The organism is Niallia sp. XMNu-256 (assembly GCF_036670015.1).
Taxonomy (GTDB): domain Bacteria; phylum Bacillota; class Bacilli; order Bacillales; family Cytobacillaceae; genus Bacillus_BD.
On record NZ_CP137636.1, the window covers coordinates 1,884,151 to 1,941,821 of the forward strand.

Below are 57,671 nucleotides of genomic sequence, written 5' to 3' on the forward strand. Positions count from 1 at the left end.
AAACTGTAAGTAATTATCGTTAGTCATCATTCTCTCTACTTCCATTATACTACTATTAATCAATCATTTATAGACTACTCTTTTTATAATTCTTAATCTATACTCTTACATACAAATCTAAAAGGATAAGGGGTTAATATTTATGAGTGATAAAAAAGACGTTCTTGATAAGGGTCCTTTCTTTCATGGTACTAAAGCAGAATTAAGAATTGGAGATCTATTAGAACCACAACACTTATCAAATTACCAAGATAAGAAATCTAACTATATATATTTTACTGCCACATTAGAAGCTGCTAAATGGGGGGCTGAGTTAGCAGCTTCTGAATTAAAAGAAAGAATTTATATTGTTGAGCCGTTAGGAGATTTTGAAAATGATCCGAACTTAACAGACAAGAAATTTCCTGGTAATCCAACACGTTCTTATCGGTCTAAATTGCCTTTGAAAATAATAGCTGAATTAAGTTCATGGGAAAGGCATACTGATGAAGAGATAAATCATATGCTGTCATCATTAAAGAAGTTACGCGAACAAGGAAAAGCTGTAATATATGATTAATCCTCAAAATCTATAAAGTCATGACTGAATCGAACCAAAGCTCAATTTTACTTTCGCCCCTGTATTTCGATTCAAAATGTGAAAAAACAGAGCTAACCTGTTACCAAAAACTCGCCTAATTTTCAAAATCTGTACAAATAAAATGCCAAACTCATCCCCTCAATCCATGAGGGGTTCTTTTTCAATAATGTATTCTCCGGAAAACAACCTTTAAACTTTATTAAAAAAAGTGGTATCTAATGGATGAAGAATCTATGGAAAAATTGAATATATTTGATAGGTGCTAGCCTGGTTTTAAAAAATTGCCCTTATAGAACAATTTTTAGGAGAGTAATTATGAAAACATTTAGTTTATGATCAATAGCCTTTATCATTTAAGTATTATTTTCATTTGGATTAAACTGGATAATTGAGGGTTATTTTCAACCGATAGCTCTTATAGGAATTATTTTTTTATAGACACGAATGCAGCAGTAAAAAAACGAAGATAAACACTACAACTTGTAGAGATTCATCTTCGTTTTCATTTAGAAGGGGCATGATTGATAGCCCCTTGAACTGTTATGTGTAACATCTTAAATCTTAATATCAATCGTAGCATTTTTCTTTAACTCTTCAACCTGCTTAGCGAGTTTTTCCTGCTGTTTTTGCTGTTCAAGAGTTTGTACGATTTGTGGTTTTATTTCTTCAAGTTTTGGAACTTCTTGTCCTGTACTCTTTCCTTGTTCCACATATTGATCATACATTTTTTGAATTTCTTTATCGGTTATTTCTCCAGCCGGCACTTCTTTCTCAACATACTGTTGAATTTTAATATCGTCAGCGATTTGAGTTTCTAGCGTCTTTATATCTATGCCGGATTCTTTAAGAGCGGTTTTGTATTCTTTTTCTGTTTTAAACTGTTTTTTTATTTCATCCAGCTGCTTATTAATTTCTGCCTCTGAAGCTTTAATGCTTTTTTTATCTGCCTCTTGAAGAAGAAGAGTTTGTCCGACTAAGAGGTCAATTGTTTGATTTTTTGCTTGCTCTGCAGTTTCTTTAGAAGTTGGATCTAGTCCCATTTGCAGCATTTGTCCTTGAATCGCTGCCAAAACAGTATTATAGTCACTACCTAATATTTCTTTATCATTCACTATGACAACCGTTTTATTTTCATCAATTTGCTGTTCTTCTAATTTCTTTTGCATTTCTTCCATTTGTTGATCGGTTTCTTCTGTTTTTGCTTTATCATCATTTTTAGCATCTGTACTTTCTTCATTTCCCCCACAAGCCACTAAAACAACGGCGATTAGACCGCTTATTAATGTAAGCATTATTTTTTTCATAACGATCTCCTTCTTTAAGCTAGAAGTATAATTTTTCTAAAAAAATCATCTAGTGCGCATTATATAGGTAATCCTACGAAAAAGAAACAGTATGCGCTCTTTTTTAATATTTATTACAGGAATGAAACATTTGATCATGATACGTTTTTTCCTTATGGCAGTACCGATGCAAAGTAATTTTACAGTATTAAATCATTGTTTTAGAATTCGAGGGTAGGGTATTTAAATAAAGGATGAATTGAAGGAGGGAAATTACAATGACACATGAACAATATCAGTCTGTAATTGAAGCACTTCATGAATGTATGGTTGCGTGTAATCATTGTTATGATGCTTGTTTGAAAGAAGAAGATGTCAAAATGATGGTAGAGTGTATTCGTCTTGATAGAGAGTGTGCGGATTTTTGTGTTTACTTTGAACAGGCACTAGGCAGAGGAACACCCTTTATTTCTGAATTGGCAAAAGTATGTGCAGAAATTTGTGAAGCATGCGGCAATGAATGCAAAAAACACAACCACGACCACTGTCAGAAATGTGCCGATGCATGTTTTAAATGTGCGGAAGCCTGCCGAAGTCTAGTTGCTTAAATCTTGAATGAATAAATCGCTTTTAGTTTTACAGCAATGATGAAAAAATAAAACTAACTATTGATAATAGCAACAATTAAAGGAGGGCAATAGCCCTCCTTTGCTATGCCTAATTTAAAATAAGGTTACACCATTAACGGGGCAGTTATTTCTAAGAAGGAGAAGTTTCCCTTTTTGTTGAAGTTATAGTAAACAAATCAATCGTTTATGGTGATTAGGACAAACGGGAGGGAGTTAGGGGATGAAATGAAGAATAAAACGAACTTGAAAACAATTAACTGGATTATTTTCATAATCGTTGTATTGACGGCAATTATTACTGCGATTATCACAATATATGACCTATATAACACACCTGCTTTTGGTGAAGCTGCCCAGTCTCGGGTAGAATTCCGTTGGGGGACACTCCACATGATCATCTCTATTGCTATACTGATTCTTTCTATATTTTTAGCAATAGGTTGGAAACGATTATTTCCATTTAATGTTCCTATTGCTATCATTCTAGTTGGCTTTTGTTATTTGTTATTTTTTCTTACATTTACGGTTGGATGGGTCGCTATACAAGGCATGCTTGGTTTCTTTATCGCTTTTCTAGTAGGGGGAATTCTATTAATTTCTTATTCCATTTCCTTTTTAATTCACTATCGCAAAACGACAAATAAGAGTTAATCATTTAAGGCAGCAAGGTTGATCGAACCTGGCTTTTATAGAGTATTTAACTTAAAGGAACAGGGCTGTTAAAAGTTTATAAAAAATGCACTAACCATGAGGAAGCGATTGTTCAATAACAGTCGCTTTAATTTATGTGGGCAGCGAGGATGCCACGGCGCAGGAGATATTCACATTCTAAAAAGTGATAATTTCTTTATTTTCTGTGTAATAATTTTTCATATTCGTTTAATAGTTTATTTAAAGCTTGACTCATTGATAAAACTTCTTCATCAAGAAAATCTAAATTCTTATTGTAAGCTGTTTGAACCATTTCTTCACGAAGTAGGCGGATTTGATTCCAAAGTTCTTTCTCTTTATCAAATTTCTCATTCATTTTCACACCAACTATATGATAAATTTTTAAACATTATATAGTGTGTCGTTAATGCACAGCTATTATGTATTAAATGCATAACCGGTAGGTTCTTTACTATTATAAGAACAGTTTTGAAATTAGCGTCGGTGGCAATTGTACATAACGTGAATTACTTTTCTTATTTAGGTATCTGGACGTTAAGTTTGAAGAAAGGAGTATTAAAAAAAGTGCCGAGGATATCCATCTTCCCCAGCACCACTTATTAATCTGAGTATATCCTTTTACTCTTTAATTCGTGGTTTAGTAGGATCACAGTTTGGTGGGTTCAGGTTTGCTGATTCACTTAACTTCATCAAATAATAACATTCTTCGCGAAACATATGGTCCGCCATTAATGGGGCAAATGTCCCTAATGCTTGATTGCTTAGCTCTAGTTCTTCTATTTCTTGTAAAAATCCTTGAAATAATTTTATTTCTAACTGGGTGTCTGAATTGAATTTTGTCAATGCAGGAAACTCAGTTACATTCGTTCTTAAATATCCTGCCATTTCTACCGCTTTTAAGTAAAAACCTTCAAAATGCTTCGTAAATGAATCACTTTTTTTCCTTAATCTCTTTTCCACACTGTCTAATTTGGATGAAATTGCTTCTGAATGTCCAGCCGCATCTAATAACCAAATAAGATGATGGTGTAGTTCATGATAAATAGGCGGTACTTTCCCTGCTTTTAAATGTTTTAAAATCCGCAAATATTCTTCTAATTCATTTATCATATGATTGATAAAGGTGGGGGAAAGGTGAATTTTGATTTTCCCGATAAGGTGTTTCCTTAATAATTCTAATTTAAATTCTCGAAGTTTTAGTACCTCTACCTCAGCTTTTGTTGCTAACTGCATGGAATCGCTGGATTTGGCATGATCTAGAAGTGTATCAAACACTCGAATAAATCTTGAGGCTTTTTCAATTTCCTCTTTTTGAACAGGTGCTAATGCTTCATAAATAAACCTAGAATGATCGCCTAAGATTTGAAGCCAAAATCGATGTTCAAATCTTGCTGTATTTTCAAACACATCATTCATCCTCATGCCCCCTTGCTATAAATGCCCATATCTTTCTGATGTTTATGTCCTCAATACAGGGAAAATTCTTAAATCATGTATGTTATATTCCATATAAAAAAATAGGAAGGATTGTACTTAGAATAAAGGGCTAGGGTTCAAGATGTACGAGCTATTTTCAGCAACCAAGGATCTTCAGCAATTTGACGCAATCTTTGAATGAGGATAAGTGCTCTTTTTCCTTTTAAGGGCCAATTGTTAAAAATGCTTTTTCATAGAATTATTTCTTAAATTCTGTTCAACTATAGAAGAGGTTAATTGCAGAACGAACATTTTATATATCAAATGGGGAGTTTGAGAAAAAGGACAGTTAATTTGCGCAGGAGGAATGCGGCATAACTTCGTGTCCTATATAAAATTAAAATTATTTATTTTTGGGGGGAGGTAAACAATAAAATGAGCATTAATCAACGCTCATCCTTTCTAGGTGTAATGTTTGGTATGATCGCAGGGGCAGCTTGGGGGTTAGCCTTTCTTATTCCGAATGTGCTATCCAGTTTTTCATCATTGGAAATTACTTTAGGACGCTACCTTATGTATGGCTTATATTCTCTGCTATTATTCTTGATATACAAAAAAAATCCTCTACATATTCCATCAAGAGTATGGTCTAAAGCATTGCTTTATGCTTTTACTGGAAATATTGGCTACTTCTTTTTTCTAGTGTTAGGAATCAAATATGCAGGAGCTACCATTACCACGTTGATAATTGGAACTTTACCAATAGTCATCAGCTTTGTTGGAAATCTACTAAATAAAGAATTTCCTTTTAAAATCATGATGATTCCTGCATGTTTGATATTAATAGGGATCTTTCTATTGTATAGCAGTGAGCAAGGAGATGTTAGCAGCATAACTGGCTCAAAAAGTAGTCTTTTGTTTGGATTCCTATGTTGTTTCATTGCTCTTGCCTTGTGGACATGGTATGGAATCTCTAATGCCAATTTTCTCAAAAAAGAAACGGAGGTTTCTCCAGATCTTTTTTCCACGATCGTTGGTGTTCAAACGCTAACATTAGTTTTAATCGTTCTGCTTATAAGTAAGCTAACAAATCAGCAATTAATCGGTAACCTTTTAGTGAAGGATTCCTTTGTTCATTATTTGGTTGGGATTATTCTTTTAGGGATTATTGCTTCTTGGGTAGCAACATGGGCATGGAATCAAACGTCTATTCGATTAACTGTCTCCATGGCTGGGATGATGATTGTGTTTGAGACCATTTTTGGGTTACTTTATACATATTTCTATTACACAACATTTCCTTCAATTTTAGAATGGATCAGTATCTTCTTTATTCTTCTAGGTGTAACATTTGGAATTTGGAGAATCAATAAATATAAAAAACCTGACAATTAGTAAACGAATAGAGTCTGTATGAACTCTTTAGTTTAAGAAGCAAAGGGCAGTAATTTATCGGGCGCTATCCTTAAAATAAGGAGATGCGCTCATTTTTCATTTAAGGGCTATTTTCTGGCGATTTCAGCATATTATGGTTTCTGCCTCTTTTTGTCTATATTTCTACTCCAAAAAAGGTATGTAACACTAATTTCGAAAAAAATAAAAAATGAGAAACTTCCCCTCGTTTCGCCCAAACAGGTGTGATAATAATGATCTGGGTGAAGATTAATAAGAAAAAAGCTTTATTGGTTTCCTCAAGTAAATTATACTTATTAAAGTTCCCCAGTTGTTTCTTTTTGGTTCTGAACAACGGAAATCCTTTACAGAATATTCACAAATAAAAATGTACCGATTTATTTAGTGGAAAAAGGGTATATAGTTAACGAAATTAAAAATCACACGTTGTAGAGCCCCGAAAGACAACCCTTTTATCGAGACCGTTGTTGCTTCTCTAATAAGCTTTTGATCGGATTCAACACAGGGGATAACATGGAGATGGTTGTCATGTTTTAAGTTTCTTTTTTGAAACATGAGAACCGTCCCCATGTTTCATAGTTAAATGATTGGTGGTATCAATGTGAAGCGACAAAATATATTTATCACGCTTGCTTGTCTGCTTATTTTGTGCCTGCTTCCTTTCTTATATTTTTCACATTTTACTCAAACGAAGCAAGTGAGTGAGAAAGCTCAAGTATTAGCGATGGAGGAAAAGCAGCAGGATGTTATAAATCAGACTGAGAATAATAAGGAAGTGAACGAGAAGGAAGTAGTTAAGATGGTTCCTGCAGCAGAAGCAGAGGTACAGCAACCAGCAGATGAGGAAGAAAGCAGTCAAACCATTACGAAAGAAATAAAAGAAAAGGTTAGGGAAGTAATTAAAGGAACAATAAATTTATTTAAAAAGGATCTCAGGATTGTCTCCATTGGTGATTCATTAACAGAAGGGAGCGGGGATGAAACAGAAAACGGCGGTTATGTCGGAATTCTTAATCATACATTTGAAGATAATCAATTAAATATTAAGATTGAAAACCATGGGAAAAGAGGGAACCGTACAGATCATCTCGTTAAACGGCTAGACCAAAAAAACATCGCCTCTTCAATTAAAAAGGCGGACATAGTTTTAATAACGATTGGTGCTAACGATATTATGAAGGTGGTAAAGGACAACTTTTCAAACCTTACAATGGAACCCTTCAATAGTGAAATCGGAGAGTATCAGGAGAGGTTAAGAGCTATTTTTCATAAAATGAAGGAACTAAATCCAGATGTCCATATTTATTTAATTGGATTTTATAATCCTTTTGAACAATATTTTAGTCACATCGAGGGATTAGGAGTGATTGTGACGAACTGGAACGAGGCTGGAAAAGCGGTTACAGAAGAATTTGAACATGTCAGCTTTATTCCAACATCAGACCTTTTTGTTCCATCCGATACCGAACTTTTAGCAGAAGATCAGTTTCATCCAAACACAACCGGTTACAAACTTATGGCTCAGCGCATACTTGAAGAAATGGATGAAATTGAGATTGACACAGAAATGGCAAGTACAAATAATTAGAAGCAACAAAAAATGTTTGCAATAGAAAAACGACCCTAGTAAATGATTAAACTGGGAATAGTAATGGAGTGAGGATATGACGAAAGCTAAAGGTAAAAGCGGAATAGGCCAAGGTACCGGAAAGAAGGGATGGAATCGTTGGCAGGCTAGTGCCAATCGGTTCAAAAGTGCCAAGCCTTATAAAAGCAAAAGCACTAAAAAGTCGGGTCAGTCGTAACAAAAATGAAAAGGAAACATTACCCGATGTTTCTTTTTTATTAGGTTTAGATTGTAAGTACAAAAATAATTTAGAAAAAACGGGTAGTAAGGAAACGGGGAAAAGAGGTTAACACCGCATTGTCCGTCTGTTTCAAATAGCTTGTATGTGACATTTGTCACACCGAAGATATGACGCTTGCTACTAACATATTAGATTTTTTTACTATATGATTGGAATTACGATGAAAAAGGAAGGGAATTTAAAATATGACTTTACAAAATACAAATAGTTTGAAAAAACAAGTAGCTCCGTTTGAAAAGTCAACGACAAAAGAAAGCATATGGCAAATCATCAACACGGTTGTGCCTTTTATAATATTATGGTTTTTGGCATATATAAGCCTCTCTGTTTCCTATTGGTTAGCGTTAGTCCCAATTGTGCTGGCTGCTGGATTTTTAGTTAGAATTTTTATTATTTTTCATGATTGCACGCACAATTCATTTTTTAAGAGTCGAAGTGCCAACCGAGCTGTTGGAACCGCGATGGGCGTCTTAACATTATTTCCTTTTGATCGCTGGGGAAATGAGCATGCGATTCATCATGCAACTAGTGGGAACTTAGATAAACGTGGAACGGGTGATATTTGGACTCTTACTGTAGAAGAATATAAAGCAGCACCCTTAAAACTTCGGTTAGCCTACCGTTTTTACCGCAACCCATTCGTCATGTTCGGGCTAGGACCGATTTATCAATTTGGAATTAACAATCGATTTAACCGTAAAGCTGCTAAAAAGAAAGAACGTATGAACACCTATTTAACCAATGTTCTGATTGTGGCATTGATGGGATTGCTTTGCTGGGCAGTCGGCTGGCAGACATTTCTTCTGATCCACGGGTCGATTTTCATGATATCCGGTTCAGCCGGCATTTGGTTGTTTTATGTACAGCACACGTTTGAAGATTCTTATTTCGAAGAAGATCAAGAATGGGAGTATGTGAAAGCAGCTGTAGAAGGAAGTTCTTTTTATAAGCTTCCAAAGATATTCCAATTCTTAACTGGTAACATTGGATTTCACCATGTTCATCATTTAAGTCCAAGAGTTCCCAATTATAAACTAGAAGAAGCACATAACACGACGCCACCCTTACAAAACGTGCCAACGATTACCCTTGCGACAAGTTTAAAGTCGCTTCGCTTTCGCCTCTGGGACGAGAAAAATAAGAACTTCGTAAGCTTTAAAGACGTCAAAACACTAGAGAAAAAACAAGTTTCGGTTAAAAAGCTGTCGTCACTGTGACGCCCCGAAAAATCTTGTTTCACAATATGTTTCACAGCGGATAGATTCAACTAGGCCACACCTGATTAGAGCAGGTGTGGCCTATTTTGAAACGTCGGGACGGTTCTCGCGTTTCATTCACTTAAAAATTTGATTAAATAAGGCATGGAAAAGAAATTACGTGGTAATTTATAAGTATAAAAGAAAAGTCGAATATATAATAAGATATAGGAAAGTGATTGTATGGACAGTAAAAGTAGAGAACTAGATGATCACAGCCAAACAGTAGATTCAAAATTTATTCAACAACATTTAGCCAATGAACGTACATTTTTAGCTTGGGTACGTACAGCGATTGCCATTATAGGAGTAGGGTTTTTAGTCACAAATTTACATTTTACTTTAAAGTCCAGCCTTTCTGCTGCAAGTGATCTCATTGCAACTTTTATTGGACTTTCTTCTGTAGGACTAGGAATTTTAACCATTATTTTAGCAACGGCATCCTACTTTAAAAAAGTGAAGGCCATTAATCAACAAACGTTCCAAACACCTAAAATAACGGTTTTAGCACTCTGTATATTTATTGCCATGATTGCACTAGTCTTAGCTTTTTACTTTTTAATTGTTTGAGATGATAAGTTAACTTTGAAAATAAAGATACAAAACCTGTTTGGGGTTTTGTATCTTTTGTCAATTTTAAAGAAAAAGTGATTGACTTTTATACCTATTGGGGTATATGATGGTTTCAGAAATTGAAATAATCAGTGACAACATCACGCCACTAAAAAGTATATTTTTTTGATTATTTATATACCCATACAGGTAGTGGTTTAATTAATAATAACTTAGACGAGTATAGGAGGAGTTTTATATGACACAGAAAATCATCATTGTTGGTGGAGTAGCTGGTGGAGCCACAGCAGCCGCAAAGTTAAGAAGAATTAGTGAAGAAGTCGAAATTGTGTTAGTCGAACGAGGAGAATACATTTCCTTTGCCAATTGTGGCTTGCCTTATTACATTGGTGAAACCATCAAGGAACGGAGTAAATTATTAGTTCAAACCGTTGAAGGAATGTCAGAGCGCTTTAATATGGATATTCGCAATTTAAGTGAAGTCGTAAGCATTGACCCAGAAAATAAAAAGGTTACGATTAAAAATTTAAAAACGAATGAAGTCTATGATGAAACGTATGACAAATTATTATTATCTCCTGGAGCAAAACCAATTGTGCCGCTAATTCTAGGATTAGAAGAAAATAAAACGTTGTTTACTTTAAGAAATATCCCTGATACAGATAAAATCAAGAACTATGTTGACAAGCAAAAGCCTCAAAAAGCCGTTGTGGTAGGAGGCGGATTTATTGGGATTGAAATGGCGGAAAATTTAGTCGAACGAGGAATCGAAGTGACGATTGTCGAAATGGCTAATCAAGTCATGGCACCGATTGATATTGAAATGGCTAGCATTCTACACACTCATTTGCGAGAAAAAGGGATTAACCTAATTCTAGAAAATGGCGTTGACTCTTTTGCCGATCACGGTCAAAAAGTCATTTTATCGGATGGAATAGAAATTGAAACCGATATGACGATTCTTTCAATCGGAGTTCGACCTGAAAATGAATTAGCCAAAACAGCGAATCTTCAATTAGGAGAACGCGGGGGTATCGTGGTTAATGAATATTTACAAACTTCTAATGAAGATATTTACGCTGTTGGAGATGCGGTTGAAGTGGTTGATTACATCAATGGTCAAAAGACGATGATTCCACTTGCTGGTCCTGCTAACCGCCAAGGTCGGATTGCGGCTAACAATATGATGGGAAAAAGGGAGAAATACCAAGGGACACTTGGAACATCAGTTGCCAAAGTATTTGATTTAACGGTTGCTTCAACTGGTAATAATGAGAAAACATTAAAACGTTTAGGAACTCCTTATGAAGTCATTCATATTCATCCAAGCTCACATGCGGGATACTATCCTGGTGCGGCACAAATTTCATTAAAACTGATTTTCAATAAAGATACAGGAAAAATCTTTGGCGCTCAAGCGATTGGGGCAGAAGGTGCGGAAAAACGGATCGACGTAATTGCGACAGCGATCAAGGGCGGATTAACGGTAGAAGACTTAACGAATTTAGAATTGTCCTATGCGCCGCCTTATTCATCTGCAAAAGATCCTGTTAATATGGCTGGTTATGTGGCCACAAATCTAATAGATGGAGAATTAGAACAAATACAATGGCATGAAGTAGATAAAATCGTGGAAGCAGGCGGTCTTTTAATTGATGTTCGTGAACCAATGGAACGTGAATTTGGGTTTATTAAAGGATCGATTAATATTCCGTTAAATGATCTTAGAGATCGATTAAACGAAGTACCAAAAGACAAAACGATTTATGTCAGCTGTCAAGTTGGTTTACGTGGCTATTTAGCAAGTCGAATTTTGAAAAATCATGGATACAATGTTAAAAACGTGGATGGAGGCTGGAAAACCTATTCATCTGTTTATGGTACCAATGTTCACGCGGATGTTGAAACAACAACGAATGATTTAGGAGAAACGGTTATTCAAAAAGAAGCGGATATCAGAGTAGATAAAGTAGTGGATGTAACGGGATTAACATGTCCAATGCCGGTTGTGAAATTAAAAAAAGGAATAGAAACGATTGAAAGTAATCAAGTATTAGAACTCGACGTAACAGACAGAGGAACATTAAATGATTTGCCTGCCTGGTCAAAAAATGCTGGACATAGCCTGATCAAAACAGAACAAGATGGGTCAGTAATTAAATTTTGGATTAAAAAAGGTTAATTTTTTTTAAGGAATTTAATACCTATGCGGGTATACGTATAAAAATGTTTTGGAGGTAATGATATGTCTGAAAAGAAAAAAACAACGATTATTTTATTTAGTGGTGATTATGATAAAGCAATGGCAGCTTATATTATTGCAAATGGGGCGGCTGCTTATGATCATGAAGTAACCATTTTTCACACATTTTGGGGCTTAAATGCTCTTCGCAAAGATGAAAACCTTCAAGTGAAAAAAGGCTTTATAGAAAAAATGTTTGGCAAAGTGATGCCAAGAGGCGTAGATAAAATGGGCCTATCCAAAATGAATTTTGCCGGATTTGGTCCGAAAATGATTAAGGATATTATGAAAAAACACAATGTGATGCCTCTTCCGCAATTAATCGAATTGGCTCAAGAGCAAGATGTAAAATTAGTGGCTTGTACGATGACAATGGATTTGTTGGGTCTACAAAAAGAAGAATTGCTAGATAACATTGAATATGCTGGAGTTGCTGCGTATTTGGCAGATGCTCAAGAGGGAAATGTGAATCTATTTATTTAACCGAGTAGGAATTATTAACTGATATAGGAGGAATTATACTTGGAATACATGAATTATATTCTCATTGCTCTTTTTCTATTCTTGATCATTCAACGTATATTTCCAATAAAAGGCGTTAGAAATATATCCACAGCACAGTTAAAAAGTGAATTAAAAGATAAGAACAAGCAGTTTATTGATGTTCGGACGTCTGGAGAGTTTAAAGGGAGACATATTAAAGAATTTAAAAATATTCCTTTGCAGCAACTCGCTCAAAAAGCAGAGAAAGAACTACAAAAGGATAAAGAAGTTGTTGTGATTTGTCAAAGTGGAATGAGAAGCCAAAAGGCTAGTAAAATTCTAAAAAAATTAGGATTTACAAAAGTGACGAATGTTAAAGGCGGTATGAGTTCTTGGATTTAGTAAAAACCAGGAGGACGATATGATGAGAGAAGTAACTGCAAAAGAAGTAGAAACATGGTTGAATGAAGGAAAGACATTAAATCTCATTGATGTACGAGAAGTGGATGAAGTGAAAGCTGGTAAAATTCCAGGCGCTATAAACATCCCTTTAGGGTTAGTAGAGTTTCGTATGCATGAGTTAGATCAATCAAAAGAATACATCATGGTTTGTCGTTCAGGAGCTAGAAGCAGCCGGGCAACACAATTTCTCGAAAGCTATGGATTTAAAGTGATCAATATGGCTGGAGGAATTCTTGTGTGGGAAGGGAAAATGTGATTTTTCTTTGTACATTTAAGATTGAGATCAATCTCTAGTTATTCCATGATCGGCGCACTTCTTCAGCAAGAAATGCGCTTTTCTATATGAATCGGCCATTTTTGTAGAACAATGCCTTTAAAAGGCTACCGTCAGGAAAATGCGGATTTACAGAACTAAGCCCATTTTCAAGACAATTCTCCCGACTTTAACAACGTTAAGATCGTTTTAGTGGTCAAAAGAAATTTAATGAGATTATTTTCTCCGAATTAAGATGGTATTCTCCAATAATTTATATGTATTGGTTAATTGGGACGATTTTCATAGGCTTTGCCTTTAATGATTTTTAAAGAAAAGGTAGTTGACATGATAAATGAATTTATGGTATTATAATAAATTTTTTAATAAATAATATATATGTTAATCTTAACATTGTTTATCCAATTTACGGAGTAGGTATAATTAAAGCCATAGAAGAAAAGGAGATCTCAGGAAAAAATAACAGTACTATGTCATAAAAATGTTAATCAGTAATATGCAAGTCATGATCCCCACGGGTAAACTATTGAGTTCAAATATACGCCCGATTACTGACATAATTGCATTGAAATACATCACACACATTTTTCAGCATGGAGAGTCAGATAAATTACTGCCGTAGAAACAAAGGTATAAAGTGAACATGGATAAATTAAAAACGGGTAAAACACTAGAGGGTGCTGAAGTTGTACGTGATTTAATGCGTATGAAGAAAGAGAAAGCACTTAACTTAATACAAGTGAGAAAAAAATGTTAGATAACGCACATGAATTGTTGATTAGTGAACTGGGACTCATTAAAGGGATCACTGATAATCAAATAAAAAGCTTCTGTTAAGGTTAATTATAATTAATGTATTGTATTTTTCGTAAATATCCTGATTTTTTGAGAAAATGATTATTATAAAAAGTAAATCAATTCAAAAACATTCATCTTCTTCAACTCACTTTTAGACATTAACCTCTTATGTTCTTTCTACAATCTAATCCATCTATATTATTTGAATTTCTTATACGTACATTTCAAAGGTTCATCAAATAACTTAATAAAATAGTCACTTGATTTTTTGCAATCCTGATTCACACTGGCGCGGACAAGGAGCCGTAAGGATGGAAGAGAGGTAGGGCTTTCATTGTTTTAGGTATACAATATGTCAAATTTATCAAAAAATTAGTGCTATAAATATAGTCATGAAAAGACCGGATTATTCAGTGTAGATCGATCAATCCAGTCTTTTTAACAATTGTTAAATAAAGAAGCGCCAGAATAGGCGCCTTCGTTTATTGAATCCGCTGAAACGACAATTCCAACACTATAACTTCCATTCTGGAACTTCGATGTCTTGTTGTTTCTCATATTCCTTCATATTTAAATATGAGTTTCCTAGTTTACTTACAATGTATCCTTGAGGGCTTGTTGTTACTACGTTACCAGTTAACTCGTCTAATTTGATCTTTGCAAACATGTTAGCTACATTTGTTAAACTGGCAATCGTGTCCATTAATTGAGGGTCGTCATTGTTGTACCTTTGAGATATGGAGTAAATATAATCAAGTTTATTTCTAATATGTTGGATTGTTTCAATTTCAAACAGTTCCTGTTCCTTTTTCATAAATTTCAACTCCTTAATAATAAGCATATGATTAAGAAGCGAATATCGAACCAAATATGAAAATAAATGATTAGGTCATTTTACTTTGTTAAATTTAAGTAATTCCAAACCAAAAAAGGAAAGAGTTAGGAATTCTATGAAACAGATTGTCATTTTAATGGGAATGATGTTTTTTATTTTTATACCAACACAATTTTTAAAAAGATAAAAGAAGATAGGTGGGGGATAACTGACCGGAAAGTTCCGAAAGTTGAACACAGACTAAATACACCTACGGCAACGTCTATGTGACCGGCATCCTGTGGTCCAAGGCTTTCCATAAGTGGGGGATGAAAGAAAACCCCCACTCTATCTGGTTAAATCGTTCCTATCAAGCATTTGTGGTGGCTCTTCAATCCAACCATTTTTGACCATGATTTTCCCGCCATCCTGCCCATAAGTGAATATATCTTTAGCTTCACCAATCATTTTTAATGGGAGGTCACTTCGTAAACTAAATGCTGTTCCTAAGGCATTGCTTCCCAAACCAAAGCTGCAAAACAGGCTGGTACAGTACATCATCAGTTTATCTGAAAAAGGAGCTACTTTTGAGTCGGTTGCATTTGCCCCCCATGTTGAAGGTGGCTGAATATCACTTTGAAGAAATAATTGCGTATTATCAGTTACAATTTTTTTAGCTAATTCTTTGCCTTTTATGAAGTATTTTTTTACTTCAGGTTCATTAGCCACTTGTGCGAACCCTGTAATTAATTGCATGCCAATAATATTTGATTCTATTGCATGATATAAATGTGCTACTTCTACTGTATTCAATGCACGTTTTTCAGAAAACAAGTTAAAACCACTCATATAATTTGTTCCTTCTACAAATTCCACAGACTTTGGCATAGTTACAGCAGGCGGTCGTGGTAAAACATCTTTCTCTTGCAAATAGTCCACACATTCATCATAACTACTTTGGGTAAACTCAGTTAATTCTTTATAAAGAAGAACGATATCTTTTCGATAGGCCATATTTAGATGAAGTGTATGTAATCCCATACTTATTTCTTGAAGAAGACGAAGAAACATAATATCAAACATGTTTTCATACAGCTTAGGTACGCCAGTATTAACATCTTGCTCTGTGAATCCGATAGGAATGACGGCACCTTCATTTTTAAAGATCGCTTTTATATCTTCAATATAGTTAATAACTTTCATATGGGTATTTTGCATAATTTCTTTAGCCCGATTGTCATCTGCCTGTTCTATAAAATATTCAAGCATTCTTTGTATCATTGTTTTTTCTTGATAGGTCATCCATAATGTTCCTAATTCACTTGAGGTCAACGGCTGTTTTTGAGTCATCATAAATCCTCCAATTTCATTTTTACATATAATATGCACTTTAAATTAAACTTTAAATCGCATTAAAAGATACCTTATAAAATTCCCAATCAATAATCCTGGGATTAAAGACAAAATTGGAAGCCACACGGGTCCGATTAAACTTTGTCCTAATTGAAATGTAGGAGAGTAAATAAGCCCAATGGTTACAAAATAAGCCCCAAATACAAAAGGTAGAAATGAAAAAGCGGGAGTTTCTCCTTCGGCATCTTTATAAGCATCCCACATAGCAAACATATATAGACAGGGGTAGAACATTAGCCATTGGTAATTTGTTGCTTCAATTGCTTCTCTAATATTGCCTTGAAAGCTATATATTATTACCAAGTTGAAATGACTATTAACATTAACAAGTAACTCTAAAATAATGAAAACGATTCCTTTCAAGAATCTTTTGTTTAATAACTGAGCAAAGCCTGGAAGAGCTATACTCCATAGAATCGCTTCTAACTTACCAGTCATAATCATATTGTCCTTATAAGTTGTAATAGGTTCAGTATTTCCCAGGTAAGGTAAACTATGTAGGAGAAGAGATTATTTTTCTTGTGGTGGTCACTGGGACGCCCCGAAAAATCTTGTTTCACTGAATGTTTCACGTAACTATACCTAATTATCACAGGTGTGGCCAATTTTGATTGTTTTGAAACTAACTATACTTTTCAAACGTAGATGAATAAGGGGAGGCTTGTACATTGGTTGCCCTATGTTTTGTAAATGTCTACAAAACAATTCAGTAAGCACTTAATCGGTAGTCCCGAACCGTCCTCCTGTTTCCTCAAGTACGGGGCGAACAGAACTGGAATTTGATATCAGGCCTAAGGTTCTCTTTCATATTGTGATATCGTGCTGTTTCTGGTACATTTTATCTATAACCGGTCGGAGGTATCCTTATGAACTACAAGGAAAGATATCAAATCTTATTTAATAAAATTAATCAATATAATACTACCGAAGGAATAGGGATCACAAGGATTGCCTACACGAGTGAAGAACAAACGTGTACGCATGCTTTTATGCGAATGTGTAAATTAGAAAACATGGACATCAGGATGGACGCTTGTGGAAATGTGATTGCTAGAAGAGAAGGAAAACAAAATTCTCTTCCGCCCGTTGTCATGGGATCTCATTTGGATACGGTGTATCAAGGCGGTCAATACGATGGGGTAGTAGGTGTGACAGCGGCTTTGGAAGTCGTGAAAAGATTAAATGAAAAAGGTATTGAAACAGAGCACCCCATCGAAATTATTTCTTTTGCCTGTGAAGAATCTGCCCGTTTTGGTGTATCAACAGTTGGGAGTAAAGCGATGGCAGGTTTAATCGATAAGGAGAAATATCGAAACTTACAAGATCGTGATGGGATCACAATGGAAAAGGCATTTTCCTTATGTGCACTTGACTTTGATAGCATTCATGAAGCGAGTCGAGTGAATGAACAGTTTAAGGCTTTTTTTGAATTACATATTGAACAAGGTCCTATATTAATAAACAATCAGAAAAAGATTGGAATTGTGACAGGAATTGCTGCGCCAGTGAGACTGATCATAAAAATAATTGGAAAAGCATCCCATTCTGGAACAACACCGATGGATATGAGGCAGGATGCTCTCTTAGGTGCCGCTGAAATCGCTTTGGCTCTTGAAAAAGTGGCCAAACATGAACAAAAAAATGGAACAGTCGCGACGGTAGGTGTAATGGATATTCAAGCAGGTGCCATGAATGTAGTACCTGGTGAAGTGGAAATGAAGGTAGATATTCGATCCACTTCGATCGAATCACGAGATACAGTATTGAACGAACTATACGAAACCATTTCTTTAGTGAAAAATAAAAGAAACCTTGACATTCAAAGTACGGTGATTAGCAAAGAAGAACCAGCATTGCTTTCTTCTGAACTGAACGAAACATTAACAAACATATGTGAAGAAAAAGGATACCCTTTTCAATTAATGCCAAGCGGAGCAGGGCACGACGCAATGAATATGGCAAAGCTCTGTCCAACTGGACTTATCTTTATCCCATCAGTAGACGGACTTAGTCACCATCCAAATGAATATACCGACATCGATGATATATTAATGGGCATAGACATACTAGAAGAAGCCATCCTTCATTACGCCAAAAAATGAAACGTCGGGACGGTTCTCGCGTTTCATTCAGAATCGTGGTCATAGTTCGCTACGAAGAGTTTTGAAAAACCAAATGAATTCTACATAAAAAGACACTCACAAGTCAATGTTTGTAAGTGTCTTTTTTGAGTTAATCTCCTAAACGTTAAACTCCAGGAACCCAACCAGGTGTTTGAATAATCACATTCCATAATGGATCCGGAATCACCAATTCTCTTTGCTTCTGTTTATTTAGTTTTGTTTCAATTTCATTTTCTTTTCCTTCTGCTACTTTTTGAACCCAATCAGGATCGATTAGGAGTTCTCGGCCTAATGCCAATAATGGAATACCGGTTTCAAAGGCTTTGCGAGCATCTTCTGCGGAGTAAATGGAGCCGACACCGATTAATGGAACACGATCACGAATCGTTTCAAGTAAGTAGTGGATCCTCGTTTTATTTAGATTCTCAACTCCTCTTCGCGGCTTTGAGAAGAAGTCACCTAATGAAACATGCAAGTAATCCAAGTCTTTTTCCGCTAATGCATCGACTAATTTAAGGGTATCACCCATTGTAATACCAGGGGTTTCCGGTTCTTCTGGTGAAAAACGATAACCGACGATAAAAGGGGAGGTAGCGTGTTTTTCAACCACCTTTTTCACTTCATCGACCACTGCGAGTGGAAAAGTCATTCGTTTCTCTAAACTGCCTCCAAATCGATCATCCCGCCTGTTCGAATGAGGGGAGAAGAATTGTTGAATTAAATACCCGTTTGCTCCATGAAGTTCAATCCCGTCGTAGCCAGCTTCGATCGCACGCCGTGTGGTTTCTCCGAAAGCGTGTATCATTTCGTCCACCTCTGCCTCACTTAGCGCTCTCGGTTTGATTTCTGGTTCTTCCGTCGAAACATCGCCTCTTTCTGCAGGTACATCGCCTGCGCTGACAATCTCTCCATTTGGTACTAAATGAGGTGGACACATTCTTCCACCGTGAAAGATTTGCAAAATCGCTTTGGCCCCTTGATCTTTAATCGCCTTCGCTAAACGGCCCAAACTAGGAATCATATCATTACGGTCACCTGCGAACTCTCCAGGAAAGCCTTTTCCGTTTGGGGTAACATATGTACAAGCGGTAATCACCATACTCACTCCGCTTGAGCGGCGAGCATAATAGCTGACCTCCGCATCTGAAACAGTGCCATCCGGATTGGAAGAAAAGTTGGTCATAGGCGCCATCACGATTCGATTTTTCAATTCCACTCCATTCGGTAGAGTGAAAGAAGATAGCATTAATTGGTCTTTTGGATTCATGTTGTGGTTTCCTCCTTTTGCATGTTTAGCTTAGACATTTAAAGGTCTTCATCATATTTACTTTACAATATCCATCGGGAAAAGAAAAATAAACACTTTATATGTTCAAATGATTTTTTATCCTGGTGAAACGGCGGGACGGATCTCGCGTTTCATCTCGGAGGACGTCACTGTGAGACGCCCCGTTTTTTATTTGAATAAAAGTGCACTTTCAGTGACTTCGGACAGTCCTCTTGTTTCAACACCCATTTTAGGAAAGTGAAACAGTAGAACCGTCCCCGCGTTTCTATATCAAAAAACAAGTTTAACTAAATGGGAAAAGGGTATTAAATAGAAGGGATATATATAAACAATTTAATATGAAAAGTGTAAAATGCACAAATTCCGCAAATTAATAGATTATATTTACAATTATAAAAAGGAGGAATTTAGAATGCAGAAAAAAAGCCGAATCGTCATTTTAAGCACTTTACTTGCAGCAATATTATTAGTATTAGGTGCATGTAACAATGCAAATGACGAAACTCAATCTACAAATGAGGAAACAGAGAATGCCAACCAAGAAGTGACAAACGAAGAGGAAAACACAGATACTAGTTCTGAAGAAGATCAGGAGGGAACAGATCATTCTGGAATGAAACATTCTGGATCGAGTGATGTCCCTGAAGGTTTGAAGGAAGCTGAGAATCCAACTTATCCAGTTGGAAGCAAGGCAAAGATCCAAGCGAGTCATATGCCTGGAATGAATGGTGCTGAAGCAACAATCTCTGGTGCTTTTGATACGACGGTCTATACTGTTACATATACCCCAACAACGGGTGGAGAGCCAGTTGAGGATCATAAATGGGTCATTCATGAGGAGATTGAAAAAGCGGGTAATGAACCTTTCCAAACAGGTGATGAAGTGGTATTAAATGCAGAACATATGGAAGGGATGAAAGGGGCAACTGCCACGATTGATTCTGTTGAACAAACAACAGTATACATGGTAGATTACAACGATACTGAAACAGGGGAAAAGGTAACATATCATAAATGGGTAACAGAAAGTGAATTATCTTCAGTAGAATAAAAAAACAAATAAGGCGGTTCTCTTGTTGCACTCACTAAACAAGAGGACCGCCTTATTGTTTAAATAAAGGTAACTATACTCAAGAAAATTAAAGTCGGCGCCGCTGTGACGCCCCGAATATTCAGCAGCTATTCTCTATTTACGAATAACTTTTTAAAAGCTAAAAACCTGTTTTGGGAATATTATTCTCTTTTACTAAGAGAAGTTCATCATAAAAAGAAGATTATGTCAAATTCATCGTCGTAATACAAGTGTTGTCTCCTTCAAAAGTAGAAATTTCAGATTCTACCATTTTGCCGTCATGCTTAATTTTAACTTGATACGTTTTATTCCGCGGTAGCCAAAAATCAATAAATCCGTTAGATTGGGATTTCATTGTTTCGTTAATGATCACATTCCCGTCCGTATCTTGAATGTAAACCTCAAATTCCTCTTCAACGAGTTCACCTTGACAACCTGTCAAGTTATGATTCGTTCAGGGGTGAGTTTGATTGACGTAAGGTGCAATCGATACAAAAAACTCGTCTTCTGGCAAGTCATAAAGTGATTGATTCCCTTTACTATCACTAACAATAAGTTGTTCAGAAGTGATTGAAGCCACTTCCCCTTTAGGTTTACCAGTGCTATATTCACTTACTAATTCCTTAATGTCTTGCGTTTTCTTTACATCCGAAGACTTTTCCTCGTTTGTACTATCCGAACCACAAGCAGATAATAGGATAGCTGCCAATAAAGAAATGATCAAAGTTCTGAATTTCATATTTTTTTCACCTCCATGTCTATTATTATATATCGTTTTCATCCAATTTTCTTAATAGAAAACATTACTAATGATTTTAAACCATTTATTTGCAGTTTTTGTGCAGGTTATGAATATAAAAAAGCAACTTTAAAAAGCTCCCTTATATTTGAATAGATAATTCATTGGGGAGGGTACATAATAAAAGAATAAGTTGACGATTGACGATCATGTGTCGAGTCCTTACAATTTCAACTATCAATAAATGAGGTTGGGGTGACACTTTAAAACACCTCTTTCCTATGCAAGCTTTTGACGGAAATATTTAGTGAATATTTTTTGGAAAGCGGAGGAGGTTATCGGTACTTTTAGCATAGAATGTCTTTAAGCATAGTGAGGTGATAAATGTGTGTGTGTCTAATAACTTTTTAGAACACCAGGCTTACGAAATAAGTGAAGAAATTCGAAAGCAATCATTGTATAAATGGGTCGGGCTAGAGGTTTCAGGGAACGATGGAATGGGAATTAAAAAGAAAAATACCCAATGGAATGGTAACGAATTGATTACAAAAGTCATTCTGGAAGATAAGAACGGAACTTCTTTTTCTATAAATCCAGATCAAAATGGGTTACGATTTGCAAAGGGAGAAATTACTTATAAAGAATATTGTAAATTACAAAAGAAAGCGGATGTACAGGGATATAGTTATTTCTTTGGGATTATCGGTTTTTTTATTATTATGATGTTTACTTTGACGAGGTTAATTATATAACTTAATGACTCGAGTTAGAAAATGAAAAGCTGCGAAAAGAAATCGATGCTCTTTCAGCTATGGTTAAAAGAGAGTCCTAGAACAAAAGCCGTTGCCTGCTAAAGGTAACGGCTTTTCTGTCTCTATTAAAAAAACAACCATCTTTGTACTAGCTATGATAGCAGTGTCACTATTCATCTATTATTTGTTCAGGGGTAAGTACTTCAACTTAAAATAATTTTATTTATAGTTTTCACAAAAAGTTTATAATTTCTATATTATTTCTGCATACTTTTATGTGATAATCTTAACTAATAACCTACCAAAAATAGGTAATATATTTTTTAAAATAGAAAGAGGTTTTGTAAATTAATGAATAAAAAGAAGATCATGTCCGCTTCTATGGGCTTAGTCATTGCTTCCTCGTTATTTCTTGGAGCTGGAAATACAGAAGCTGCCACGTATAAAGTCCAAAGAGGGGATTCACTATGGGGAATTTCACAAAAGCATGGGACAACCGTTTCTAAAATAAAAGAATTGAACAATTTAAAGAATGCACTTATTTACCCGAATCAAGTTCTTGAAGTAGGTTCAAACTCAACTAAAGTAGTAAATAACAATCATTCAACAACCGCTTCTAATCTGAAGTCTAGCAACAACTCTTCAACTATTACCAGTCAATACAAAGTAAAGGCCGGTGATAGTTTGTGGAAGATAAGCCAACAATTTAATGTATCGGTTTCTAATTTGAAACAATGGAACAATTTAAAATTGGACACCATTTATGTTGGCCAAAATCTAAAGGTAAAGGCAATAACTGCCACTTCAAATAATACATCCGTAAATAGTGAAAATATCGTTACTGTGTCAAGGAGTTTCAACACTCATAAAGTAGTAGCTGGAGATACATTATCGAAGATTTCTCAAAACTATGGTGTCACCGTTACAAATTTGAAAACTTGGAACAACTTAAAATCGGACACTATTTATGTTGGCCAGTCATTAACAATAGAAGGTAAGACGAATACGAGTGTAAATTCTTCTAGTAAACCAAAAGTTTCTGCTTCATCAAGTGCAGCAGGATATGATGTTAATAAAGTTACTAGTATTGCAAGAAGTTTAGTGGGGATCCCATATGCTTGGGGAGGCACTTCTCCTTCAGGGTTTGATTGCAGCGGGTTTGTTTACTATGTTTATAAACAAGCTGGTATGAATTTGAGCCGTCTAACTGCAGCAGGTTATTTTGATCGTTCCTATTATGTGAACGATCCACAGCCAGGAGATTTAATCTTCTTCAAGAATACTTATAAAAAAGGGATATCGGATGTAGGGATTTACCTAGGAAATAACCAATTTATTTCCTCTGCTAGCAGAAGTGTTTCCATAAAAAGTTTAGATCAATCCTATTGGAAATCCCATTTTGATAGTTTCAAAAGATTTAATTAATCTAGTTTATTAAATTTTAAAAGCAATTACCGGCTAGATTCGTTTTTCTGGCTGTTTAGCTAGATAAATAACAGGAGCGGGCTTCCATGTGTACAAACGGGAATACCGCTTCATTTTTACGTATTAAATGATAGAATGGGACAAATCATAACAGTATTCAATCATAATGGGTGAATGAATTTAATTTTCGGCGAGTGTCTCGAATTTTTAAAAGGACATTTCCCGCGTCTTAACTAACAGTAAAATAGGTTTCATTTTGTTAATTAGAGGTAACTGATAGTAGAGAAGTACGATCCATTCCAGTATATATCTTAAAAGTCGAAAATAGACTAAATACGCCTACGGAAACGTATCCCTGCTGGCTGAACTAACCACCAGTGGGAAAGAACACCCACTGAAGGAAGTTTCACTTTTTTCGGGCAAGCTTGACGACAGACAGAATGTCCCAGTCAGGCGAAAGCCACAGGATGAGGCACAAGAGCGTGCGAAAAATCCGACACAAATTTGACGAATTTAGATTTAAAAAGAGAATTTACATAGGATAGGGGGGTATGCTATGATGTAATCAAGGAGGGGAAGTAAGATGGATCCCGAATTAGAAAATGAGATGATTTCAGAGGATAATTGCTGTACACTTCCACATGGAAGAATGAGCCACCACTCTGAAAAAACAAAAAAAAATCTGGTGACCCGATTGAATAGGATTGAAGGTCAAATTCGGGGCATAAAAAGATTGATCGAAAACGATACCTATTGTGATGATGTAATTACTCAAATTTCTGCTTCTCAAGCCGCATTAAATAGTGTCGCCAAAATTCTTCTTGAAGCACATATGAAAGAATGTGTAGTCAATCGAATTCAAGAGGGCGACATGGAAGTGCTTGATGAAGTATTAGTTACCATACAAAAATTGATGAAAAAGTAAAAGGAGAGATTCATATGGAAAAAGTAACTCTAAATGTTGAAGGGATGTCTTGTGGACATTGCGTGAAAGCGGTAGAAGGAAGCGTTGGTGCACTAAATGGAGTTTCAAGTGTTAAAGTCGATCTTGAAAACAAAAAAGTTGACGTTGAATTTAATCAAACAGAGGTAACAATCGATAAAATCAAAGACACAATTGATGATCAAGGTTATGATGTAAAGTAATCGAAGTAGGATCGTGCTCTTATAAGCACGCCCTCTTTTTTTAAACAAAATATACCCTATGCGGGTATAAGGTGGTGGGGGAAAAAATGAGTGAAAAAGTTATTGAAAATCAATTCCAAATAACCGGCATGACATGTGCAGCATGTTCTAATCGAGTTGAAAGAGGATTAAAAAAAATGGATGGAGTGAAAGAAGCAAATGTGAACCTTGCCTTAGAAAAAGCAATGGTACAGTATGACCCTTCTTTAACAAGTCCTTCAGATATAACAAAAAAAGTAAGAGATTTAGGATACGATATTGTAACAGAGAAAAAAGAATTAGTCCTTACGGGGATGACTTGTGCAGCCTGTTCAACAAGAATCGAAAAAGGTCTTAATAAAATGGATGGAGTGCTTCAAGCAAATGTCAATTTAGCGCTTGAAAAGGCAACTGTCGAGTTTAATCCATCCGTAGTGACGACCAAGGAAGTCATTCAAAAGGTTGAAAATCTTGGATACGGGGCCATGATAAAAAGTGATGAAAATGAAAAAGAGGCTGTTGATTATCGTCAAAAGGAGATTGAAAAACAGCAAAATAAATTTATTTTCTCAGCAATTTTATCATTACCTCTTCTATGGGCCATGGTAGGACATTTTAGTTTCACCTCTTTTATTTGGGTTCCGGATGCTTTTATGAACCCTTGGGTCCAGATGGCTTTAGCAACGCCTGTACAATTTTATATAGGGAAACAGTTTTATGTTGGAGCTTATAAGGCATTGAAAAATAAAAGTGCCAATATGGATGTACTCGTTGCTCTTGGAACATCCGCAGCTTACTTTTACAGTGTATATTTATCTATTGAAACAATTGGCAACAACGCTCACTCAGTTGGTCTTTATTTCGAAACAAGTGCGGTTCTTATTACATTAATCATTTTAGGAAAACTGTTTGAAGCAAAAGCAAAAGGCCGTTCATCTGAAGCCATTAAGAAGTTAATGGGGTTACAAGCTAAGACAGCAACAGTCATTCGTAATGGAAACGAAACGACTATTCCTTTAGAAGATGTTGTAACTGGTGATGTTTTATTAGTAAAGCCTGGTGAGAAAGTTCCAGTGGATGGGGAAGTCTTGGAAGGGACATCCGCACTGGATGAATCAATGCTTACAGGTGAAAGTGTTCCTGTAGATAAAACCGTTGGAGACAGTGTGATCGGATCAACGATTAATAAAAATGGATTTTTGAAAATTAAAGCGACAAAGGTAGGAAAAGAAACAGCTTTATCACAAATCATTAAAATTGTTGAGGAAGCTCAAGGCTCAAAAGCTCCAATTCAACGGACCGCTGATCGAATTTCAGGCATCTTTGTCCCGATTGTTGTCGGAATTGCGATCATTACATTTATCGTTTGGTATTTCTGGGCGGATCCAGGGAACTTTGCTGAAGCCTTAGAAAATCTAATCGCTGTTCTTGTTATTGCCTGTCCATGTGCTCTAGGCTTAGCAACACCAACTTCCATTATGGCCGGATCTGGTCGATCTGCAGAATATGGAATCTTATTTAAAGGCGGCGAACATCTTGAAATGACTCATAAGGTGAACACGGTCATTTTAGACAAAACAGGTACAATCACAAATGGTGAACCTGTTCTAACAGATGTGATCACAGAGCAAGATGAGACAGAGTTTCTATCTCTTGTTGGTTCAGCTGAAAAACAGTCAGAACACCCACTAGCACAAGCGATTGTTGAGGGAATTAAAGAGAAATCCGTTTCATTTAGAGATGCTTCTGAGTTTGAAAACATTCCTGGATATGGTATTAAAACGTTTGTAGACGGAAAAGAGGTCCTTGTCGGTACTCGTCGCCTCATGAAAAAATACAATATTGAAATCGACGATGTTCTAGAGAAGATGGAAGGTCTTGAGAAACAAGGAAAAACGGCTATGTTAGCAGCGATTGATGGAAGGTATGCAGGAATTGTTGCGGTAGCGGATATAATTAAAGACACATCCACTTCTGCCATCAAACGGATGAAAGATATGGGTCTAGAAGTCATTATGATTACGGGTGATAACAAAGATACGGCTGCTGCGATTGCAAAACAAGCGGGTGTTGACCATGTAATTGCTGAAGTTCTACCAGAAGGGAAAGCAGAAGAAGTGAAGAAACTTCAGGCTCAAGGTAAAAAAGTAGCCATGGTCGGAGATGGGATTAACGATGCACCTGCACTTGCTACAGCTGATATTGGTATGGCTATTGGTACTGGCACAGATGTGGCGATGGAAGCAGCAGATATTACATTGATCCGTGGAGATTTGAATAGTATTCCTGACTCCATCTTAATGAGCCATAAAACCATGAGAAATATTAAGCAAAACCTTTTCTGGGCCTTGGCTTATAATTCACTTGGAATTCCGGTTGCCGCAGTAGGATTCTTAGCTCCGTGGCTTGCCGGTGCTGCTATGGCATTCAGCTCTGTATCAGTTGTACTCAATGCCCTTCGTTTACAAAAAGTAAAACTGTAGGGAGTGTAGTTCTATGAAAAAATGGGTCTTGTCAGCTCTTGCTTATTTATTGGTTGTAGTTGGAATCTATTATGCTTATACTACAATTGCCAGCCCCTCAGCAGAGGATGGACAACATACGAATATTGAACAACATGATGAGTAAATGATTTTGAATGGTCTCTATCCAATAGGGACCATTTTTTATCAGGCAATCAGTTTCCTACCTTTAGATTTTAAGCGAGCTAAGAAGATGGATGGGGATCAACTGTCCGTAAAGCTCCAAGAGTTGAACATAGACTAAATAAGCCGACCGCAACCTTTGCGTGACCAGCATTCTGTGGCTTAAAGTTTACCATTAGTGGAGAGGAAGGAAAACCACCACTGATGTAAGTTTCACTTTTTGGAAAAATAAATATTTGTTATAAAAAGATGCATCTTTTACCATAAATAAATGAGAAACTAAAAATAATTTTAGTTAAGCAGGTGAAGCGGACTTGAACATAAATGAAAAAGTCAAAAGACGATATAATAGAATTTCTGGGATCTATGAAATTATGGACAAGATGATTAAAGAGGAATGGAGATTTAATTTACTGTCAAATATAGCTGGTAATGTTCTTGAAGTGGGGATTGGAACAGGGGCCAACTTATCTTTTTATCCAACCCATACGAAGTCACTAACGGGTGTTGATTTTAGTCCAAGGATGCTAAAACATGCTAGAGATAAAGTGGCAAAAGGGCATTTTTCTTTTCCAATTGAATTAGTCGAGGCAGATATACAGTCCTTGCCATTTCCAGATGATTCGTTTGATACAATTGTATCGACATGTGTATTTTGTTCAGTTCCTGATCCGCTATCTGGTTTACAAGAGCTAAAAAGGGTATGTAAACCGGATGGCCAAATATTAATGTTGGAACATATGAAAAGTGATCAGAAATGGGTGGGTACTGTAATGGATTTATTAAATCCTTTAACGGTAAGACTTTGGGGAGCAAATATTAATCGAGAGACAATGAACACGATCGAACACTCGGGACTCCTAATTGAAAAAGATAAACATTTAATGGGTTCCATTTTTAGAGAGTTATCGGTTCGTCCGAATAAATCTTAAAATCAGCTGATTAAAGAATGAAAGGATTGGCGTACAACCAATCCTTTCATTCTTTGAAATTATAAGTTATTCATCATATTTTTTGTCTGCTCAGTATTTTCCATCATGCCTCCATCTCCATGACAGGAATTATACATTTGTTCTAACTCATTTGTTGATAACTCTGGATGCATTTTTTCCATAAATGGTTTCATTTCTTGAAAACCATCTGTTTGTGCATAAGCAAATGTTCCGGCTCCACCTAGAACGATCGCTCCTGTTAATAGTCCGATGATTAATTTCTTTTTCATCACTTTCATCTTCCTTCATCTTATACTTATATTTTAACGTTAATATTTGCAGAGATTATGCAGAAACTTTGTAGAACTTGTTAAGATTTAAAACCTCGGATGGTTCTCGATGTTATATTAGCGGTGTTTATCTTACTTGAAAAATGAAACGTGAGAACCGTCCCCACGTTTCAATGGGTCAAGTGCTTATAATAAGTGGATCTAAAGTTGATGAGAATCTTGAATAAGAGTAAGTCCCTTAAATGAAATTTGCTGTGGTTGTTTTGTACTTCTTCTTAAGACAGACTCAATTCTAGCAACTAACTCATCTTCATCAAACGGTTTTGCGATGTAATCATCGGCACCGATATTAAGCCCTTTTACAATGTCTCCTTTTTCACCTAATGCTGTGAGCATAATAACAGGAATATCCCAAACTTTACGTATCTCTGCGCATACTTCTAACCCACTCATCCCAGGCATCATAATATCTAGTAAAATAAGATCAACAGTATTGGATTTTAAGTATTTTAGAGCGTCCAATCCGGACTCCTTTTTTATACAATGATAGCCAAGAGGGGACAAGTATAACGATAGCAAATCAAGCATCATCGGTTCATCATCTACAAGTAAAATGGTTTTCAACGTTTGTCCTCCTTAAAGATTAACTCAAACTCTGTCCCAATATTTTCTTTACTTCTTACAATAATATCGCCTCCATGAGCCAGGATCAGTTCTTTAATGATGGCAAGACCAAGCCCTGTCCCACCGAGAGAACGTGTACGGGATTTATCTACTCGATAAAAACGGTGAAAAATGAAGGGAAGGTCCTCCTCTGGAATCCCTTTTCCATTATCTTGAATCAAGATGTGAATGTCCTTTTTCTGTTTCCAAGCTCTTAATGCAACGGTTGAACCACTTTTTGAGTATTTCATCGCGTTATCTAATAAATTCACAAAAATTTGCTGTAGTCTTAATGAATCCGCTTTTAACATCAGGTTTGGCTCACAGTCTATTGTAAGCACCATCCCGTTCTCATTAAAAATTGGAGAGAACTTCTGATCCACTTTAGTGAAAAATTCATATAAGTTGATTGGCTCTTTCTCAATGATAAAAGTATGTTGATCCATTTTAGCCAGTTCGAATAGTTCTTTAATTAATTTGGCTAATCGATCCGATTCCTCCACAATGATCGATAAATACTTGTCCTGTTCATCCTTGGGTAAGTTCCTTTTTTTCACAATGTCTGCATAGCCTTTTATATACGTTAAAGGGGTTCGAAGTTCATGCGAGATACTCGCTAAAAATTGACTCCGTTCTTTTTTCAAATAGTTTAAATCGGTTGCCAATAACTGAATAGACCTCGCTAGATCGCCTAATTCATCATCTGATGTGTGAGAGAGCGCAAGCGAATAATTCCCTTTACTAATTTGTGAGGTTGCTTCTTTCATTTTAATAAGAGGTTTTGTAATCCCCCTTGATAAGAAGATAATGATAACGATCGTGAAAATAACTGAAATGAAGCCTGCGAGTAAAAAGTGTTCATTTAAGGAATATATAAGAGAACGAACAGATGCCGTATCCTGAAACATAAAAACATACCCAGAAACACTTTGACCCATTACTATGGGGCTAACCGTAGCAATATAGGGTTTCTGATCCCATTTTTCTTCGATCACTTGTCCATTACTTGGAATAGAAGTTATAGGGACTTCTATATATTTCTTAAAGGGATCAACCGGGGTTGAAGCATCAAGTATTTTCCCTGACTTATTGGTTATGATTACATCTGTATTCGATTCAGATTCCATCAATATAACATGATCAATCATTTCCTCATCGAATTGCTTTTCAAGAATCGCTTTGTGAGTATTGCCCCGCGATTGTAATGTTTGTAGCTCTTGTTCGACTCTCGATTCTACAATTTCAGCATGTAAAAAGAAAAACATAAAAGTAATTAAACCAAAGATCACAACGAAAAATAAGATGCCAAGTTTTACTGATAATTTATTCATAACCATCATCATTCTCCTAATTTCTAATAACCTCAGTTTACTATAAAACTTTGAAGATTTTATGCAGAAATGACGTAAAGATTAAACGGGGCGTCACTGTGACGCCCCGAATATGCCAATTTTCAATTAACTTTAAGAAAATGAGAGAGATATTTCATCAATAAGAATGATTGACGATTTAGCCACTTCTGTTACTATTAAACTATTATTTAAACAAAAGGTTAGAAAAATGGGGAATGATGATGAAAGAGATTATATTAATTGTTGCGGAAATCATTAACACCATGCATGATATTATTCTAGATTTAACAGCATTTGCAGGCTTAGAATTAACGGATAAAGATTTACATTTATGGATTATGGGCATAATTGGAATTGTTATCTTTGGTTGTACCCATGTGTTTTTTAAATATCTTTCAAAGTATGGAATTACCGCTATTTCTTTTGTTTATACATTTACCGTCATGATTGTTATCGTATTTGCCATCGAGATCCAACAACAAATAACAGGGCGGGGGCAAATGGAATTTGACGATGCGGTAATGGGCTTATGGGGATTTTTGCTATTTTTTGCACTATACCTTTTCATAAAAGTGATTCACAAAGGAATGAAATACTTGTTAACTCGGAAAAATAAATCCAATCACCGACGGTTTCGGTCGGATTCAAAGTAGAATGATCACAGTAAGCACTAAAACAGATTACAAGACCTATGCTGGTCGATTAATTCCATTATTATTAGGATTCGATAAAGTTTCCTATTTGAAGATTGCCAAGTCAGCCACAACATTATCAAACATGTTGTGGCTTCTTAACGTTCTTACGGTGAGGCCCGAATAAAGCATTCCAAGGAAACAACAAGATTAGTAATAGCGTGATAAGGATATTCAACCAATAACGCACTTCGTTTAATCCATTGAAGACGCTATCTTCCATCTATATATTTCCCAATGCAAGAACTCTGTTATCATAAAAGAAAGAATATCGAGAAACAGAAATTATCTCATATTCATCCATCACATGGATCATGTTAGTTCGGAACGATTTAGTTAAACATCAACAGGATGATGAAAATAATCGATCATTATTAGTTGAGCTGGAGGAAATAGTAATGAATAGTAGTAAAATACGTTGCCGTTAAAAAGTAATTAAGGTTCAAGAACAAGTTCAATTGTTATCATACATAGATTTTAAGCAAATAGATAAGGAGTCAGCCTATGACAGAAGCAAAGAAATCCCTCCCTACAAAGAAATCATCGCTGTTAAAACAGGCTATGGCTGTGAATAGAAAGCCGTTTCCTTGGATAAAAGCATTTTGTGCCGGGGTAGCTGCGAGCTTACCGGTCGTGATAGGGCTACTGTTAGGCCATTTTGAATATGGATTGATTGCTGGGTTAGGAGGATTTACTTACCTCTATTATTTCAATATTCCATATGCTCAAAATGCTAAAAAGCTATTCTTTGTCGTACTTGGTATGACATTGGTTACAGCCCTTGGAACACTTACTGCTGCCCCTTACCCACTTGCAACAGCCATTTTAATAGGGATTATCGGTGCAACAGCCATTTTTATATTTGGAGCATTACGAATTGCAGGACCATCTGCCATTTTCTTTGTTTTAGTCTTCGCTATGACAACAGGAATGCCTGTTCATCCAGAACAAGCACCGTTACGGGCGGGCCTCGTATTTTTAGGTGGGGCGTTAGCATGGATCATTGCGATGAGTGGTTGGTTATTTAATCCGCATGGACCAGAAATTCAGATTATGAAGAGAGTGTATTTAGAACTCGCTGCATTTGTTGATTCAGTTGGAACAAAAGAATTTAATGAAGCGAAGAACCGAGTCATGTCCGTTTTAAAAGAAGCAGAAGAAACCATTAGAGCAGGCTATATACCTTGGAGACAATCAGAATTATTTAAGCGACTGTATGTATTGACTGATCATGCAAACCAAATATTTTTATATCTCCTCGAAAATTTTTCAGATAATCATTCAACACTGCCATCCGAATTAGGACAAGCAATCCGGGAAGTGACGAATTCATTGGATTATAAGAATAGAAAGAAGCGGAGGAGTAAAAAAATCCTCCAGCCAGAAGGCATGGATGATCATGTGGCTGCCTTATTTAGGAAAATATATGATGCGGATGCGGTCATGAATGAACCAACATCAAAAATCAATAAAGAGATTCGTATATATAAACCATCACTGAAGATGATTTTAGGTGGGCCTTTGATAAAAATTCGATTGTATTTATTTCAGCTGTACGATTTTGTGTAGTAACGATCATTGCAGCAATCATCGCCTATGAATTTAATTTTGCACGCTCCTATTGGGTTCCATTATCTTGTGTCGCCGTTATGTCAGGTTCAACCATTATTGCTACCTATCATCGGGCCATTCAAAGAGGGTTTGGTACGATTGTAGGGATTCTTATTGCTAGCTTCATTCTTGCTGCACAGCCATATGGATATGTTATCGCTCTATTTATTTTACTTTTGACATTTATGACCGAGCTTTTTATTGTGAAAAACTACGGGTTAGCTGCACTATTCTTCACACCAAATGCATTGCTTATGGCTGAAAGCACAAGTCATGGAAGCTTTAGTTTTTCCTATTTTGCTTCAGCGAGACTAATCGATGTAATCATCGGAAGTCTTATTGGCTTAATTGGAGTCTGGTTGATGGGAAGAAAATCTGCTTCTAGCCGGATCCCACATTTAGTAGCTAAAACCATTCGAATTCAATCACAATTACTCGTACTTCTTTTTTCAGAAGGCGGACGAGGATTGAATTTAGAAGAAAGCAGTGAATTTAAAAAGATGCAAATAAATATGATTCATTTAAAAACACTCTATTCTACCGCTTCAGGGGAGATTCCAGTCAATCAAAAAGTGTTGGACTCCTATTGGCCAGTGGTATTTTCCATCGAGCATTTAGGATTTTTACTAAATAATTGTTCTAAAGTAGAAGATCGACCTATTCTTTCAGAGAAAAAGCTTGCCCAAATCCTTTTTGTTTTTGAAACAATGGCAAACGCTGCTGGTCGGAAACGGTCAACATCAATTAAACAAGTACCTGAAATTGAATCATTCCCGAGCATACAGAATGAGATCATTCGCTTGCAAAAATCCCTTCAAATGAATGATACAAGAATGTATTTATAAGGAAGTTGGCAAGTACTATTTTTTAGAAGAGGGGTATTATTGATGAAAAATTAACAATAGGGCCCTTAAGAAATGATCACGTATAGAATACTGTTTCACTTGATCAACCTAATTATATGAATTTATCCTTGTATATTTGTTCCCATTGGACAAAATATGTTTACGGGGCAGTGCTGCTAAAAACAACAGCACCTCCCTATAAAAAACGAGGGAGTGTATTACATGGCTGATATGAACAAACGTAACGATAACGATACTGGCAAGTCGGCAGGAACTGAACTAGGTGCTTTTACTGGTGATACGATGCCTTCTGCTCTAGATCCATTTGGTTCAGTTGCAGTTGAAGGTGCTGTTTCCGGCGGACCGATGGGTAACAAAGCAGGGAAAGATAACGTTAATGACAACAATCATAACTCCCAAACAAGAGATCAAAGTTAAATAGTCATCCTTTAAACAAAAGGGGATGGGAAGGTAGTGAACTTCCTAAAATGGGAGATTCTTTCAAATGCTTAACTCATGTCTATCGGATTTTTTAGATAGATAAAGGAAGTTTGTATCTCAACTAAAAGGGCTAATATTGAAATGATAAGTCTAATTTCTCGCTAAAATAAGGAGGAAATAGGCTTTTTATCTTTCCAAAAAACTTAACATTATAACCCATTTCTTGATGTAACCCCTAATCGGGGCGTCACTGTGACGCCCCGATTAAAAAAACCAAAATATAACTTAAATGTTCACCATAATTTAGCCAAATACTAATTGAAATAACACAAATAAGTAAGTGGATACATTTATCATGTAACGAAAATTTTAAAATGTGACATTTAAGTAAGTGTTAAAGGGGAGAAATTAATGGAGCCTTTATTGCTACAGTATGCTTGGACTTTGCTTATTCTAATCGGATTAGAAGGGTTGTTATCAGCTGATAATGCTCTTGTATTAGCAGTTATAGCCAAGCATTTACCTGAAAACCAGAAAAGTAAAGCGATTAATTATGGGATCATTATGGCCTTTGTTTTTCGATTTATTGCCCTTTTTGCGATTTCTTTTATCGCAGGCGTTTGGCAAATACAGGCAATTGGAGCCGCATATCTTCTCTATTTAGGCTTAAAGCATATTATTCAAGCCCGATTCGGGAAAAAGAATGAAAAGATCCATAAGGATGATAAACAAGAAGCTGCTGGAAAAGGTTTCTGGCCAACTGTAGGGAAGATTGCGCTGGCCGACCTCGCTTTTGCAATTGATTCAATATTAGCTGCGGTTGCTCTAGCCCTTGGCCTTCCAGATTCACCGCTCGGTAAATTCGGGGGCATGGACGGAGGACAGTTTCTTGTCGTTGTTCTCGGGGGAATTGCAGGCCTGATCTTAATAAAGTTTGCAGCCACTTGGTTTGTACAACTTCTTGCAAAGCGTCCAGCTTTGGAAACAACTGCCTATGCCATTGTGGCTTGGGTAGGAGTAAAGCTTGCCGTTATTACCCTAGCGCATGAGGATATTGGGATTTTGCCGCATGATTTTCCTCACAGTACAATATGGACAATAACCTTTTACGGAGTATTAGTAATTATTGCCCTAATAGGTTGGTTTTCGAAACCGAGGAATAAAGTCGCATTTAGATAACCTCGTCACTGTGACGCCCCGAAAAATCTTGTTTCACAAAATGTTTCATGGGGAAAGTCTTTCATAGTGGCTGTTATTCCTCAAAGGTTCGCGTACAAGGAATCATTAAAAACGAAGCATGTACCAATATTTGGTTTGTGCTTCGTTTATTTTTTTCAGTTCATACTAAAAAAGAGGTGATATACAATGCTTAAAACAGATGAATTAGTCGATCAAATAAAAAAATATGCGGTTCCCTTTTTATCAACAACCGAGCTAAAACCTTTAGTACAAAAGGCTAGTGAGGCAAAATATGTTCTATTTGGTGAAGCGAGTCATGGAACGAGCGAGTTTTACCGGATTCGCAGTGATTTAACGAAACAACTCATTCAAGAGCATGGTTTTTCATTTATAGCTGTTGAGGGGGACTGGCCCGCCTGTTATGAGGTCAATCGCTATATAAAAGGAATGGCGCCTGAATATTCTTCTGCTCAAGACGTATTAACAAAGGCTTTTAACCGCTGGCCTACTTGGATGTGGGCAAATACAGAAATCGTAGAACTCATTGACTGGCTGTACCACTATAATCAATCACAGTCAGGGAAGAAAATTGGTTTTTATGGGCTAGATGTCTATAGTTTATGGGAATCTTTAGATGCCATTGTTGACTATTTAGAAAAAATAAACTCTCCTGTATTGGAAAAAGCCTTAAAGGCGATCGAATGTTTTGAGACACATGAACGTAAGCCTGAAAAGTATGGGGTTGCAGCCGCTTTTTACGGTGAAGATTGTATGAACGAAGTACGAGAACTCCTTCAAACGATGACTCAGAACAAACAAGTGGACTATGACGATGAGGAATCCTTCTTAAATATGAAAATCAATGCGATCGTTGCAAGCAATGCCGAGCATTACTATCATACAATGATCACAGATGATAATGAATCATGGAATATTCGAGATCGCCATATGGTAGAGGCCCTTCATCATATCAGAGAATTTTATGGACCTAATGCGAAAGGAATTGTTTGGGAGCATAACACACATATCGGGGATGCCCGCGCAACAGATATGGCTAATGAGGGAATGGTCAATGTCGGACAACTCACTCGTGAAAAGTATGGCGATGATGAAATCTACGCGATTGGGTTCGGCACGTATCAAGGAACCGTCATAGCAGCGAAAAAATGGGGGGATCCTCCTGAAGTCATGCCTGTCCCAAAAGGTAAGGCAGAAAGCTGGGAAGAAGCCCTTCACCACACAGGTTTAGGAGATCAATATGTAATCTTCACAGAAGAAAATCGTGGTGCATTTCAGGATACCATTGGGCACCGAGCCATTGGAGTCGTCTATCATCCCGATTATGAACAATACGGAAATTATGTTCCATCACGCTTATCTGAACGATACAACGCGTTCATTCATGTCGATAAAACAAAAGCTTTATCACCTCTTTAAACATAAAGAGCCAGGATCATCATCTTGATTTTCCTGGCACTATTTATTTCCTTATAAACACATTTTTCCATAAACAAGGCTTTCTGGCAGTAGTAGTCCGGTTTTATAGGTGTAATCATCTTGTTTATATATAGAGATAAAAAAATTGGCTATAGCTAGCTGGATTTGAATCAACCATCATGAGGTTAAAGTTTGTTACCTTACCATTAGCCGAATAATGTCTCCTTTGAATAGGATTAGTATTAATAATAACGTTTTTATTCATTTTGTTTTTGGCTTGAATTTTTTTGACCTTAACTTTCTTGTGCCTGGGCTTGTTGCAAGTTTCGTGGATCTATATTAGTTTGTCTGGATTGAACAGCCTGTTGTGCTTCCTGATAAAGTTCTTGATTTTGATCATTTTGTTTCATTTAAGAAGTCTCCTTGTCATTAAATATCCTCGTTTAATTTGCCCTTTTTTTTATGTATTGATGTATTAGAAGGTTTTTAACTCATTACTTGATTCTGCTCAATACAATTTTATAGAATTGTTTAATCCAAGATGGAATAATCAGATTAAAATGGATTTTTTTGTTAAAATAGGCTTAACGATGGATTAAACAAGAAGGGCAAGTACCGTTTTATAAGCAATTTAATTATTTAGGATAAAATTCGAGGGGGAAATTTATTTGGAATTTATTATGATTTTATTCGCCTTTTTAGTCTGTATGGCTATTGGTACGTTACTAAACATTCTTTTGAAGACAACTAAGAAAATAGATTGGCTTGTAACTGTCTTTATAAGTTTATGTGTATCATTATTTGTGCAAATCTTAAACATTGGCTGAAAATATAATAATCGCATTGGTTGTTCAAGATAAAGCGATTATAACGTCACTGCAACCTTTCGAAGGATCGAGTCGTCACTTCATCGATTATTTTTGCTCACCCATTGATAAGTAGGGCGATTAATGTAAAAGCGATATTAATTGAAACCACTTCAGGAAAAGGTCTTTTCGGGAAGAAATAAAGACCTTTTCCAACAAATAGCAGATCTAAATAGGTCGCAACCAGTGAGGCCAAAATCTTTTAATAGAAGGGAGAAAGGACCTTCTTTGTAATGGCTGCTAGTTCGAGTTTTTCGAGGGTTTTACAATAGTCATTTTTAATCTCTCCGTTCACATGTTCCTTTAAAGGAGATAAGTGATGAATCACCTTCCAGTTTCTATACCAATCTCCGTCTTCTGCAGGATCTTGTGGTTGATCTTTCCAAGAGAATTCTAGTTTTGGGCTATAGATTCTCGGCGATCCAAGGGGAATGGAACATGATTTAATGTTAGGAATCAGTTGTATTCCTGGGATTCCTTCATTCACATAATGAAAGATGTATGGCCAATAATCCATTCTTGATCCTGAGTGAGGGTGCTCTTTTGTCCATTTTTCAATCAAGTACAACCGATCTAAATCATCAAACAAAATAGAGTATAAGCGCTTTCCTAAAGAAATCCTCTTTTGTAAACTTTCAAAGTGGTGTACGGTTTGACCAACAACTTGGATTCGTTCATTCTCTTTATAGGGAAAGAGAATATGATTTAACGAAAGAGCATCCTGTAATGTAAACTCTAATGTATTTAGTACATTTTTTTGAAAAACAGGATTTTGCACCACCCGTGTCTCTATATAGTTTTGTTCATTAATGATTAAGGCAAATGTTAATAAACGCTTGTCAGGTTCTCTCCAAAAATAATTCCAAATGGTTTCCATAAAGTAAGAGATATGTAAATGTGGCAGTAAATAAAACAAGTTGGTCCTCTGTCTTTTGCTTTCCTCATAAACTAATAATTGCGGATACGCATCCTGAAAAATTAACCAATTTCCCCGTTCTAAAAAATTAAAAAACGCTTGTGCTTCTTTATTCGTTAATAATTTTGATAGAAATCCCCCTTTTAAATCCGTCATACTCCAACCGGCATTTCTGGAGACCATATGTGCTAAAAACGCCCAATGGATTTCTGGATGACGGATATAAAAGTCCAGATAGCTTAATGTTCTTGTTATATTATTTTTATTGAAAAGATCCGTCTCGGTTTTAATTTTATTTAGAAGTTTCAATTCCCAGGTGGAGAGTTCTTTTTTTACAACGATATCTTTACTGGTTAACATTTTTTTGATGGTTTTTTGCGTTTTAGAGAGTGGCGGTTGTTTGTTCATGATGAATTTAATAACCATAGTGACCCTCCTGCATGAATGTCTTTTTTTTATAATGAATATGAATAGTAAAGATCATTTAAAGGGAGAGGGTGAATAAAATATGGATAGTAAAGTGACGAACGGAATCAACCAATTGGTTGAAAAGCTAAGGAAGGATCAGTCTCCCGATGGTTCATGGAATTATCCATTTGAAACCGGAATTTCAACAGATAGTTATATGATCATTTTATTAAAGACATTGGAGATTCATGATGAAAATTTAATTCAGCGTCTAACGGAAAGGATTTTAAGTAAACAGGAAAAAAATGGGGCATGGAAATTATTCTACGATGAAGGAGACGGAAATCTTTCCGCCACAGTAGAGGCGTATTATGCGCTTTTGTATTCAGGATATCTGAAGAAAAATGATGCGAGACTGATCGCAGCAAAACGCTTTATTTTGGCCAATGGAGGAATAAACCAATCCCATCTGTTTACCAAGATCATGTTAGCGATAACCGGTCAAGTCAAATGGCCATCCTTTTTTCCGATTCCCATTGAATTCATTCTGTTGCCAGCTACATTTCCTATCAATCTATATGATTTTTCTATATATGGAAGAGCCCATTTAGTTCCCATTATGATTTTAGCCGACCGGAAATTCAGGTTAAAAGCAAAACCGGAAATAAGTGTAAATGATTTGAAGGTCAGGAATTCAGAAGATGAATTATTTACGTTTAGAAATCAGGAAGAATACCGCTCGCTATTTTCTTCCATTCAAAATGGGATAAAAACTTTACTTGGATACCCAGCTCACCTTCATCAACAAGGAATGGAGAAGGCAAAGAGGTATATGGTAAACCGTATTGAACCAGATGGCACGTTTCTAACGTATTTTAGTTCAACTTTTCTAATGATTTATGCGCTATTAGCTCTTGGCTATTCGAAACACGATCCCCTTATCTTAAAGGCGGTAGACGGACTAAAATCCATGCAATGTAAAATTAATGGCTATACACATATGCAATTTACGACCGCTTCCATTTGGAATACTTCCTTAATTAATTCAACCCTACAAATTGCAGGCATTTCTCCAACAGACACCATCATTACTAAATCGAACGAGTACTTATTAAGTCGTCAGCATCTTAAATATGGAGACTGGGTCGTTCATAATCCCCATGGGTTCCCCGGAGGGTGGGGATTTGCTGATCAAAATACGATCCAACCAGATGTAGATGACTCAACCGCTTCATTGAAAAGCATAGCACAAACCGTACGGCAAGATCGTCGTTTACATTCATCATGGGAAAGGGGAGTCCGCTGGGTCTTATCGATGCAAAATGATGACGGAGGATGGCCTGCCTTTGAAAAGAATACGAATAATAAATTATTATCCCTTTTGCCAATTAAGGGAGGAGAGGATATCATAGCAGATCCTTCATCCGCCGATTTAACAGGCCGGACGTTGGAATTCCTCGGAAATTATACAAATCTATCAACAAATGTGGATGCAATAAGAAAAGGAGTCAATTGGCTTCTACATGATCAAGAACGCAATGGTTCATGGTATGGCCGGTGGGGAATTTGTTATCTCTATGGGACATGGGCCGCCATCACAGGATTATCTGCAGTAGGGATACGATCCTCTCATCGTTCAATTAGGAACGGGGTGAAATGGCTGCAAACCATTCAAAATGAAGATGGAGGATGGGGAGAATCATGTAAAAGTGACAGGAAAAAGACCTATGTCCCTTTAAAACATAGTACATTGACCCATACGGCCTGGGCGGTTGACGCACTTATTGCCGCACACGATCAACCAACAAAGGTAATCAATAGGGGAATACAGTATTTAGTAAACCATTTAAATCGTAACGATTGGACAACGGATTATCCAAAAGGACAGGGATTGCCAGGGGCGGTATATATCCACTATCATAGTTATCGATATATTTTCCCATTACTTGCACTCGCCCACTATCGAAATAAGTTTGAAACGGAAAAATAGTACAGTAAACACTCGGTAGAATTAAACAAGTTTTATTATTTATGACACTTGCGAACCATTTATTATCTGTTTATTACTCCTTACTAATCAAAGAAAAAGAACAACATGAAATCGTATCTAGCTTTAAAAAATTGGAGATTTGCATTTAATATCATTTAATAAAGCCTCGTGAGACATCTCATAGGGCTTTTAATCATTAAAAAAACACTAACGCACGGAAGTAATGATAATACAAGGGAGGAACGATCAATACAAAACCCTTGTTATCTACTGTTCCAAATATCGATATAAGGTGGACTTACTAATTCCAGTCTCCTCTTTTATTTGCATAAGAGTAAAATTTTTACTTTGATACATTTCAATGGCCCGTCGCACATTTTCATCTGGTTTCCTTGGTCGACCAGTTACGATTCCCTTTTGTTTTGCCTCATTTAACCCTTTTTTAGTTTTTTCACTAATCACATCACTTTGGAATTCGACTAGATGGTTAACGATAGTTTTAAAAGAATCTGTTATGTTCTTGCTTGTATCAATTCCTTCTTTAATTGATTGAAAATAACCACCTTTGGCATCAATCGCATCCAATAACTCAACGAGATGACGTGTAGAATCAGCAAAGACAAATAGTTTCGTAACGACGATTGTATCTCCTTGTTTCAAGTTGTCGATCATCTGTTTAAGTTTGACTCTCTTTTTTGCGGATGAATGTTCCTCAATGACAATCCTGTCACAATTGATTTTTTCGATGTATTTTTGTTGTGATTTACACTCTAAATCTTCTTGTAAAGGTCTCATATACCCAATTAACATTACACGCTCTCCTAACCGATATAGCTTTATCTTTTATCATATCATATACTCAATTCTTATGAAAAAGCTCTGAACGGTCCGCAGTGGGAAGGAACATGATAGACTTTCGGATTAAGTTTTCATCTATAGCTTTTAAACAAGGAAGAATCAAAAATCGATTCTTACAAAGATCAGACTGGTGGTAGGAGTCTACCTGTCTGCCAAAGCCCCAATGGCATTCTATAAATTTTAAAAATACGATAAGAATGTTGATAAAATGCCTTCATGATGATAACATCTTTTTGTTTAGAAACGAAAAAGGTAACAATATTCTTCTCTAGCCTCATAAAGACACCCTCAACCTCATTGAAATACAGTTTTAACCAGTTTATTTCGAGTATCATTCTATTTATCCGCACAAAAAATAAACGTATTACTAACATTTATCTATTTAGTAGCTTTAGATTGTTTAAAGTCAATGCTTTATAAGCGATATGTAGAACATTGATTTTCATACTTTTAATCAACCTTATATTATCTAGCAATTATAACTTAGAAAAAACATGTCCCAAAAACCTTCCATTTTGGGCAGACAGATGATAGACTGTTCAAGTAAGTTTTTACGCTTATTTGATTTTAACTTATAAATGATAGATTTTTGGAGGGAAGTAAAAGTGGTCGAAAAGATTAAAAAGGAATGGTTCTCCAATGTGAGAGGCGATATCCTTTCTGGTATCGTTGTAGCGCTAGCGTTGATTCCTGAAGCCATTGCCTTTTCCATTATTGCAGGAGTTGACCCGATGGTTGGGCTATATGCTTCGTTTACGATGGCAGTTATTATTGCGTTTGCCGGAGGAAGACCGGGAATGATTTCAGCGGCTACAGGTGCCATGGCTTTGGTAATGGTTCCTTTAGTGCGAGATTATGGATTGGAATATTTGTTTGCTGCTACCATTTTAACCGGAATGATTCAAATATTATTTGGGGTATTTAAAGTAGCAAAACTCATGAAGTTTATACCTAGGGCGGTTATGATTGGTTTCGTAAATGCACTAGCCATCTTAATTTTTATGGCCCAAGTTCCGCATTTTATAGGAGTTTCGGGTATGACCTATGTATTTGTCGGGATTACATTATTAATCGTATATATAGTGCCAAGATTTTTTACAGCAATACCGGCGCCGTTAATTGCCATTGTGCTGTTAACGATTGTGGCCATTTATGGTGGAGTTGAATTAAGAACAGTTGGGGATATGGGAGCTATTACTCAGTCATTACCTGCCTTTATCATTCCAAGCGTTCCATTTACAATTGAAACTTTGGCTATTATATTTCCGTACTCTATCTCCTTAGCAATCGTTGGGCTTTTAGAAAGCTTACTGACTGCATCGATTGTAGATGACATGACTGGAACCGAAAGCAATAAAAATCAAGAGGCAAGAGGTCAAGGAATAGCCAATATCGTGACAGGTTTCTTTGGTGGAATGGCGGGCTGTGCGATGATTGGACAATCTGTGATTAATGTAAAATCAGGAGGACGAGGAAGGTTATCAACTTTTGTAGCTGGTGTATTTTTAATGTTCCTGATTATTGTATTAGGAGATTTAGTCGTACAGATTCCAATGCCCGTACTTGTGGGAATTATGATTATGGTATGTATCGGAACTTTTGATTGGTCATCGTTCACTTATCTTAGAAAAGCACCAAAATCAGATGCACTCGTCATGCTTGTAACAGTGGCTATTGTTGTGGCAACTAATGACTTGTCAAAGGGTGTTATTGCAGGGGTTATTTTAAGTGCTATTTTCTTCGTTGCTAAAATTTCTACGATGAAAGTTGTGAAACGAGTAGAAAACAATCAAATCATTTTTGATATAGAAGGTCAATTATTCTTCGCTTCTGTCGATGGATTTGTCGATGCCTTTGATTACACGGTTGAAAATAAAAACATTGTGATTGACTTTTCTGCTGCTCATGTCTGGGATGATTCAGCTGTTGGTGCAATCGATAAAGTAATGATGAGATATCGTGAAAATCAAAATCGAGTCACCATTAAAAACTTAAATGCAGCTAGTAAGAAACTTGTCGATAAATTGGCTGTATTCAATGATCAAAATGCAAAGTTATCTACTCATTAGGCTCTTTTCTCACACATTGTTGCTTTTAATATGAAAACAGGATGTTTGACGTAAGCTTTTCACTGTGTATCAGGTTTTAACAGAAGAGAAAAGAGCAAACTGTCCTGTTCTTATTGTAACCATTTGCCAAGAAAACAATCCATGAGTTACTGTATGTGGGTTGTTTTTTTGTATCTCTATGTTTCAGCAATGAGAAATTAAAGTAAAAACACACCAAACAGAATGTAGTTTAATCTACCTAAGCTACTTCCTATTTCACAATAGGGAGGCGGCCATTTTGAGTATGGTAAAAACCTTCCATCTCTGGAAACTATCTACTAATGCAGTTTTAATTATATGTATGTTATAGTTACTCATGTAGTGATGAACGAAACAAACATGAAATGGTGAGTAGTCGCGGCTCGTGCTAACACGAGTTGAGGAAAGTCCAGGCTCGCCCGGTGCTGAGATGCCCGGAGTGTTCGTGCCATCTATAAAGGTGGGCAGAGATTGATCTCTGACGGCGGAGAAATCAGCTAAGTCCTTTTGGATATGCTGAAATTATTCTGAAAGTGCCACAGTGACGAAGTTCTTTTGGAAACGAAAGAAATGGAACGGGGTAAACCCCACGAGCGAGCAACCCAAACTTAGGTAGGGGCACCATCCGGTGGGAAGTGAACCGAAAGGATGGATCGGTCAATCGATCGATAGTTATATGACTACACCTGTTGGTGCAAGATTGGCATCGTTTGAGCACACAGGAACAGAACCTGGCTTACAGCCATTTCATGAGCCGAATCATCTACATCGTTTTGCACATAAAACATAAGGTATGTTTTCTTCATATACATACCGTGCTAGACGGGGAGTTAGCGGTGCCCTGTTACCCGCAATCCGCTATAGCGGGGTTGATGCTTATTTGAGGCTTGAACATGTAAGGTCTGCCTTACATAAGGGAGCGTTGACAATTGGGTCCTGCGCAATGGAAACCTATGAATCTGGTCAGGTCCGGAAGGAAGCAGCCATAAGTAGACTTTTTCATGTGCCGTGGGGTTGCCTAGTTCGAGTTCACTTTTGTAAGTAACGCTTGGTTGTTCCTGTCGAGAATAGGGTGCACGGTTTACATATAATGGGTCAGCCCTTCGAATGGTTTTCATTGAAACCATCCAAAGGGCTGGCTTTTTTAGTTTTTCACTTAAAACCTTGTTGCTTTTGAAAAGTAACAATTGAATTTGCTAGGTTATGTCGAAAAAAACTATATAAGCCCCATGTTCACTAATTCAATAATCGTTAACAGAACTTTTAGGAGGTTATTGCTAACTGTAATATGTGCTAAATACATAATTGAATTTAAAAAGTATCTTTTCCTTCAAATGGGAACAATCCTTTGAATTGTTTAAGTATAAGCAAACGTATTAATTTTAGATAGAACATTAAGAAGAAGTAGGATAAAAATACATTCTAGGTCACAGTGACGCCCCGATTAAAAGGGCATCGTCTCTTATTTAGTTGCCTCCATTGATATTTAAATTTTAGTCGCGCCAAGATGTCGCAGAAAACACTACTCATAAGAGATGATGTTTGTTAATTCGACTCCATTACATCAAACCAAATTGGAGACTGATCCTCAGGATCTCCATTGTAATTGATTTTGATTTCTTCTCCTTTGGCTATATTCTTACCTGCATAGAAATCAATGGTCTGGTTTTCGATATTCGTTACATAATAAGCGTTTGGATGATAGGAATGATTGTATAAAGACCCAAAGCCCAGTGCAAGGGCTTTATTTTCTTCCCACCAAAATACATAGTTCTTCAACACTGAGTGCTTCATTTTTTTCCATTCCTCCTTTGGAATGACAATCACCGGTGCTTCTTCAATAAATTCTCCTTCTTTTATATCACGAAGGGCAAATATCCCTCTCCCATACTTCCCTGTACCTTTCACTTCTATAGATTCCACAGTTTTCCCCTCCAGCCTCATTCAGGCCATTTGTCCATCCCTTTACTCTATTTTATGGTATGTGGATGTAAGTGGAAATGATATTAAATTAAATAAATTGAAGCAATTGCGCAGGACAAGTAAGGTGAATTTTCATACAATATATCACCTTATCTTATAAGGAACTCTACGTGAAGGGAGGTTATTTATTATGTGGGAAAAAGAGGATGAAAAGAAAGACAATCGTAAGCATGACTACGATAACGATCATGACAAAAAAGACAAAGGTAAACAAGATCACGAAAAAGATCATGGCCAAAAGGATGAAAGCAAACACGACCAAGGTAAGGACCATGGCCAAAAGGACGATAGCAAAAAAGATCACGAAAAAGATCATGGCAAAAAAGACAAGGATAAAGGACACGGTAAAAAAGGTAAATGTAAGGGTAAAGGTAAAGGGCCAGGTAAGAAGCCTGGAAAGTGTCACAAAAAATAAGGTATATAATAGGGTGTTTTTGAAGATGGAGTCGAAAGGCGCCGTCTTTTTATATGTGCGCCCGGCATGGGTGTAATCTCTAGGGTGAGAGTCCCGAGCCATGAAGGCAGAAGTAGTGGTTAGCTTAACGCAAGGGTGTCTGTGGTGACGCGGAATCTGAAGGAAGCGAGCGGCAAACTTCCGGTCTGAGGAACACGAACTTCATATAAGGCTAGATATTATTGGATGAGTCTGCATAACAAGACAAAGTCCTTTCTGCCGAAGGTAATATCGAGTAAATGAAGCAGATAGATGGAAGGAAAGATTACATTCTTACCCGGGGAGGTCTGATGGATATGTGAAGTACCCTTCATAACCTGCTTAGTGATAAGCAGCTGAACCACCAGAAGTCAGCCGAGGTCATAGTACAAATCGGTCTAGAACGATTCGGAAGGACTAAACAATTAAGAAAGAATAGCCCTTGGCATTCAGTGAGTTACGATGAACACAGAAAACGTAGTACCTCACTTGAGGAAGGAAACGGTGAATTCCGTGGGGGACCTCTCGGAGGGTGGAGTGACCACTGGCATAAGAAGAACAGCTATTCACGGAAGGAAGAATAACGATGCTTTTGAATCAAATCCTGTCACGGAAGAGTATGCTTCTAGCATTGAAACGAGTAGAACAGAATAAAGGAAGCCATGGAGTAGATATGATGCCCGTACAAAACCTACGTCAGCACTTAGTCGAAAATTGGGTTTCTATTAGAGGGGCAATTCTCAAGGGTACCTATGAACCAATGCCTGTCCGAAGAGTCGAAATCCCGAAACCTGATGGCGGTGTTCGGTTATTAGGCATCCCAACTGTGACAGACCGTTTGATTCAACAAGCAATTGCCCAAATATTATCGAAGATATATGACCCGATGTTCTCGGAACACAGTTACGGCTTTCGTCCGAACCGAAGTGCCCACGATGCAGTTAGGAAAGCAAAGGGATATATCAAAGATGGATATAGATGGGTAGTAGACATGGACCTAGAGAAGTTCTTTGATAAGGTGAATCATGATAGACTCATGAACACATTAGCGAAAAGAATCGAAGATAAACCACTATTGAAACTCATCCGTAAATACTTACAAGCTGGTGTCTTGATAAATGGAGTGGTTTCTAGTGCGGAACAAGGTACACCACAAGGTGGACCGTTGAGTCCACTGCTTTCTAATATCGTGTTAGATGAACTAGATAAAGAGTTAGAAGCCAGAGGACATAAATTCGTTCGCTACGCAGATGACTGTAATATTTACATTAAATCGAAACGAGCAGGAGAACGAACAATGAACAGTATCCAACGATTCATTGAGAAGAAGCTCCGTCTGAAGGTAAATGAAAAGAAATCAGCAATAGACCGTCCGTGGAAACGAAAGTTTCTAGGCTTCAGCTTTACGAGTTCAAAGGAACCAAAGGTTCGTATCGCAAAAGACAGCCTAAAGAGATTGAAGAATAAAGTACGAAAACTTACTTCAAGAAAGATGTCCTACCCAATGGAATATCGGGTTGAGAAACTGAACCAGTATTTAATAGGGTGGTGTGGATATTTTGCGTTAGCTGATACGAAAACTGTTTTCAGAGAATTAGATGGTTGGGTTCGAAGAAGGCTTCGCATGTGTTTATGGAAAAATTGGAAGAACCCCAGAACAAAGATACGCAATCTTATAAAACTAGGTGTTCCAGAATGGAAAGCTTATGAATGGGGAAATAGCCGGAAAGGTTATTGGCGTATCTCGAATAGCCCAATATTAAGTAAAGCCCTCAATAACTCCTATTGGAGTAACCAAGGGCTTAAAAGTCTACAAACTCGTTATGAATTCTTGCGTCAATTATCTTAATTGAACCGCCGTATACGGATCCGTACGTACGGTGGTGTGAGAGGTCGGAGGTTAATCACCTCCTCCTACTCGATTCCAGGGGGTACATTGACGCTGTGAAAAAATAATTTGTAGTAAACAAGATGTCTTTTGGTAAATTGGAATATGAAAAGAATTCAAGCCTTCTAGCGGAATTTTACAAGTGGACAAGCATGTCTAAATCGATATTACTACTCAGAATGAGAGCGTATGTTTGCTATTTTTTTGGGAAGTTTTTGCTTCGGGTGGTCCCTATGACTTAGACTAAAAAATACTTTCTTATAATATTCCCTTAACTCAGTTGAGTTATTTTTCCATTCAACTGGATATCTGTTGACGATCTAGTGAAGTGCATCCAAACACCTATGCCATCCTGCAGCGGTATTAACGACCCAGGAATCATCGTTAAAAGTATGGGTAAAGATCATTCGGCACCCTTTATCCTCTTCCTGCAAAGAAATATTTATCATATCATCAACTTCTCGGAGGAAACTAAATAAATATGACTGTTCTAACTCTGTAATTGTCCCAATATATGTTGTCCCTTCACCATCATCGAAGGCAATCTTGCCACAGAGTCTGAGATCAATCTCTCCTGTAGCAAAAGAGTCATTGGGAGAAGGAACTAGGATTTGTCGTGTCACGTAAAACAACTTCTAGATTTTGAAGAATAATCGTTCAAATCTTAATGCATAACGACCATCGACTTATGTAGTGTACGGTAATGATACATTAATTTTTATTTCGTTCTCCTTATAATGTTCTTGAAGTATTTCTATTCGCTATTTAATTAAAAGTTCGACTTTGAAGAAACATCAACCATACTTAAATGCTTGTTTTCATGCTTCAAACATTTATTTAACTTAAAAACTATAATAAATTCATTTTTCACAGCAAGCAGATATAAATAAGGTAAGCATAATCAATTAGGGCTTATGTAATTGTATCTTTTGTTCGAAACTGCCTACAACATTCTGGAACAATCTGAAGATAAGGTTGCTTCTATTTATAATTTATATTCTAGATTACAATACGATCAAAAAAATCTTTTATTTTTCCAAACCAAATGAAGGTTGGTGTCGTCTAAAATAGGTGAGGAGGGTAACAACTAGATGAATGAACTAAAACAGTTGGCGGTGACAGATGAAAGGATGCTGGATGAGAGAGAGCAGATTATTGATCAATTAATGTATGAATATAGCGATGATATCCTGCATCTAGTATATACATATGTTAAAAACCGAGCGACAGCAGAAGATTTAACGCAAGAGATATTTATAAAGTGTTATGAAAAGTTACATCAGTTTAATCAAAAGGCAACAATCAAAACATGGGTATATCGGATTGCTAGTAATCATTGTAAGGATTATTTAAAAAGCTGGCATTATCGTAAAATAACGCTTACCGATAAAGTTTTGGATTATATCCCTTCAAAATCAAAACAAGTTGAAGAAGAGATTATCACGAATAGTGAAGAAAACAGCTTAACGAATGCGGTTATGAGTTTACCTCTGAAGTACAGGGAAATCGTATTTCTACATTATTATGAAGAACTGACTTTAACCGAAATAAGCAAGATTACTACAGTAAATATCAATACAATAAAAACGAGATTAAAGCGTGCGAAAGAATTATTAAAAGACAAGATGATAGAGGAGGGTTTAGGAGATGAAGGATCCATTAACTAACCTGAAGAGTTCGATGAAAAGATCAATGTTTAAGGATCTTTCTTTTTCAAATGAAAGGAAAAATGCTGTGAAAGAAGCCATTCGTATAAGCCAATCGCAATCACCATTTTATTCTTGGAAGATAGAAACCATTATCGCTGTATTAGAATCTATTCAGCATGAATCAAAGGATGGCTACAATATTTCCATCCAACTTTTGCAGAAAAATGAACGTACTTTCCAAAAAAATGAAGGACAACTTTATACACTATTACATCTATTAGAAAAGGAAGAAATCCTGACTGCAAATTGGATTAATAATAAGAGATATTATTCTTTAAATTCCAAAGGGAAAAAATACTTAGCTACATATAAACTAGATCACTTAAAACAAAGTTTATCCCTTAAACACTTAATAGAGGAGGCGTCCTTATGAGTTCTCCTAAATTTGAAGAGTTTTTAAGGAAAGTAACTTCTAGAGTGAAATCAAAGGAAGCCCATACCATGATAAAAAAAGAGCTTACGAATCATCTACAAGAGGTAAGTCAATCTTATAGAAAAAGAGGATTATCTATAGAGGATGCAGATGAAAAGGCCATTCAAGAAATGGGAAATCCATTTATCATCGGAGAGAGATTAAATCCCCTTTATAAGCCAAAAATGGATTGGGTGCTTATTGTTTTATTTGTTATTTTTGCTGGGATTAGTTTTCTACCGTTAGTTGGTGGAATTCCTGACCTATCCTTATCTAGAACCTATTTTATAGGGCGACAAGCGATTTGGTACATACTTGCTGTTCTTGTAATCATTGGATTTCTATTCTTTGATTACCAAAAATTAAAGAACGGGTGGAAGTATTTTTATGTTAGTGGCCTGATAATCCATTTATACCTCCATCTATTTGGACATATATCCAATGGAGCAAAAAAGTGGATTTCCCTTTCAGGTCTTATGGTTGACGGAACCATAATAAGCTTATTTTTATTTTTTCTTGCTTGGGCTGGTATTTTTAACAAAATAAATGAGTTTCATCATTGGAAAAAACAAGGTTTCCTTTTTGTTTTATTTTGGACGCCTATCTTCCTCAATATGATGGTGCCCAATTATATGTTTAGTATCATTTACTTTTTCTGTTTACTTGGGATGTTTGCTTTTGCCCGAGTCCATAAGAAATTAGCTATTAATTTAATCGTAACAAATATAGTGGCTGGGATCCTTTTTATCATTATTTTCATCATGACCTCACACCAAAGTTATTTGTTTTCTAGATTATTTGCTTTTATAAACCCCGATGCTGATCCAAATGGAGCAGGATTTATTTATATTGCAGTCAGGAATGTCCTTAGAGAAGCAGGATGGTTCGGTAATGGACTTAACAACGAATTGAATTTCCAATTGCTACCAGAGGCGCATACTGATTTTGCTTTTGCCTTCCTCGTTTATTCTCTTGGTTGGATATTCGGAATTGGACTTTGTTTGATTCTGCTGTTATTTATTTTAAGAATCTCAAAAAATGCTTTTAAAACAAAGGACCATTATGGGAGATTGATCGTAATTGGCGGTGCTACATTATTTGCCGTACCTACGATCTGGAACATTTTGATGGGCTTTGGGATTGTGCCAATTATGGAAGTTGCCCTCCCATTTGTTAGTTATGGAGGAAGTGCGGTTCTCTTTTACGCCGCTATTTTAGGACTTATTTTAAATGTGTATAGGAGAAAAGATATTGTAGAACCCACTATAGCAGATTTTTAAGCAAATTATATAGGAAAGTAATAATTTAAAGTAAGTATTTTTCTATTGATATGAAAAGGTTTTTGTGACGTAAAATCCTTCCATCTCTGGAATCCTTCTACTAGTGCAGTTTTCATTAAATGTATGGTATAGTTACTCATGTAGTGATGAACGAAACAAACATGAAATGGTGAGTAGTCGCGGCTCGTGTCAACACGAGTTGAGGAAAGTCCAGGCTCGCCCGGTGCTGAGATGTCCGGAGTGTTCGTGCCATCTGTAAAGGTGGGCAGAGATTGATCTCTGACGGCGGAGAAATCAGCTAAGTCCTTTTGGATAGGTTGAAATTATTCTGAAAGTGCCACAGTGACGGAGTTCTTCTGGAAACGAAAGAAATGGAACGGGGTAAACCCCACGAGCGAGCAACCCAAACTTAGGTAGGGGCACCATCCGGTGGGAAGTGAACCGAAAGGATGGATCGGTCAATCGATCGATAGTTATATGACTACACCTGTTCGTGCAAGATTGGCATCGTTTGAGCACACAGGAACAGAACCTGGCTTACAGCCATTTCATGAGCCGAATCATCTATAAATAACATAAGGTATGTTTTCATATACATACCGTGCTAGACGGGGAGTTAGCGGTGCCCTGTTACCCGCAATCCGCTATAGCGGGGTTGATGCCTATTTGAGGCTTGAACATGTAAGGTCTGCCTTACAAAAGGGAGTGTTGACAATTGGGTCCTGCGCAATGGAAACCTATGAATCTGGTCAGGTTCGGAAGGAAGCAGCCATAAGTAGACTTTTTCATGTGCCGTGGGGTTGCCTAGTTTGAGTTCACTTTTGTAAGTAACGCTTGGTTGTTTCTGTCGAGAATAGGATGCACGGTTTACATATAAAAGGTCGGCACTTCGAGTGGTTTCTATTGAAACCATACGAGGTGCCGACCTTTTTTATTTAGGGGATGTGCAGCACCTATTTTGGTGGTGTTTTGCTGCAGATACTTTTGGATAGCAGTCCAAATTAAAGGGATTTTGACTCATATTCGTCTTCCTCCATTTCATCTTTTGATGTGATAAAGATATAAAGTATGAGACTTATTTTTCTATTATAAGCTATATTTTACTAAGAGGATCCAAAGAAGAATAAGTCCACTGTATTTGGAAAAAATATTTATATATCGGAAGGTACCCATTTTGAACGAATCGCTTTGTTTGAGAGGAGAACAGTGAAATGGAAGCATCTAACCAAATTACAGTGAAAACAACAGTTCAAGCATCCGTAGAAAAGGTATGGACGTACTGGACAGAACCCACTCATATAACCAAATGGAATACTGCTTCAGATGAATGGCACACACCCTATGCAGAAAATGATTTAAGAGTCGGTGGTAAATTTCTTTCAAGAATGGAAGCTAAGGATGGCAGTTTTGGTTTCGATTTTAGTGGAATTTACGATGAAGTGGGCTTACATAAAGTGATTGCATATACACTAGGGGATGGAAGGAAAGTTAAAATTAATTTTAAAGGTCAACAAAACGAAACCGAAGTCATTGTCACTTTTGATGCTGAAACAGAGAATCCCATTGAGTTCCAGCAACAAGGATGGCAGGCAATACTAGATCATTTCAAAAATTATACAGAACACATAAGCGTTTGAAAAAGTAAAGAAAAAGATTCGCTAGAAAATCAAATTTATTAGGAGCAATAAACGAATGGTGTAACTTTGGCTAGGATTTTTAATTAGTACTGCCGCGCCACTTTTTATAATCAATTTCCACCATTATTCCCTCTTTTAGAGGCACATGGATTAAACTATGAAAACAAATAAAAAGTACCTGGAACTAGGCACCGTTTAGAAATTAGAGAATAGGGAGCAATTCGAAGCTACTGAAAAAGCAGCTTCGTATTGCTCCTTATGTTCTAGTTACTGACAATTCGATAATACTCCCTTGCTGTAAGTACATAGATAATGGCATAAAAAATGGCAAAGATGATGATGGTTCCTCCGGTAGTAAGGGCAAATAAGGTTACGTTGGTCAAGTTGAATAAAGCGAGTAGTTTGGTTATGACTTGAAAGGCAAAGGCTATATGGATGACCGCTGTAACGAGCGGAAGGAAAAAGACCATTAAGACTTGACTACGAATGGATTTCTTGATTTCGTGTTTGCCTAAACCAACCTTTTGCATAATTTCAAATCGATGTTTATCATCAAAGCCTTCAGAAATCTGTTTATAATAAATAATCAGAACCGTCGCCATGATGAATAGGGCACCAAGGAAAATCCCAAGGAAGAATAGACCGCCATATAAGGAATAAAAAGACTCCCTAGATTCTTCTGCTCCTTCAACGACACCATCAATTCCGTCTTCATTCAGTTTGCTTTTGAGGGTATTCGTTAGGGCGATTTCCGTTTCTGCCTTTCCATCTGTGTCAAAACCGTAATAGTAAGATAACTCGGTTAGACTTTCAGGGGTTTCGTTTAACCAATCATTAACCTTTTCGATCGTTTGCATATCTGGTACTACAATGGAGTAAGTGTTGACAAGCATGGCTGAGGCAATTCCCTCAGTGAACAAGGAATCTATATGTTCTTTAATTTGAAACTCCTGTCCAGCAATCATAAGGGTATCTTGAGTTAGTTCTCCTCGGTAGGTATATAGGAGAACTTCATTTTCTTCTAACACGATTGATTGATTTTCCATCTGATTATATTCACTCAATGGAATGAAACTGAGGAACGATATACGATCGGGAGACACCGTTTTAGGTGAATTTTTTGAGAAGGTATTCCCTTCTTGGATCGCTGGAAATGCAGCGTAGCGATAATGGATGATGTTATCCATTTTAATGTTGTTGTTTTGCGCTTCCTCTCCAATAATCCCATTTACTTTTTTCGATACTTCCTTTGAAACATTATTTGCTGTCAACGTGATATCTCTTGGATAACGCGTCCGGAGTTGATCTTCCACCCCGATATACAGAGCTACGGTTGTTGAAAGCATGACAAGGACAGCTGTTGATAGAATACAAATACTTGCTAATCCCGCTGCATTCTGCTTCATTCGGTAAATCATACCGGAAACGTTGATAAAATGGTTCGTTTTATAATAAAAACGCTTATTTTTCCGCAAAATTTTTAATAGGGCAATGGTTCCTGATGTGAACAAAGAGTAGGTCCCGATAATGACAAGCATCACAGCTATGAAAAATAATTCCAATGCCGCTAAAGGAGACTCAGTTGTTAAGGCAATATAGTACCCGCCTGCTAGAGAGAGGATTCCGACGACACTTAAGATCCATTGAGTTTTCGGTTCTTTTTCACCTGTTTGACCACCCTTAATTAATTCAATCGGCTTGGATAGATGAATTTGTCTCAAGTTATTCAGTAAGGTTAAAATAAAAATAAAGGCAAACAGGATTACAGTGGCACGAATGGATTCCCAGGAAATATCAAAGCCAAAAGGAACTTCAAAGTTTACAAGATTCAACAGCAGTAAAAACATTAATTTACTCCCAATGATTCCAATTACCAGACCAACAACCAAACTTACAAAAGAAACAATGAACGTTTCCCAGACCATTATTCGAGCAATATGTTTTTTTTCCATCCCGAGGATATTGAATAGACCAAACTCTTTTTTTCGGCGTTTGATTAGAAAGCTGTTCGTATAGAAAAGAAATATGACGGAAAAGATGGCAATAACATAAGTACCAAAGCCTAACAACATTTTCATAGAGGTTCCGCCAGACATTTGATCCAAGCCATCATTGACAGATAAAAAATGCAGGATGTAATACATCACAATCGTACCTATGCACGACAATAGATAAGGATAATACGTTTTTCCATTTTTATTCATATTTGTGAGTGCTAGTGTAGCATAAAAGAATCTATGCATTTCTCACACCACCAGTAGCAATTATATTTAAGGTGTCAGAGATCTTTTGGTACATCTCTTCATTCCTCATCGAGCCTCGATAAAGCTGGTGGAAAACCACTCCATCCTTAATAAAAAGGACCCGACTTGCATGACTAGCAGCTTTAGTACTGTGGGTAACCATGAGTATGGTTTGACCTTCTCTATTAATCATTGAAAATAAACTTAGTAACTCATCAGTGGAACGGGAATCTAGAGCGCCAGTGGGTTCATCTGCTAATATTAGTTGTGGATTAGTAATAAGAGCTCTAGCTACAGCGGCACGTTGCTTTTGACCCCCAGACACTTCGTAAGGAAATTTTTGTAGAATTTCATGAATTCCTAGTTTCTTGGCAATAGGCTGTAAAGCGTGATTCATTTCATTGAAAGACTTGCCTGACAAGACAAGGGGCAAAAAGATGTTATCCTGTAGTGAGAACGTATCAAGCAGGTTAAAGTCCTGGAATACGAACCCAAGATTTTCACGGCGGAACATCGAAATCTCTTTTTCTTTAATAGAGACAATGCTCTTTCCATTCAAAAGGACTTCACCGCTTGTTGGTTTATCGAGCGCGGCTAAAATATTAAGCAACGTTGTTTTTCCGGAACCAGACTCTCCCATAATTGCCACATACTCTCCTTGTTCTACCGAAAAGGTAACATCGGATAACGCTTGAACTTGATTTCCTCCAAACCGTGAAGTGTATACTTTCCTCAAATTTTTCACATCCAGCATGAGCATTTAAACCAACCTCCGTTGTTTTTATCTTAGGCTAAGTATAGCAAAAAGAGGAAAACAGCCAACATAGCATTGGCTTACATTTCCTCAGCTAAAACGAACACTTTTGTAAGATTGGCTTTTCATTCAACCTGCATGTCCTTTGTAGGTAAATGAATCAATACTTTGGTCCCGTTTCCTACCTGAGATTCCAAATCAAAGGTGTGAGACAATTTGGATAAGATCTGCTTACAAAGATATAATCCAATCCCTGTTGACTTTTTATCGGCACGTCCATTATAGCCGGTATACCCTTTTTCGGTCACACGAGGCAGATCTTCACGTGCAATCCCAATTCCGGTATCTTCAATGACAAGTGTCTTTTCTTTGGAAGGATCCATATATATCGAAATGGTTCCTTGATGACTGTATTTAATGGCATTTGATAGAATTTGTTCGATGACAAAGACAAGCCATTTTTCATCCGTTAATACATCCACATGTAAGGTTGTATATTGAAGCTTGATCCTTTTTCGAATAAACATCTTGGCGTATTTTCGGATCGCTTGCTTGACGATATCATCCAAACTGTACCTCTTTAGCACTAGATCAGAAGACATATGGTCAAGACGGAGATATTGCAGCACCATATCAACATATTGTTCAACTTTAAAAAGCTGAATTGAAAGTTCTGCGTTTTGTTCGTTTTCTTCCGTTTGGAGCAAGAGGTTCATAGCGGCAATGGGTGTTTTGATTTGATGGGCCCATAAAGTAAAATAGTCAATCATATCTGTCCGTACCTCGTCCGCTTTGGAAATCGTTTGTACTTTATCTTGGTGAAGCAGGGCGATTAAGGTTTGATAATCATCCTCGATTTGTCCTCTAGGTGGGGGAAGCTCCTCGATACTCACGGTAATTTTATTATGTAGTTCGGTTAATAATTGATGACGCTTGTAAAATTTTATAAAATCAAAAACACTAATACTAAGACCGATATAAAGGCATAGGGTAAAGGCGTAGAGTACCGGCTCTAAAGGAATATGATAGAGGGAAAATACAATCAGAAAAATCCCTGCAAATGAACAGAAGAGGAGAAAAAGAAATTGTCGATCCTTTAAATAGGAGATTATAAAAGTTATATATTTCTTCATCATCAATCTACCAAATATCCCATTCCTTTTTTTGTTTTAATCATGTCAGTTAGTCCTAGTTGTGCTAGTTTTTTTCGTAATCGATTGACATTCACGGTTAGCGTATTATCATCAATAAAATCATCTGTTTCCCAAAGCCTTGTCATCATCATATCTCTAGATACAGTCTTTCCTTTGTTCTCTAAAAGAATATGTAAGATTTTATAATCGTTTTTGGATAACTCTAGTTTCTTCCCATCAAAAGTTAA

At 36.6% G+C, this 57,671-nt stretch carries 54 protein-coding genes, 4 other RNA genes and 2 pseudogenes (1 of these 60 running past the window's edge); 41 read left to right on the forward strand and 19 right to left on the reverse strand.

Features of this window, described 5'->3' with window-relative positions; translation table 11 throughout:
* Positions 1–142: 142 nt before the first annotated feature.
* A complete protein-coding gene (gene arr / locus R4Z10_RS09515) occupies positions 143–559 on the forward strand; it encodes an NAD(+)--rifampin ADP-ribosyltransferase (protein ID WP_338472933.1) in 417 nt (138 codons plus the stop codon).
* 575 nt (positions 560–1,134) lie between these two features.
* Here arr and R4Z10_RS09520 read toward each other — a convergent pair.
* Entirely contained in the window at positions 1,135–1,884 is a 750-nt protein-coding gene (locus R4Z10_RS09520) for a SurA N-terminal domain-containing protein (protein ID WP_338472934.1), read from the reverse strand.
* Positions 1,885–2,141: 257 nt separating this feature from the next.
* Between R4Z10_RS09520 and R4Z10_RS09525 the strand changes: the two genes are divergently transcribed.
* Positions 2,142–2,471: a four-helix bundle copper-binding protein gene (locus R4Z10_RS09525; RefSeq protein ID WP_338472935.1), complete on the forward strand. Its 330-nt coding sequence runs from the start codon at positions 2,142–2,144 to the stop codon at positions 2,469–2,471.
* Positions 2,472–2,717: 246 nt separating this feature from the next.
* On the forward strand, positions 2,718–3,143 hold the full coding sequence (locus R4Z10_RS09530; protein WP_338472936.1) for an RND transporter: 426 nt from the start codon (positions 2,718–2,720) through the stop codon (positions 3,141–3,143).
* Positions 3,144–3,339: 196 nt separating this feature from the next.
* On the opposite strand, the gene R4Z10_RS09535 is transcribed toward R4Z10_RS09530, so the two are convergent.
* A complete protein-coding gene (locus tag R4Z10_RS09535) occupies positions 3,340–3,519 on the reverse strand; it encodes an aspartyl-phosphate phosphatase Spo0E family protein (protein ID WP_338472937.1) in 180 nt (59 codons plus the stop codon).
* Between the two features lie 263 nt (positions 3,520–3,782).
* Positions 3,783–4,580 carry a DUF2935 domain-containing protein gene (locus tag R4Z10_RS09540; protein ID WP_338472938.1) on the reverse strand — a complete coding sequence of 266 codons (798 nt, stop codon included), beginning with the start codon at positions 4,578–4,580 and terminating at the stop codon, positions 3,783–3,785.
* Positions 4,581–5,015: 435 nt separating this feature from the next.
* Here R4Z10_RS09540 and R4Z10_RS09545 point away from each other — a divergent pair, with 435 nt between their 5' ends.
* The 11 genes and pseudogenes from R4Z10_RS09545 to R4Z10_RS09595 all read left to right on the forward strand — a co-directional run bounded on the left by R4Z10_RS09545 (position 5,016) and on the right by R4Z10_RS09595 (position 13,988).
* A complete protein-coding gene (locus R4Z10_RS09545) occupies positions 5,016–5,975 on the forward strand; it encodes a DMT family transporter (protein WP_338472939.1) in 960 nt (319 codons plus the stop codon).
* Between the two features lie 715 nt (positions 5,976–6,690).
* Positions 6,691–7,581: a GDSL-type esterase/lipase family protein gene (locus R4Z10_RS09550; protein ID WP_338472940.1), complete on the forward strand. Its 891-nt coding sequence runs from the start codon at positions 6,691–6,693 to the stop codon at positions 7,579–7,581.
* 76 nt (positions 7,582–7,657) lie between these two features.
* Positions 7,658–7,798 (forward strand): DUF3934 domain-containing protein, encoded by a 141-nt coding sequence (locus R4Z10_RS09555; RefSeq protein WP_338472941.1) that lies wholly within the window; start codon positions 7,658–7,660, stop codon positions 7,796–7,798.
* Positions 7,731–7,910 (forward strand): hypothetical protein, encoded by a 180-nt coding sequence (locus tag R4Z10_RS09560; RefSeq protein ID WP_338473303.1) that lies wholly within the window; start codon positions 7,731–7,733, stop codon positions 7,908–7,910. Before R4Z10_RS09555 ends, R4Z10_RS09560 begins: the two co-directional genes overlap by 68 nt.
* Positions 7,911–8,046: 136 nt before the next feature.
* The gene (locus R4Z10_RS09565; RefSeq protein ID WP_338472942.1) at positions 8,047–9,078 is read left to right on the forward strand and encodes a fatty acid desaturase; all 1,032 of its coding nucleotides are present in this window, start codon (positions 8,047–8,049) and stop codon (positions 9,076–9,078) included.
* A gap of 222 nt (positions 9,079–9,300) precedes the next feature.
* On the forward strand, positions 9,301–9,687 hold the full coding sequence (locus R4Z10_RS09570) for a DUF202 domain-containing protein (protein WP_338472943.1): 387 nt from the start codon (positions 9,301–9,303) through the stop codon (positions 9,685–9,687).
* A 241-nt stretch (positions 9,688–9,928) separates the two neighbouring features.
* Positions 9,929–11,872: a CoA-disulfide reductase gene (locus R4Z10_RS09575; protein ID WP_338472944.1), complete on the forward strand. Its 1,944-nt coding sequence runs from the start codon at positions 9,929–9,931 to the stop codon at positions 11,870–11,872.
* 63 nt (positions 11,873–11,935) lie between these two features.
* Positions 11,936–12,415 (forward strand): DsrE/DsrF/DrsH-like family protein, encoded by a 480-nt coding sequence (locus R4Z10_RS09580; RefSeq protein WP_338472945.1) that lies wholly within the window; start codon positions 11,936–11,938, stop codon positions 12,413–12,415.
* A gap of 39 nt (positions 12,416–12,454) precedes the next feature.
* A complete protein-coding gene (locus R4Z10_RS09585; protein WP_338472946.1) occupies positions 12,455–12,817 on the forward strand; it encodes a rhodanese-like domain-containing protein in 363 nt (120 codons plus the stop codon).
* Positions 12,818–12,839: 22 nt separating this feature from the next.
* A complete protein-coding gene (locus tag R4Z10_RS09590) occupies positions 12,840–13,133 on the forward strand; it encodes a rhodanese-like domain-containing protein (RefSeq protein WP_338472947.1) in 294 nt (97 codons plus the stop codon).
* 392 nt (positions 13,134–13,525) lie between these two features.
* A pseudogene (locus R4Z10_RS09595) lies at positions 13,526–13,988 on the forward strand (CarD family transcriptional regulator).
* Between the two features lie 475 nt (positions 13,989–14,463).
* Here R4Z10_RS09595 and R4Z10_RS09600 read toward each other — a convergent pair.
* From R4Z10_RS09600 to R4Z10_RS09610, 3 genes are all read right to left on the reverse strand, one after another.
* Entirely contained in the window at positions 14,464–14,763 is a 300-nt protein-coding gene (locus R4Z10_RS09600; RefSeq protein ID WP_338472948.1) for a hypothetical protein, read from the reverse strand.
* A gap of 348 nt (positions 14,764–15,111) precedes the next feature.
* The gene (locus R4Z10_RS09605) at positions 15,112–16,113 is read right to left on the reverse strand and encodes a DUF3231 family protein (protein WP_338472949.1); all 1,002 of its coding nucleotides are present in this window, start codon (positions 16,111–16,113) and stop codon (positions 15,112–15,114) included.
* Positions 16,114–16,158: 45 nt separating this feature from the next.
* A complete protein-coding gene (locus R4Z10_RS09610; RefSeq protein ID WP_338472950.1) occupies positions 16,159–16,620 on the reverse strand; it encodes a hypothetical protein in 462 nt (153 codons plus the stop codon).
* 422 nt (positions 16,621–17,042) lie between these two features.
* Here R4Z10_RS09610 and R4Z10_RS09615 point away from each other — a divergent pair, with 422 nt between their 5' ends.
* Positions 17,043–18,278, forward strand: coding sequence for a M20 family metallo-hydrolase (locus tag R4Z10_RS09615; RefSeq protein ID WP_338472951.1), 1,236 nt, complete (start codon positions 17,043–17,045; stop codon positions 18,276–18,278).
* Positions 18,279–18,423: 145 nt separating this feature from the next.
* Here the strand turns inward: R4Z10_RS09615 and R4Z10_RS09620 are convergent, their stop codons facing one another.
* On the reverse strand, positions 18,424–19,566 hold the full coding sequence (locus R4Z10_RS09620) for an NADH-dependent flavin oxidoreductase (protein ID WP_338472952.1): 1,143 nt from the start codon (positions 19,564–19,566) through the stop codon (positions 18,424–18,426).
* 433 nt (positions 19,567–19,999) lie between these two features.
* Between R4Z10_RS09620 and R4Z10_RS09625 the strand changes: the two genes are divergently transcribed.
* On the forward strand, positions 20,000–20,638 hold the full coding sequence (locus R4Z10_RS09625) for a YdhK family protein (RefSeq protein ID WP_338472953.1): 639 nt from the start codon (positions 20,000–20,002) through the stop codon (positions 20,636–20,638).
* Positions 20,639–20,861: 223 nt separating this feature from the next.
* Here R4Z10_RS09625 and R4Z10_RS09630 read toward each other — a convergent pair whose 3' ends face one another.
* Positions 20,862–21,398: a CueP family metal-binding protein gene (locus R4Z10_RS09630; protein ID WP_338472954.1), complete on the reverse strand. Its 537-nt coding sequence runs from the start codon at positions 21,396–21,398 to the stop codon at positions 20,862–20,864.
* Between the two features lie 392 nt (positions 21,399–21,790).
* On the opposite strand from R4Z10_RS09630, the gene R4Z10_RS09635 reads away from it, so the two are divergent.
* The 7 genes from R4Z10_RS09635 to R4Z10_RS09665 all read left to right on the forward strand — a co-directional run bounded on the left by R4Z10_RS09635 (position 21,791) and on the right by R4Z10_RS09665 (position 28,316).
* Positions 21,791–22,150, forward strand: coding sequence for a hypothetical protein (locus R4Z10_RS09635; RefSeq protein WP_338472955.1), 360 nt, complete (start codon positions 21,791–21,793; stop codon positions 22,148–22,150).
* Positions 22,151–22,501: 351 nt separating this feature from the next.
* On the forward strand, positions 22,502–23,575 hold the full coding sequence (locus R4Z10_RS09640) for a LysM peptidoglycan-binding domain-containing protein (protein ID WP_338472956.1): 1,074 nt from the start codon (positions 22,502–22,504) through the stop codon (positions 23,573–23,575).
* A gap of 583 nt (positions 23,576–24,158) precedes the next feature.
* Positions 24,159–24,500, forward strand: coding sequence for a metal-sensitive transcriptional regulator (locus tag R4Z10_RS09645; protein WP_338472957.1), 342 nt, complete (start codon positions 24,159–24,161; stop codon positions 24,498–24,500).
* A 14-nt stretch (positions 24,501–24,514) separates the two neighbouring features.
* On the forward strand, positions 24,515–24,721 hold the full coding sequence (gene copZ, locus R4Z10_RS09650; RefSeq protein WP_338472958.1) for a copper chaperone CopZ: 207 nt from the start codon (positions 24,515–24,517) through the stop codon (positions 24,719–24,721).
* A gap of 86 nt (positions 24,722–24,807) precedes the next feature.
* Complete coding sequence (locus R4Z10_RS09655; RefSeq protein WP_338472959.1) at positions 24,808–27,222, forward strand: heavy metal translocating P-type ATPase; 2,415 nt, start codon at positions 24,808–24,810, stop codon at positions 27,220–27,222.
* Between the two features lie 13 nt (positions 27,223–27,235).
* Positions 27,236–27,367 (forward strand): hypothetical protein, encoded by a 132-nt coding sequence (locus R4Z10_RS09660; protein WP_338472960.1) that lies wholly within the window; start codon positions 27,236–27,238, stop codon positions 27,365–27,367.
* Between the two features lie 331 nt (positions 27,368–27,698).
* On the forward strand, positions 27,699–28,316 hold the full coding sequence (locus tag R4Z10_RS09665) for a class I SAM-dependent methyltransferase (RefSeq protein WP_338472961.1): 618 nt from the start codon (positions 27,699–27,701) through the stop codon (positions 28,314–28,316).
* Positions 28,317–28,375: 59 nt separating this feature from the next.
* Here the strand turns inward: R4Z10_RS09665 and R4Z10_RS09670 are convergent, their stop codons facing one another.
* The 3 genes and pseudogenes from R4Z10_RS09670 to R4Z10_RS09680 all read right to left on the reverse strand — a co-directional run bounded on the left by R4Z10_RS09670 (position 28,376) and on the right by R4Z10_RS09680 (position 30,600).
* Complete coding sequence (locus R4Z10_RS09670; RefSeq protein WP_338472962.1) at positions 28,376–28,606, reverse strand: hypothetical protein; 231 nt, start codon at positions 28,604–28,606, stop codon at positions 28,376–28,378.
* A gap of 204 nt (positions 28,607–28,810) precedes the next feature.
* Positions 28,811–29,230 (reverse strand): annotated as a pseudogene (locus tag R4Z10_RS09675) (response regulator transcription factor); the annotation flags it as partial.
* A complete protein-coding gene (locus R4Z10_RS09680) occupies positions 29,227–30,600 on the reverse strand; it encodes a HAMP domain-containing sensor histidine kinase (RefSeq protein ID WP_338473208.1) in 1,374 nt (457 codons plus the stop codon). The pseudogene R4Z10_RS09675 and the gene R4Z10_RS09680, both read right to left, overlap by 4 nt.
* Before the next feature lie 242 nt (positions 30,601–30,842).
* On the opposite strand from R4Z10_RS09680, the gene R4Z10_RS09685 reads away from it, so the two are divergent.
* From R4Z10_RS09685 to R4Z10_RS09710, 6 genes are all read left to right on the forward strand, one after another.
* Positions 30,843–31,274 (forward strand): hypothetical protein, encoded by a 432-nt coding sequence (locus R4Z10_RS09685; RefSeq protein ID WP_338472963.1) that lies wholly within the window; start codon positions 30,843–30,845, stop codon positions 31,272–31,274.
* A gap of 543 nt (positions 31,275–31,817) precedes the next feature.
* A complete protein-coding gene (locus R4Z10_RS09690; protein WP_338472964.1) occupies positions 31,818–32,882 on the forward strand; it encodes a hypothetical protein in 1,065 nt (354 codons plus the stop codon).
* Between the two features lie 20 nt (positions 32,883–32,902).
* A complete protein-coding gene (locus tag R4Z10_RS09695) occupies positions 32,903–33,769 on the forward strand; it encodes an FUSC family protein (protein ID WP_338473209.1) in 867 nt (288 codons plus the stop codon).
* 222 nt (positions 33,770–33,991) lie between these two features.
* Positions 33,992–34,207: a hypothetical protein gene (locus R4Z10_RS09700; RefSeq protein ID WP_338472965.1), complete on the forward strand. Its 216-nt coding sequence runs from the start codon at positions 33,992–33,994 to the stop codon at positions 34,205–34,207.
* Positions 34,208–34,621: 414 nt separating this feature from the next.
* Entirely contained in the window at positions 34,622–35,389 is a 768-nt protein-coding gene (locus R4Z10_RS09705; protein WP_338472966.1) for a TerC family protein, read from the forward strand.
* 186 nt (positions 35,390–35,575) lie between these two features.
* Complete coding sequence (locus R4Z10_RS09710) at positions 35,576–36,826, forward strand: erythromycin esterase family protein (protein ID WP_338472967.1); 1,251 nt, start codon at positions 35,576–35,578, stop codon at positions 36,824–36,826.
* 1,068 nt (positions 36,827–37,894) lie between these two features.
* Here the strand turns inward: R4Z10_RS09710 and R4Z10_RS09715 are convergent.
* Complete coding sequence (locus R4Z10_RS09715; protein ID WP_338472968.1) at positions 37,895–39,034, reverse strand: DUF2515 domain-containing protein; 1,140 nt, start codon at positions 39,032–39,034, stop codon at positions 37,895–37,897.
* Between the two features lie 82 nt (positions 39,035–39,116).
* On the opposite strand from R4Z10_RS09715, the gene shc reads away from it, so the two are divergent.
* Positions 39,117–41,006 carry a squalene--hopene cyclase gene (shc, locus tag R4Z10_RS09720; RefSeq protein WP_338472969.1) on the forward strand — a complete coding sequence of 630 codons (1,890 nt, stop codon included), beginning with the start codon at positions 39,117–39,119 and terminating at the stop codon, positions 41,004–41,006.
* A 267-nt stretch (positions 41,007–41,273) separates the two neighbouring features.
* Here the strand turns inward: shc and R4Z10_RS09725 are convergent, their stop codons facing one another.
* A complete protein-coding gene (locus R4Z10_RS09725; protein ID WP_338472970.1) occupies positions 41,274–41,816 on the reverse strand; it encodes a recombinase family protein in 543 nt (180 codons plus the stop codon).
* A 653-nt stretch (positions 41,817–42,469) separates the two neighbouring features.
* Between R4Z10_RS09725 and R4Z10_RS09730 the strand changes: the two genes are divergently transcribed.
* The 3 genes from R4Z10_RS09730 to ffs (R4Z10_RS09740) all read left to right on the forward strand — a co-directional run bounded on the left by R4Z10_RS09730 (position 42,470) and on the right by ffs (R4Z10_RS09740) (position 45,031).
* The gene (locus R4Z10_RS09730; protein WP_338472971.1) at positions 42,470–43,933 is read left to right on the forward strand and encodes a SulP family inorganic anion transporter; all 1,464 of its coding nucleotides are present in this window, start codon (positions 42,470–42,472) and stop codon (positions 43,931–43,933) included.
* A gap of 382 nt (positions 43,934–44,315) precedes the next feature.
* Positions 44,316–44,695: RNase P RNA component class B (gene rnpB, locus R4Z10_RS09735), an RNA gene on the forward strand.
* Between the two features lie 69 nt (positions 44,696–44,764).
* An RNA gene (ffs, locus tag R4Z10_RS09740) (signal recognition particle sRNA large type) lies at positions 44,765–45,031 on the forward strand.
* Between the two features lie 465 nt (positions 45,032–45,496).
* Here ffs (R4Z10_RS09740) and R4Z10_RS09745 read toward each other — a convergent pair.
* Positions 45,497–45,874 carry an SET domain-containing protein gene (locus R4Z10_RS09745; RefSeq protein WP_338472972.1) on the reverse strand — a complete coding sequence of 126 codons (378 nt, stop codon included), beginning with the start codon at positions 45,872–45,874 and terminating at the stop codon, positions 45,497–45,499.
* A gap of 190 nt (positions 45,875–46,064) precedes the next feature.
* Here R4Z10_RS09745 and R4Z10_RS09750 point away from each other — a divergent pair, with 190 nt between their 5' ends.
* A complete protein-coding gene (locus tag R4Z10_RS09750) occupies positions 46,065–46,349 on the forward strand; it encodes a hypothetical protein (protein ID WP_338472973.1) in 285 nt (94 codons plus the stop codon).
* Between the two features lie 604 nt (positions 46,350–46,953).
* Positions 46,954–48,216 (forward strand): group II intron reverse transcriptase/maturase, encoded by a 1,263-nt coding sequence (ltrA, locus tag R4Z10_RS09755; RefSeq protein ID WP_338471239.1) that lies wholly within the window; start codon positions 46,954–46,956, stop codon positions 48,214–48,216.
* A 359-nt stretch (positions 48,217–48,575) separates the two neighbouring features.
* Here the strand turns inward: ltrA and R4Z10_RS09760 are convergent, their stop codons facing one another.
* A complete protein-coding gene (locus R4Z10_RS09760; RefSeq protein WP_338472974.1) occupies positions 48,576–48,878 on the reverse strand; it encodes an SRPBCC domain-containing protein in 303 nt (100 codons plus the stop codon).
* Positions 48,879–49,346: 468 nt separating this feature from the next.
* Here R4Z10_RS09760 and R4Z10_RS09765 point away from each other — a divergent pair, with 468 nt between their 5' ends.
* The 6 genes from R4Z10_RS09765 to R4Z10_RS09790 all read left to right on the forward strand — a co-directional run bounded on the left by R4Z10_RS09765 (position 49,347) and on the right by R4Z10_RS09790 (position 53,293).
* The gene (locus R4Z10_RS09765) at positions 49,347–49,922 is read left to right on the forward strand and encodes a sigma-70 family RNA polymerase sigma factor (RefSeq protein ID WP_338472975.1); all 576 of its coding nucleotides are present in this window, start codon (positions 49,347–49,349) and stop codon (positions 49,920–49,922) included.
* Entirely contained in the window at positions 49,903–50,337 is a 435-nt protein-coding gene (locus tag R4Z10_RS09770) for a PadR family transcriptional regulator (RefSeq protein WP_338472976.1), read from the forward strand. Before R4Z10_RS09765 ends, R4Z10_RS09770 begins: the two co-directional genes overlap by 20 nt.
* Positions 50,334–51,656, forward strand: a complete 1,323-nt coding sequence (locus tag R4Z10_RS09775; protein ID WP_338472977.1) for an FtsW/RodA/SpoVE family cell cycle protein — start codon at positions 50,334–50,336, stop codon at positions 51,654–51,656. Before R4Z10_RS09770 ends, R4Z10_RS09775 begins: the two co-directional genes overlap by 4 nt.
* A 165-nt stretch (positions 51,657–51,821) precedes the next feature.
* Positions 51,822–52,201, forward strand: an RNA gene (gene rnpB / locus R4Z10_RS09780) — RNase P RNA component class B.
* 54 nt (positions 52,202–52,255) lie between these two features.
* An RNA gene (gene ffs / locus R4Z10_RS09785) (signal recognition particle sRNA large type) lies at positions 52,256–52,522 on the forward strand.
* A 345-nt stretch (positions 52,523–52,867) separates the two neighbouring features.
* The gene (locus tag R4Z10_RS09790; protein WP_338472978.1) at positions 52,868–53,293 is read left to right on the forward strand and encodes an SRPBCC family protein; all 426 of its coding nucleotides are present in this window, start codon (positions 52,868–52,870) and stop codon (positions 53,291–53,293) included.
* A gap of 263 nt (positions 53,294–53,556) precedes the next feature.
* On the opposite strand, the gene R4Z10_RS09795 is transcribed toward R4Z10_RS09790, so the two are convergent.
* The 4 genes from R4Z10_RS09795 to R4Z10_RS09810 form a co-directional block, all read right to left on the reverse strand.
* Positions 53,557–55,536 (reverse strand): ABC transporter permease, encoded by a 1,980-nt coding sequence (locus tag R4Z10_RS09795; RefSeq protein ID WP_338472979.1) that lies wholly within the window; start codon positions 55,534–55,536, stop codon positions 53,557–53,559.
* Positions 55,529–56,296: an ABC transporter ATP-binding protein gene (locus R4Z10_RS09800; protein WP_338472980.1), complete on the reverse strand. Its 768-nt coding sequence runs from the start codon at positions 56,294–56,296 to the stop codon at positions 55,529–55,531. The genes R4Z10_RS09795 and R4Z10_RS09800 overlap by 8 nt, the downstream gene beginning before the upstream one ends.
* A gap of 119 nt (positions 56,297–56,415) precedes the next feature.
* A complete protein-coding gene (locus R4Z10_RS09805; protein ID WP_338472981.1) occupies positions 56,416–57,426 on the reverse strand; it encodes a sensor histidine kinase in 1,011 nt (336 codons plus the stop codon).
* A protein-coding gene (locus R4Z10_RS09810) for a response regulator transcription factor (RefSeq protein WP_338472982.1) crosses the window boundary here: on the reverse strand, positions 57,426–57,671 show its final stretch. It continues 426 nt past the right edge of the window; 246 of the gene's 672 nt are visible here — the last part of the coding sequence; its start codon lies beyond the right edge, outside the window; it ends in the stop codon at positions 57,426–57,428. Before R4Z10_RS09810 ends, R4Z10_RS09805 begins: the two co-directional genes overlap by 1 nt.

What these genes read in the sequence shown, in the direction of transcription:
- arr (WP_338472933.1), top strand. Translation starts at nt 143, where the DNA reads ATGAGTGATAAAAAAGACGTTCTTGATAAGGGTCCTTTCTTTCATGGT.
- R4Z10_RS09520 (WP_338472934.1), bottom strand. Translation starts at nt 1,884, where the DNA reads ATGAAAAAAATAATGCTTACATTAATAAGCGGTCTAATCGCCGTTGTT.
- R4Z10_RS09525 (WP_338472935.1), top strand. Translation starts at nt 2,142, where the DNA reads ATGACACATGAACAATATCAGTCTGTAATTGAAGCACTTCATGAATGT.
- R4Z10_RS09530 (WP_338472936.1), top strand. Translation starts at nt 2,718, where the DNA reads ATGAAGAATAAAACGAACTTGAAAACAATTAACTGGATTATTTTCATA.
- R4Z10_RS09535 (WP_338472937.1), bottom strand. Translation starts at nt 3,519, where the DNA reads ATGAATGAGAAATTTGATAAAGAGAAAGAACTTTGGAATCAAATCCGC.
- R4Z10_RS09540 (WP_338472938.1), bottom strand. Translation starts at nt 4,580, where the DNA reads ATGAATGATGTGTTTGAAAATACAGCAAGATTTGAACATCGATTTTGG.
- R4Z10_RS09545 (WP_338472939.1), top strand. Translation starts at nt 5,016, where the DNA reads ATGAGCATTAATCAACGCTCATCCTTTCTAGGTGTAATGTTTGGTATG.
- R4Z10_RS09555 (WP_338472941.1), top strand. Translation starts at nt 7,658, where the DNA reads ATGACGAAAGCTAAAGGTAAAAGCGGAATAGGCCAAGGTACCGGAAAG.
- R4Z10_RS09565 (WP_338472942.1), top strand. Translation starts at nt 8,047, where the DNA reads ATGACTTTACAAAATACAAATAGTTTGAAAAAACAAGTAGCTCCGTTT.
- R4Z10_RS09570 (WP_338472943.1), top strand. Translation starts at nt 9,301, where the DNA reads ATGGACAGTAAAAGTAGAGAACTAGATGATCACAGCCAAACAGTAGAT.
- R4Z10_RS09575 (WP_338472944.1), top strand. Translation starts at nt 9,929, where the DNA reads ATGACACAGAAAATCATCATTGTTGGTGGAGTAGCTGGTGGAGCCACA.
- R4Z10_RS09580 (WP_338472945.1), top strand. Translation starts at nt 11,936, where the DNA reads ATGTCTGAAAAGAAAAAAACAACGATTATTTTATTTAGTGGTGATTAT.
- R4Z10_RS09590 (WP_338472947.1), top strand. Translation starts at nt 12,840, where the DNA reads ATGAGAGAAGTAACTGCAAAAGAAGTAGAAACATGGTTGAATGAAGGA.
- R4Z10_RS09600 (WP_338472948.1), bottom strand. Translation starts at nt 14,763, where the DNA reads ATGAAAAAGGAACAGGAACTGTTTGAAATTGAAACAATCCAACATATT.
- R4Z10_RS09605 (WP_338472949.1), bottom strand. Translation starts at nt 16,113, where the DNA reads ATGACTCAAAAACAGCCGTTGACCTCAAGTGAATTAGGAACATTATGG.
- R4Z10_RS09610 (WP_338472950.1), bottom strand. Translation starts at nt 16,620, where the DNA reads ATGATTATGACTGGTAAGTTAGAAGCGATTCTATGGAGTATAGCTCTT.
- R4Z10_RS09615 (WP_338472951.1), top strand. Translation starts at nt 17,043, where the DNA reads ATGAACTACAAGGAAAGATATCAAATCTTATTTAATAAAATTAATCAA.
- R4Z10_RS09620 (WP_338472952.1), bottom strand. Translation starts at nt 19,566, where the DNA reads ATGAATCCAAAAGACCAATTAATGCTATCTTCTTTCACTCTACCGAAT.
- R4Z10_RS09625 (WP_338472953.1), top strand. Translation starts at nt 20,000, where the DNA reads ATGCAGAAAAAAAGCCGAATCGTCATTTTAAGCACTTTACTTGCAGCA.
- R4Z10_RS09640 (WP_338472956.1), top strand. Translation starts at nt 22,502, where the DNA reads ATGAATAAAAAGAAGATCATGTCCGCTTCTATGGGCTTAGTCATTGCT.
- R4Z10_RS09645 (WP_338472957.1), top strand. Translation starts at nt 24,159, where the DNA reads ATGGATCCCGAATTAGAAAATGAGATGATTTCAGAGGATAATTGCTGT.
- copZ (WP_338472958.1), top strand. Translation starts at nt 24,515, where the DNA reads ATGGAAAAAGTAACTCTAAATGTTGAAGGGATGTCTTGTGGACATTGC.
- R4Z10_RS09655 (WP_338472959.1), top strand. Translation starts at nt 24,808, where the DNA reads ATGAGTGAAAAAGTTATTGAAAATCAATTCCAAATAACCGGCATGACA.
- R4Z10_RS09660 (WP_338472960.1), top strand. Translation starts at nt 27,236, where the DNA reads ATGAAAAAATGGGTCTTGTCAGCTCTTGCTTATTTATTGGTTGTAGTT.
- R4Z10_RS09670 (WP_338472962.1), bottom strand. Translation starts at nt 28,606, where the DNA reads ATGAAAAAGAAATTAATCATCGGACTATTAACAGGAGCGATCGTTCTA.
- R4Z10_RS09680 (WP_338473208.1), bottom strand. Translation starts at nt 30,600, where the DNA reads ATGAATAAATTATCAGTAAAACTTGGCATCTTATTTTTCGTTGTGATC.
- R4Z10_RS09685 (WP_338472963.1), top strand. Translation starts at nt 30,843, where the DNA reads ATGAAAGAGATTATATTAATTGTTGCGGAAATCATTAACACCATGCAT.
- R4Z10_RS09690 (WP_338472964.1), top strand. Translation starts at nt 31,818, where the DNA reads ATGACAGAAGCAAAGAAATCCCTCCCTACAAAGAAATCATCGCTGTTA.
- R4Z10_RS09700 (WP_338472965.1), top strand. Translation starts at nt 33,992, where the DNA reads ATGGCTGATATGAACAAACGTAACGATAACGATACTGGCAAGTCGGCA.
- R4Z10_RS09705 (WP_338472966.1), top strand. Translation starts at nt 34,622, where the DNA reads ATGGAGCCTTTATTGCTACAGTATGCTTGGACTTTGCTTATTCTAATC.
- R4Z10_RS09710 (WP_338472967.1), top strand. Translation starts at nt 35,576, where the DNA reads ATGCTTAAAACAGATGAATTAGTCGATCAAATAAAAAAATATGCGGTT.
- R4Z10_RS09715 (WP_338472968.1), bottom strand. Translation starts at nt 39,034, where the DNA reads ATGGTTATTAAATTCATCATGAACAAACAACCGCCACTCTCTAAAACG.
- shc (WP_338472969.1), top strand. Translation starts at nt 39,117, where the DNA reads ATGGATAGTAAAGTGACGAACGGAATCAACCAATTGGTTGAAAAGCTA.
- R4Z10_RS09725 (WP_338472970.1), bottom strand. Translation starts at nt 41,816, where the DNA reads ATGTTAATTGGGTATATGAGACCTTTACAAGAAGATTTAGAGTGTAAA.
- R4Z10_RS09750 (WP_338472973.1), top strand. Translation starts at nt 46,065, where the DNA reads ATGTGGGAAAAAGAGGATGAAAAGAAAGACAATCGTAAGCATGACTAC.
- ltrA (WP_338471239.1), top strand. Translation starts at nt 46,954, where the DNA reads ATGCTTTTGAATCAAATCCTGTCACGGAAGAGTATGCTTCTAGCATTG.
- R4Z10_RS09765 (WP_338472975.1), top strand. Translation starts at nt 49,347, where the DNA reads ATGAATGAACTAAAACAGTTGGCGGTGACAGATGAAAGGATGCTGGAT.
- R4Z10_RS09770 (WP_338472976.1), top strand. Translation starts at nt 49,903, where the DNA reads ATGAAGGATCCATTAACTAACCTGAAGAGTTCGATGAAAAGATCAATG.
- R4Z10_RS09775 (WP_338472977.1), top strand. Translation starts at nt 50,334, where the DNA reads ATGAGTTCTCCTAAATTTGAAGAGTTTTTAAGGAAAGTAACTTCTAGA.
- R4Z10_RS09790 (WP_338472978.1), top strand. Translation starts at nt 52,868, where the DNA reads ATGGAAGCATCTAACCAAATTACAGTGAAAACAACAGTTCAAGCATCC.
- R4Z10_RS09795 (WP_338472979.1), bottom strand. Translation starts at nt 55,536, where the DNA reads ATGCATAGATTCTTTTATGCTACACTAGCACTCACAAATATGAATAAA.
- R4Z10_RS09800 (WP_338472980.1), bottom strand. Translation starts at nt 56,296, where the DNA reads ATGCTCATGCTGGATGTGAAAAATTTGAGGAAAGTATACACTTCACGG.
- R4Z10_RS09805 (WP_338472981.1), bottom strand. Translation starts at nt 57,426, where the DNA reads ATGATGAAGAAATATATAACTTTTATAATCTCCTATTTAAAGGATCGA.